This is a genomic window from Pantoea cypripedii, from assembly GCF_011395035.1.
GTDB classification, from domain to species: Bacteria; Pseudomonadota; Gammaproteobacteria; order Enterobacterales; family Enterobacteriaceae; genus Pantoea; species Pantoea cypripedii_A.
In genome coordinates, this window is the sequence record NZ_CP024770.1 from 1,355,059 (window position 1) to 1,412,729 (window position 57,671).

Annotated in this window: 51 protein-coding genes and 1 pseudogene (2 of these 52 only partly in view); 21 read left to right on the forward strand and 31 right to left on the reverse strand. The window is 53.4% G+C overall.

The features are described 5' to 3' along the window. Positions 1 to 1,889 carry the 3' portion of an alpha-amylase gene (locus CUN67_RS29620; RefSeq protein ID WP_208719234.1) on the forward strand. The gene continues 142 nt to the left of window position 1, outside the view, so only the last 1,889 of its 2,031 coding nucleotides appear in the window; its start codon lies off the left edge, out of view; its stop codon occupies positions 1,887 to 1,889. A 97-nt stretch (positions 1,890 to 1,986) separates the two neighbouring features. Here CUN67_RS29620 and CUN67_RS29625 read toward each other — a convergent pair whose 3' ends face one another. Continuing rightward, positions 1,987 to 2,304, reverse strand: a complete 318-nt coding sequence (locus CUN67_RS29625; RefSeq protein WP_208719236.1) for an ArsR/SmtB family transcription factor — start codon at positions 2,302 to 2,304, stop codon at positions 1,987 to 1,989. 342 nt (positions 2,305 to 2,646) lie between these two features. On the opposite strand from CUN67_RS29625, the gene CUN67_RS29630 reads away from it, so the two are divergent. From CUN67_RS29630 to CUN67_RS29650, 5 genes are read left to right on the forward strand one after another with little or no spacing between them, the layout of a single operon-like run. Then, positions 2,647 to 3,633 carry an ABC transporter permease gene (locus tag CUN67_RS29630; protein WP_208719238.1) on the forward strand — a complete coding sequence of 329 codons (987 nt, stop codon included), beginning with the start codon at positions 2,647 to 2,649 and terminating at the stop codon, positions 3,631 to 3,633. Then, the gene (locus CUN67_RS29635; protein ID WP_208719240.1) at positions 3,630 to 4,502 is read left to right on the forward strand and encodes an ABC transporter permease; all 873 of its coding nucleotides are present in this window, start codon (positions 3,630 to 3,632) and stop codon (positions 4,500 to 4,502) included. The genes CUN67_RS29630 and CUN67_RS29635 overlap by 4 nt, the downstream gene beginning before the upstream one ends. Before the next feature lie 3 nt (positions 4,503 to 4,505). Next, complete coding sequence (locus CUN67_RS29640; RefSeq protein WP_208719242.1) at positions 4,506 to 6,098, forward strand: rhodanese-like domain-containing protein; 1,593 nt, start codon at positions 4,506 to 4,508, stop codon at positions 6,096 to 6,098. Beyond that, a complete protein-coding gene (locus CUN67_RS29645; protein WP_208719244.1) occupies positions 6,095 to 7,222 on the forward strand; it encodes a mandelate racemase/muconate lactonizing enzyme family protein in 1,128 nt (375 codons plus the stop codon). Before CUN67_RS29640 ends, CUN67_RS29645 begins: the two co-directional genes overlap by 4 nt. A gap of 14 nt (positions 7,223 to 7,236) precedes the next feature. Next, entirely contained in the window at positions 7,237 to 8,862 is a 1,626-nt protein-coding gene (locus CUN67_RS29650; protein ID WP_208719246.1) for an ABC transporter ATP-binding protein, read from the forward strand. Between the two features lie 32 nt (positions 8,863 to 8,894). On the opposite strand, the gene CUN67_RS29655 is transcribed toward CUN67_RS29650, so the two are convergent. Genes CUN67_RS29655 through CUN67_RS29685 form a run of 7 tightly spaced genes read right to left on the reverse strand, consistent with a single transcriptional unit; the run spans position 8,895 to position 17,258 of the window. After that, entirely contained in the window at positions 8,895 to 9,692 is a 798-nt protein-coding gene (locus CUN67_RS29655) for an SDR family oxidoreductase (RefSeq protein WP_208719248.1), read from the reverse strand. Positions 9,693 to 9,704: 12 nt separating this feature from the next. After that, complete coding sequence (locus CUN67_RS29660; RefSeq protein WP_208719250.1) at positions 9,705 to 10,907, reverse strand: SfnB family sulfur acquisition oxidoreductase; 1,203 nt, start codon at positions 10,905 to 10,907, stop codon at positions 9,705 to 9,707. After that, the gene (locus tag CUN67_RS29665) at positions 10,904 to 12,238 is read right to left on the reverse strand and encodes an LLM class flavin-dependent oxidoreductase (RefSeq protein ID WP_208719252.1); all 1,335 of its coding nucleotides are present in this window, start codon (positions 12,236 to 12,238) and stop codon (positions 10,904 to 10,906) included. Before CUN67_RS29665 ends, CUN67_RS29660 begins: the two co-directional genes overlap by 4 nt. Continuing rightward, the gene (locus CUN67_RS29670) at positions 12,235 to 13,572 is read right to left on the reverse strand and encodes an LLM class flavin-dependent oxidoreductase (RefSeq protein WP_208719254.1); all 1,338 of its coding nucleotides are present in this window, start codon (positions 13,570 to 13,572) and stop codon (positions 12,235 to 12,237) included. Before CUN67_RS29670 ends, CUN67_RS29665 begins: the two co-directional genes overlap by 4 nt. Before the next feature lie 13 nt (positions 13,573 to 13,585). Continuing rightward, positions 13,586 to 14,833: an acyl-CoA dehydrogenase family protein gene (locus CUN67_RS29675; protein WP_208719256.1), complete on the reverse strand. Its 1,248-nt coding sequence runs from the start codon at positions 14,831 to 14,833 to the stop codon at positions 13,586 to 13,588. Positions 14,834 to 14,848: 15 nt separating this feature from the next. Continuing rightward, positions 14,849 to 15,643 (reverse strand): class II aldolase/adducin family protein, encoded by a 795-nt coding sequence (locus CUN67_RS29680; protein WP_208719258.1) that lies wholly within the window; start codon positions 15,641 to 15,643, stop codon positions 14,849 to 14,851. A 16-nt stretch (positions 15,644 to 15,659) separates the two neighbouring features. Further along, positions 15,660 to 17,258, reverse strand: a complete 1,599-nt coding sequence (locus CUN67_RS29685; protein ID WP_208719260.1) for an ABC transporter substrate-binding protein — start codon at positions 17,256 to 17,258, stop codon at positions 15,660 to 15,662. A gap of 393 nt (positions 17,259 to 17,651) precedes the next feature. Here CUN67_RS29685 and CUN67_RS29690 point away from each other — a divergent pair, with 393 nt between their 5' ends. The 6 genes and pseudogenes from CUN67_RS29690 to CUN67_RS29715 all read left to right on the forward strand — a co-directional run. Next, the gene (locus tag CUN67_RS29690; RefSeq protein ID WP_208719262.1) at positions 17,652 to 18,596 is read left to right on the forward strand and encodes a ketopantoate reductase family protein; all 945 of its coding nucleotides are present in this window, start codon (positions 17,652 to 17,654) and stop codon (positions 18,594 to 18,596) included. A 194-nt stretch (positions 18,597 to 18,790) separates the two neighbouring features. Then, positions 18,791 to 19,618 (forward strand): ABC transporter substrate-binding protein, encoded by an 828-nt coding sequence (locus CUN67_RS29695; protein WP_208719264.1) that lies wholly within the window; start codon positions 18,791 to 18,793, stop codon positions 19,616 to 19,618. A gap of 6 nt (positions 19,619 to 19,624) precedes the next feature. Next, the gene (locus tag CUN67_RS29700) at positions 19,625 to 20,440 is read left to right on the forward strand and encodes an amino acid ABC transporter ATP-binding protein (RefSeq protein WP_208719266.1); all 816 of its coding nucleotides are present in this window, start codon (positions 19,625 to 19,627) and stop codon (positions 20,438 to 20,440) included. Then, on the forward strand, positions 20,437 to 21,180 hold the full coding sequence (locus CUN67_RS29705; RefSeq protein ID WP_208719268.1) for an amino acid ABC transporter permease: 744 nt from the start codon (positions 20,437 to 20,439) through the stop codon (positions 21,178 to 21,180). The genes CUN67_RS29700 and CUN67_RS29705 overlap by 4 nt, the downstream gene beginning before the upstream one ends. Beyond that, positions 21,177 to 21,848 carry an amino acid ABC transporter permease gene (locus CUN67_RS29710; RefSeq protein ID WP_208719270.1) on the forward strand — a complete coding sequence of 224 codons (672 nt, stop codon included), beginning with the start codon at positions 21,177 to 21,179 and terminating at the stop codon, positions 21,846 to 21,848. The genes CUN67_RS29705 and CUN67_RS29710 overlap by 4 nt, the downstream gene beginning before the upstream one ends. A 23-nt stretch (positions 21,849 to 21,871) precedes the next feature. Further along, positions 21,872 to 22,021, forward strand: a pseudogene (locus tag CUN67_RS29715) (IS3 family transposase); the annotation flags it as partial. A 150-nt stretch (positions 22,022 to 22,171) separates the two neighbouring features. Here CUN67_RS29715 and CUN67_RS29720 read toward each other — a convergent pair. The 5 genes from CUN67_RS29720 to CUN67_RS29740 all read right to left on the reverse strand — a co-directional run bounded on the left by CUN67_RS29720 (position 22,172) and on the right by CUN67_RS29740 (position 26,610). Continuing rightward, on the reverse strand, positions 22,172 to 22,477 hold the full coding sequence (locus tag CUN67_RS29720) for a type II toxin-antitoxin system RelE/ParE family toxin (protein ID WP_208719272.1): 306 nt from the start codon (positions 22,475 to 22,477) through the stop codon (positions 22,172 to 22,174). After that, entirely contained in the window at positions 22,474 to 22,761 is a 288-nt protein-coding gene (locus tag CUN67_RS29725) for a damage-inducible protein J (RefSeq protein WP_208719274.1), read from the reverse strand. Before CUN67_RS29725 ends, CUN67_RS29720 begins: the two co-directional genes overlap by 4 nt. A 228-nt stretch (positions 22,762 to 22,989) precedes the next feature. After that, on the reverse strand, positions 22,990 to 24,201 hold the full coding sequence (locus CUN67_RS29730) for an aminotransferase class I/II-fold pyridoxal phosphate-dependent enzyme (RefSeq protein WP_208719276.1): 1,212 nt from the start codon (positions 24,199 to 24,201) through the stop codon (positions 22,990 to 22,992). A gap of 15 nt (positions 24,202 to 24,216) precedes the next feature. After that, the gene (locus CUN67_RS29735; RefSeq protein WP_208719278.1) at positions 24,217 to 25,521 is read right to left on the reverse strand and encodes an LLM class flavin-dependent oxidoreductase; all 1,305 of its coding nucleotides are present in this window, start codon (positions 25,519 to 25,521) and stop codon (positions 24,217 to 24,219) included. Between the two features lie 9 nt (positions 25,522 to 25,530). After that, entirely contained in the window at positions 25,531 to 26,610 is a 1,080-nt protein-coding gene (locus tag CUN67_RS29740; protein ID WP_208719280.1) for an iron-containing alcohol dehydrogenase family protein, read from the reverse strand. Between the two features lie 345 nt (positions 26,611 to 26,955). On the opposite strand from CUN67_RS29740, the gene purB reads away from it, so the two are divergent. The 4 genes from purB to CUN67_RS29760 are packed head-to-tail and all read left to right on the forward strand — an operon-like array spanning position 26,956 to position 31,388. After that, the gene (gene purB, locus CUN67_RS29745) at positions 26,956 to 28,338 is read left to right on the forward strand and encodes an adenylosuccinate lyase (RefSeq protein ID WP_208719282.1); all 1,383 of its coding nucleotides are present in this window, start codon (positions 26,956 to 26,958) and stop codon (positions 28,336 to 28,338) included. Further along, on the forward strand, positions 28,335 to 28,862 hold the full coding sequence (locus CUN67_RS29750) for a GNAT family N-acetyltransferase (RefSeq protein ID WP_208719284.1): 528 nt from the start codon (positions 28,335 to 28,337) through the stop codon (positions 28,860 to 28,862). Before purB ends, CUN67_RS29750 begins: the two co-directional genes overlap by 4 nt. 10 nt (positions 28,863 to 28,872) lie before the next feature. Then, positions 28,873 to 30,036 (forward strand): amidohydrolase, encoded by a 1,164-nt coding sequence (locus CUN67_RS29755; RefSeq protein ID WP_208719286.1) that lies wholly within the window; start codon positions 28,873 to 28,875, stop codon positions 30,034 to 30,036. Between the two features lie 14 nt (positions 30,037 to 30,050). Continuing rightward, positions 30,051 to 31,388 carry an MmgE/PrpD family protein gene (locus CUN67_RS29760; RefSeq protein WP_208719288.1) on the forward strand — a complete coding sequence of 446 codons (1,338 nt, stop codon included), beginning with the start codon at positions 30,051 to 30,053 and terminating at the stop codon, positions 31,386 to 31,388. Here CUN67_RS29760 and CUN67_RS29765 read toward each other — a convergent pair. The 6 genes from CUN67_RS29765 to CUN67_RS29790 all read right to left on the reverse strand — a co-directional run bounded on the left by CUN67_RS29765 (position 31,375) and on the right by CUN67_RS29790 (position 38,155). Beyond that, positions 31,375 to 32,136, reverse strand: a complete 762-nt coding sequence (locus CUN67_RS29765; protein WP_208719290.1) for an amino acid ABC transporter ATP-binding protein — start codon at positions 32,134 to 32,136, stop codon at positions 31,375 to 31,377. The two genes, CUN67_RS29760 and CUN67_RS29765, sit on opposite strands and share 14 nt — an antisense overlap. After that, positions 32,129 to 33,070, reverse strand: coding sequence for an amino acid ABC transporter permease (locus tag CUN67_RS29770; protein WP_254711465.1), 942 nt, complete (start codon positions 33,068 to 33,070; stop codon positions 32,129 to 32,131). The genes CUN67_RS29765 and CUN67_RS29770 overlap by 8 nt, the downstream gene beginning before the upstream one ends. Continuing rightward, entirely contained in the window at positions 33,067 to 33,963 is an 897-nt protein-coding gene (locus CUN67_RS29775; protein WP_208719291.1) for an ABC transporter substrate-binding protein, read from the reverse strand. Before CUN67_RS29775 ends, CUN67_RS29770 begins: the two co-directional genes overlap by 4 nt. A gap of 647 nt (positions 33,964 to 34,610) precedes the next feature. Then, the gene (locus CUN67_RS29780) at positions 34,611 to 36,293 is read right to left on the reverse strand and encodes an ABC transporter ATP-binding protein (protein WP_208719623.1); all 1,683 of its coding nucleotides are present in this window, start codon (positions 36,291 to 36,293) and stop codon (positions 34,611 to 34,613) included. Continuing rightward, complete coding sequence (locus CUN67_RS29785) at positions 36,293 to 37,165, reverse strand: ABC transporter permease (protein WP_208719293.1); 873 nt, start codon at positions 37,163 to 37,165, stop codon at positions 36,293 to 36,295. The genes CUN67_RS29780 and CUN67_RS29785 overlap by 1 nt, the downstream gene beginning before the upstream one ends. After that, on the reverse strand, positions 37,166 to 38,155 hold the full coding sequence (locus tag CUN67_RS29790; protein WP_208719295.1) for an ABC transporter permease: 990 nt from the start codon (positions 38,153 to 38,155) through the stop codon (positions 37,166 to 37,168). Positions 38,156 to 38,383: 228 nt separating this feature from the next. Between CUN67_RS29790 and CUN67_RS29795 the strand changes: the two genes are divergently transcribed. The 3 genes from CUN67_RS29795 to CUN67_RS29805 are packed head-to-tail and all read left to right on the forward strand — an operon-like array spanning position 38,384 to position 43,758. After that, positions 38,384 to 40,495 (forward strand): hydantoinase/oxoprolinase family protein, encoded by a 2,112-nt coding sequence (locus CUN67_RS29795; protein WP_208719297.1) that lies wholly within the window; start codon positions 38,384 to 38,386, stop codon positions 40,493 to 40,495. After that, on the forward strand, positions 40,492 to 42,165 hold the full coding sequence (locus tag CUN67_RS29800; protein ID WP_208719299.1) for a hydantoinase B/oxoprolinase family protein: 1,674 nt from the start codon (positions 40,492 to 40,494) through the stop codon (positions 42,163 to 42,165). The genes CUN67_RS29795 and CUN67_RS29800 overlap by 4 nt, the downstream gene beginning before the upstream one ends. Before the next feature lie 3 nt (positions 42,166 to 42,168). Next, positions 42,169 to 43,758 carry an ABC transporter substrate-binding protein gene (locus tag CUN67_RS29805; RefSeq protein WP_208719301.1) on the forward strand — a complete coding sequence of 530 codons (1,590 nt, stop codon included), beginning with the start codon at positions 42,169 to 42,171 and terminating at the stop codon, positions 43,756 to 43,758. Between the two features lie 131 nt (positions 43,759 to 43,889). On the opposite strand, the gene CUN67_RS29810 is transcribed toward CUN67_RS29805, so the two are convergent. Genes CUN67_RS29810 through CUN67_RS29825 form a run of 4 tightly spaced genes read right to left on the reverse strand, consistent with a single transcriptional unit; the run spans position 43,890 to position 47,742 of the window. Then, positions 43,890 to 44,987 (reverse strand): iron-containing alcohol dehydrogenase family protein, encoded by a 1,098-nt coding sequence (locus tag CUN67_RS29810; protein WP_208719303.1) that lies wholly within the window; start codon positions 44,985 to 44,987, stop codon positions 43,890 to 43,892. A gap of 38 nt (positions 44,988 to 45,025) precedes the next feature. Continuing rightward, positions 45,026 to 45,892: an ABC transporter permease gene (locus tag CUN67_RS29815; RefSeq protein ID WP_208719306.1), complete on the reverse strand. Its 867-nt coding sequence runs from the start codon at positions 45,890 to 45,892 to the stop codon at positions 45,026 to 45,028. Beyond that, positions 45,864 to 46,709, reverse strand: coding sequence for an ABC transporter ATP-binding protein (locus CUN67_RS29820; protein ID WP_208719308.1), 846 nt, complete (start codon positions 46,707 to 46,709; stop codon positions 45,864 to 45,866). The genes CUN67_RS29815 and CUN67_RS29820 overlap by 29 nt, the downstream gene beginning before the upstream one ends. 1 nt (position 46,710) lies before the next feature. Further along, positions 46,711 to 47,742: an ABC transporter substrate-binding protein gene (locus CUN67_RS29825; RefSeq protein WP_208719310.1), complete on the reverse strand. Its 1,032-nt coding sequence runs from the start codon at positions 47,740 to 47,742 to the stop codon at positions 46,711 to 46,713. 341 nt (positions 47,743 to 48,083) lie between these two features. On the opposite strand from CUN67_RS29825, the gene CUN67_RS29830 reads away from it, so the two are divergent. Next, positions 48,084 to 49,115, forward strand: coding sequence for a malate/lactate/ureidoglycolate dehydrogenase (locus CUN67_RS29830; RefSeq protein ID WP_208719312.1), 1,032 nt, complete (start codon positions 48,084 to 48,086; stop codon positions 49,113 to 49,115). On the opposite strand, the gene CUN67_RS29835 is transcribed toward CUN67_RS29830, so the two are convergent. From CUN67_RS29835 to CUN67_RS29870, 8 genes are all read right to left on the reverse strand, one after another. Further along, positions 49,078 to 50,019, reverse strand: coding sequence for a homocysteine S-methyltransferase family protein (locus CUN67_RS29835; protein WP_208719314.1), 942 nt, complete (start codon positions 50,017 to 50,019; stop codon positions 49,078 to 49,080). The two genes, CUN67_RS29830 and CUN67_RS29835, sit on opposite strands and share 38 nt — an antisense overlap. Before the next feature lie 9 nt (positions 50,020 to 50,028). Then, positions 50,029 to 50,862, reverse strand: a complete 834-nt coding sequence (locus CUN67_RS29840) for an amino acid ABC transporter permease (protein WP_254711466.1) — start codon at positions 50,860 to 50,862, stop codon at positions 50,029 to 50,031. Then, complete coding sequence (locus tag CUN67_RS29845) at positions 50,859 to 51,680, reverse strand: transporter substrate-binding domain-containing protein (protein ID WP_208719316.1); 822 nt, start codon at positions 51,678 to 51,680, stop codon at positions 50,859 to 50,861. The genes CUN67_RS29840 and CUN67_RS29845 overlap by 4 nt, the downstream gene beginning before the upstream one ends. 362 nt (positions 51,681 to 52,042) lie before the next feature. Beyond that, on the reverse strand, positions 52,043 to 52,822 hold the full coding sequence (locus CUN67_RS29850) for an ABC transporter ATP-binding protein (protein ID WP_208719318.1): 780 nt from the start codon (positions 52,820 to 52,822) through the stop codon (positions 52,043 to 52,045). Next, entirely contained in the window at positions 52,822 to 53,592 is a 771-nt protein-coding gene (locus CUN67_RS29855) for an ABC transporter permease (RefSeq protein WP_208719320.1), read from the reverse strand. The genes CUN67_RS29850 and CUN67_RS29855 overlap by 1 nt, the downstream gene beginning before the upstream one ends. Then, positions 53,589 to 54,545, reverse strand: coding sequence for a taurine ABC transporter substrate-binding protein (locus CUN67_RS29860; RefSeq protein ID WP_208719627.1), 957 nt, complete (start codon positions 54,543 to 54,545; stop codon positions 53,589 to 53,591). The genes CUN67_RS29855 and CUN67_RS29860 overlap by 4 nt, the downstream gene beginning before the upstream one ends. Before the next feature lie 100 nt (positions 54,546 to 54,645). After that, on the reverse strand, positions 54,646 to 55,362 hold the full coding sequence (locus CUN67_RS29865; protein WP_208719321.1) for an aspartate/glutamate racemase family protein: 717 nt from the start codon (positions 55,360 to 55,362) through the stop codon (positions 54,646 to 54,648). Then, complete coding sequence (locus tag CUN67_RS29870; RefSeq protein ID WP_208719323.1) at positions 55,359 to 56,360, reverse strand: D-cysteine desulfhydrase; 1,002 nt, start codon at positions 56,358 to 56,360, stop codon at positions 55,359 to 55,361. Before CUN67_RS29870 ends, CUN67_RS29865 begins: the two co-directional genes overlap by 4 nt. A gap of 250 nt (positions 56,361 to 56,610) precedes the next feature. Here CUN67_RS29870 and CUN67_RS29875 point away from each other — a divergent pair, with 250 nt between their 5' ends. Beyond that, positions 56,611 to 57,671, forward strand: the 5' portion of a protein-coding gene (locus tag CUN67_RS29875) for an LLM class flavin-dependent oxidoreductase (RefSeq protein WP_208719325.1). Its footprint extends 271 nt past the window's final position; the window shows 1,061 of its 1,332 coding nt (coding positions 1-1,061); the start codon lies at positions 56,611 to 56,613; its stop codon lies off the right edge, out of view.

The window sequence follows — 57,671 nt, forward strand, 5'->3', positions numbered from 1 at the left end:
TGCAACTTAANGTTGACCAGCAATGCTGGCAACCNTCAGGGCCGATCAGGCTCAACCAGATGCTTTCGATGGAACCCTGCCACAGCCCGCCACCGCAGTGGCGCATTTACCGGGATGGCCTGTATAACCTGGCGATCGATACCCGTTCCGGCACTCCGACGATGATGATTTCNCTGGAAGAAAAAGCGGGCAGCTCTGCTGCGGTATCTGTTCGCCAGTGTCCTNAGTGGGATGGTAAACCTCTGACCATTGATGTCAGTAAAACTTTCGCCGAAGGTAGCAAGGTCCGTGACTTTTACAGCGGCAACATCGCTACTGTCAGTGGCGGTAAAGTGACGCTGCAGCCGGCTCCCGGCAGCAACGGTTTATTGCTGCTCGAACGGGCCAGCACAGACGCTGACGCTCCCTTCAACTGGCACAACGCCACCGTCTATTTTGTCCTGACNGATCGCTTCGTGAACGGTAACCCGGCCAATGATNATAGCTATGGCCGCCACAAGGACGGTATGCAGGAAATAGCCACCTTCCACGGGGGTGACTTGCAGGGGTTAACCAGCAAACTGGATTATCTGCANCAGCTTGGTGTTAATGCCTTATGGATAAGTTCGCCGCTGGAACAAATTCACGGCTGGATCGGTGGTGGTACCAAAGGAGACTTCCCGCACTACGCCTATCACGGCTACTACACACAGGACTGGACGAAGCTGGATGCTAACATGGGTACCGAAGACGATCTGCGTCATCTGGTAGACGAGGCGCATAAACGCGGGATCCGCATTTTGTTCGATGTGGTGATGAATCACACCGGATATGCCACCCTTGCTGATATGCAGGAATTTCAGTTTGGCACCCTGTATCTGAAAGGCGATGAACTGAAAAAGACACTCGGTGAGCACTGGACTGACTGGAAACCCGGTAAGGGCCAGACCTGGCACAGTTTCAACGACTATATCAACTTCAGCGATAAAGCAGGCTGGGAAAAATGGTGGGGTAAAAAGTGGATCCGAACCGATATCGGCGACTATGACAGTCCCGGTTATGACGACCTGACGATGTCGCTGGCTTTCCTGCCAGACCTGAAAACCGAATCGAAGGAAGCCTCGGGCCTGCCTGACTTCTATCACCTAAAACCGGACACGGCAGCAAAAGAGATCCCAGGCTTTGCGCCACGCGACTACCTTACCCACTGGCTGAGTCAATGGGTACGTGATTACGGTATCGACGGCTTCCGTGTGGATACCGCCAAACATGTTGAACAGGACGCCTGGCAGCAGTTGAAAACGCAAGCCAGCGCAGCGCTGGCAGAGTGGAAAAAGGCCCATCCTGACAAAACACGCGATAATGCGCCATTCTGGATGACTGGCGAATCCTGGGGCCATGGCGTGATGGAGAGTGAGTATTACCGCCACGGTTTTGATGCGATGATTAACTTCGATTATCAGGATGAGGTGGCGAAAGCTGCCAGCTGTATGGCCAATATCGACCTCACCTGGCAACAGATGGCTGATAAGCTGCAAAGCTTTAATGTGATGAGCTATCTCTCATCCCACGATACCCGCCTGTTCCGCGAAGGTGGCAGCACAGCGGCAGAACTGTTGCTACTTACACCGGGTACCGTACAAATTTTCTATGGCGATGAATCGTTGCGGCCGTTCGGTCCCACCGGATCCGATCCGATACAGGGGACACGTTCGGATATGAACTGGCAGGATATCGGCGGGAAAGCTGCGAGTAACGTTGCTCACTGGCAGAAACTCGGCCAGTTTCGTGCACGCCATCCTGCTATCGGGATGGGAAGACAGACAACCTTATCGCTTCCCCATGGTTACGGTTTCGTACGTGAAAAGGGCGACGATAAAGTGATAGTGGTTTGGGCAGGGCAGCAATAAATAACAGGGTAAAGGTGCGCTCTCCGGTTACCGGGAGCGCAACAGAACAATCTGGTCACGCTAATTATCACCTTTCTCGCCTCGTCAGGTTTTCTCTTCATAACCCAATACCGTTGATATAGCTTTTGCCAAACTCAATATTCATCCTCAACATTCCAATCAGATTTTCCGACAACCCACTACTTAGACGATAGGTTACGGTTCTTGCTCGACGGCAGGAAACCAATAATCGCGCCTTGCGTAATGATGCCAGATGCTGAGACAAATAAGGCTGCGCTATTTGGGTACGGGTCACCAGTTCTGCGACAGTAGCAGGTTGCTGGCACAGTACCAAAGCGATGTGTAACCGGTCAGGATGCCCCAGCGTACGCAGGCATTGCGCCAGTAATTTGTTGTTATCGGCTGAGATAGTCATAGATATCTTCCGTTTTTTATCACCCGGCTCATCACCATGTCGGACAGAGTGGTGGCTGTCAATTTCGCGTCTTTTTACCAAATGGAAGATATTGGGTAATTTCGCCCTGAAGTAAGTAGCAGCAGGATTTTATTGCTGCTCGTAACGAAATTCTTTCCGTATTGTTTAACTTCAACCTTATGAAAAAATGGCTATTGTTTAATATGGAATTGCATTGTTAATTATGATTATTCAGTATTTCTTGTTAGTTTTCTCCAATGCCACTTCATGACTTTGCTAATGATAATTAGTTTATTTGCATTCCGAATCAGTTCGATACTCTCCTGTGGCGAGGAGATAAATATGAACAGTACCTTACGTTATATTAGTTGGCGGCTCGTGCAGGTAATTCCTACCGTAATCATTATTATTCTGTTGGCATTCGGCTTAATGAAGCTGGCACCCGGCGATCTGGCTGATGTGATTGCTGCGCAATCAGGCGGGGCGTCCGCCGAATATATGCATGAAATGCGGCAGTTATATGGGCTGGATGTACCGCTGTGGCAGCAGTTTACCCATTATCTTCAGGCGATTTTCCATCTCAATCTCGGCTACTCGTTTCTTTATAACGCCAGCGTCAGCGATTTAATCCTGAGTCGCCTGCCTGCCACCTTATTGCTGGCTCTGACGGCAATTTTCTTTGCGCTGGTGATCGGTGTATTGCTGGGGATCGTTGCTGCCCGTTACCGTGGTACCTGGATTGATGGTGTGATCTCGGTATTCTCAACGCTGGGTTTTGCCACACCATTGTTCTGGATTGGTCTGCTGCTGATCGTTGCTTTCTCGCTGAAACTGCCCTGGCTACCCTCAGGTGGTTTCTCCACCGTCGGTGCGGTCTGGACCAGCCGCTGGCAGCAGATAGCTGATGTTTTGCATCACCTGATCCTTCCTGCATTCTCCCTGAGTCTGTTCTTTTTATCTGTCTATGTACGCCTGACACGCTCCTCCATGCTGGATGTTTATCATCAGGACTACATCCGCACCGCGCGCGCCAAAGGTTTGCAGGAGTGGCGGGTGATTTTCCGGCACATGCTACGTAACGCTGCATTACCCATCGTCACGCTGACCGGGCTTGAAATCGGTGGCCTGCTAAGCGGCTCAGTGGTGATTGAAACCGTGTTTGGCTGGCCCGGTATTGGTCGGCTGGCCTATGACGCGGTGCTGCAACGCGATATCAATTTGCTGTTGGGTATTTTTCTGTTTAGCGCACTGCTGGTCGTGGTGATGAATCTGGCGATCGATCTGATTTACGTGGTACTGGATCCGCGCATTGGGAGACAGCGGGCATGACCGATTCTACTCTGCAATCCCTCCCGCAACGTGCAGGTAAACTGCACAGGTTGAAGGCATCAACTTCGCTGACACTGGGGCTGATGATTCTGCTTTTAATTGTGATCTGCGCCATTCTTGCTTCCTGGTTATTTCCCGGCGATCCACGCGAAATGGTCAGCGCACCTAACCTTTGGCCAGGCAGCAATCCGGCATACCCGCTCGGCACCGATATGATGGGGCGCGATGTGATGGCGCAGTTGTTTTATGGTGCACGTGCTTCGCTGGCGATCGGTCTGATTGCTACCGTGCTGGCGCTGGTTTGTGGCGTCACGATTGGCGTCGTCTCCGGCTACTTCGCGTCAGGCTGGCTGGATGATGTACTGATGCGCGTGACTGAAGTGTTTCTCACCATGCCGCGCCTGCTGTTTGCCATTGCCATCATTCTGGCGCTTGGCCCGACATTATTCAGCCTGTCGCTCGCGCTCGGTGCCACCTCCTGGCCGCAGATTGCCCGCCTGGTGCGCGCAGAGGCGATGAAAATTCGGGAGCAGGATTTTGTCCGCGCGGCATCCACCCTGGGCCTTAGCCATACGCGCATTATTTTCCGTCATGTTCTCCCCAATAGTGTGACCCCGGTCATGGTGGCCGCTTCGGTATTGATTGCACAAATCATCCTGTCGGAGGCCTCATTGTCTTTCCTGGGCCTTGGCGATCCCAGCCTGGTTTCCTGGGGCGGCATGGTGGGAAGTGGACGAGAAGTGTTGCGCACCGCCTGGTATATGGCCGCGCTGCCGGGGCTGGCGATTTTCATAACCGTGATGAGTTTCATGCTAATTGGCAATGGACTCAACGACTTGTTTAACCCGCGCTTAGCAACGAGGAAATAACCGATGTCCCAAGCTGGATTTGCCACCATCAGCCCTCAGGCTATTCGTCAGCAACTCGCCAGTGGTGCAGAGGTGGCGTTCATTGATATTCGTGAAGCCGGTGAATACGGCAATGGCCATGCCCTGCTGGCGGTTAATCTGCCATGGAGTGAACTGGAGATCAGAGTGGGGCAGTTAATCCCACGACGTCATACCCTGATCATTGTGCAGGATGCTACGGATGATGGGCGTGCCACGACCGCAGCGCAACGTTTAAAGCAGCTGGGTTATCAGGAGATCCGCGTTGCAGAGGGAGGGATTCAGGGGTGGGAAAGCGCTGGATTCTTGTTGTTCCAGGGCGTCAATGTGCCCAGTAAAGCATTTTCAGAATGGATTGAACGGGAAGCACATACACCAACCCTGAGCGCTGAAACCTTATCCGGGTGGCAGCAGCAGAGCTATCCTCATGTGCTGCTGGACGGGCGCACCCCGAAGGAGTTTCATCAGTTCCATATCCCCGGTGCCATCAACTGCCCTAATGGGGAACTTATCCCCTGGGTGCAGGATTATGCGGCAGCCGCGTCACTTCCTGTCGTCATCACCTGCGCCGGGCGAACACGCGGTATCATTGGTGCCCAGTCGCTGATTGATGCCGGGATCAAAAATCCGGTGCTGGCACTGGCAGGCGGTACTCAGGCCTGGCGTATTGCGCGTTTGCCACTCACGTTTAAAGACGCACAGTTCTGGACGCCAAAAAATCCTCCAGTGGAAACTGCAGTTTTGCAGCATCCCGCTATCGGTCAAATTAACAGCCAGACATTGCCACAGGATCCCTCACGCACCACCTATGTTTTTGATGTACGTAGCCGTGAAGAGTATTTGCAGGGGACGGTACCCGGTGCGGTATGGGTTCCCGCCGGGCAGTTGATCCAGACGCTGGATGAATATGTCGGGACGCGTGGTGCCAGGTTGGTGCTGTTTGATCCGCAACAAAGCCGGGCACAGATGGCTGCCTGGTGGCTGTATCAGTTAGGTTGGGACGTCAGCATATGGATCGATGCCGGGTTGCTGAAACCGCCGGTGACCGTTCCCCCGGATTTACCAGGCCTGTTCCCACAAGTCAGTGCGCTCACTGCCACGGCTGCCCGTCGCCAGTACCAACCTGGGGATACTCTTTTGATTGCCGATCGCAGCAAAAATCTGGCTGAACCTGTGATCGCGGGTAGCCGCTGGGTAAACCGGGCGGTGTTGGCGCAGCAGGTGGCAACGCTGCCAAAAGAACATACAGTTTGGGTTTTCGCAAAACAATCCTCACTCGCCTGGGCTGTGGCCTGGGATCTGAACACCCGTTACGGATTTCATGCGCGGGTGGTAGAGGGCGATGAGAATGACTGGCGGGCTGCGGGCTGGGCCTTTGACGATCAGAAGCTGGCTTTAACAGAGGCTGAGCGCATTGATTATCTCTTCTGGTTACACGATCGACACAGCGGCAATCTGGATGCCTCGGCGCAATACCTTGCCTGGGAAGCCAGTCTCCCGGATGCTGTCGATCATGACGGTCAGCACGGCTTTCGCCGTTTGTTGCCAGTGACACAGACTGAAGGCGTATTGCCATGAATCGCGATGCGCTGATTCGTAGTGTCACTCTCTGGCCGTTGCGTATTCCGTTGAAATCCACGTATGACATTGCTGCCGGTGAAACACGGCAAAGTGTTGATGTAGTGATCGTCAGCCTGCAAACCGAGGCAGGGGTCGTCGGCTTAGGCGAAACTCAGGCCTGGCATCGTCAGGGGAGTAACGAAACCCTCGCAGGATTAGTCGATGCCATGCAATCGCTACTGATCCCATTGATGATCGGCCAGTCAGTCTTCGATATTGCTTCACTGGCTGAGCGTTTTGACCGGCGATTGTCGGGACGGTACGCCGCCAAAGCCGCGCTGCTCGATGCGCTTTATGATGCGCAGGGAAGGTTGCTCAACCTGCCTGTATGGGCACTGCTTGGCGGCCGGGCGCGCGCCTCAGTTGCCACCGGGGCGGTACTGACCCTGCGTGAAAAGCTGGCTGAGACGCTGGAGGAAGCGGAGCTGCGCTATCAGCAGGGCTACCGCCATTTCAGCCTGAAAGTCGGGCGATCTATCAGTCGTGATATTCAGGCGGTGGCTGCTCTGCGTAAAACCCTGGGTGATGAGGTGCAGATCCTCATCGATGCCAATGCCGGATTGACCTTCAGTGATGCCCTGCGGTTGTTACAGGCTATTGAACCTTATCAGATAGAAGCGGCAGAGCAGCTGCTGGCAAGCCATGACTGGAGCGGTCTGGCGGATTTGGCTCGAAGAACGTCGATTCCGCTGCTGCTGGATGAAAGCATCACCACCCCGGCAGACCTGTTGCACGCCATTCCACAACGCCTGGCCCAGGGGGTACATACCAAAACCGCCAAAAATGGGGGTATCTGGCACAGCCGTCAGCTGTGGCAGATTGCCAGTGCCGCCGGATGGCAGGTACGCGCTGGTAATCATCCTGCGACCAGCATTGCAACGCTCGCGGTTGCGCATCTGGCTACCGCATGGGCTGCCCCCCTGATCACTTCGCCCTTTACCAGCAGCGTCACCCACGAATTAATGGGGGATGTAGTCAGTCAACCCCTGGCGATAACCCATGGTGAACTGAAGATCGGCGAGGGAACGGGTTGGGGGGTGGACCTGGATAAACAAGCCATTGCGCGCTGGCGCATTGATTAAGCAGGAGAACAACCATGAGTCTGTTAGAAGTACGGGATCTTCGCATCAGTATCCGTGACAAACTGTTGGTTAACGGTATTTCATTCACGCTGCGACCTAACGAGAAAGTCGCGCTGGTGGGAGAATCAGGTTCAGGCAAAAGCCTGAGCGCCATGAGCCTGCTGCGTCTGATTCCAGGGGCACAAATTAGCGGCGAAGCGCAGTTTGCCGGGCGCAATCTCTTCGCGTTGCCAGAAAAAGAGGTGCGTACCCTGAGCGGGCGCGATATCGCGATGATCTTTCAGGAGCCGATGACGGCGCTCAATCCGCTGAAAACCGTCGGTGAACAGATTGCTGAAGTCTATCGCCTGCATCACCAACTGAGCCGCCGCGATGCCTGGCAACAGGCGATAGCGCGCCTTGCTGATACCGGGATTCCCCAACCGGCGCAGCGCGCCCATGCCTGGCCGCATCAGCTGTCCGGTGGTCAGCGCCAGCGCGTGATGATTGCCATGGCGCTGGCCGGAGAACCGCGTTTGCTGTTGGCGGATGAACCCACCACGGCCCTGGACGCGACCTTACGGCTGCAAATCCTCGATTTGCTCGCTGATTTACAGCAACGTAATGGCATGGCGGTTCTGCTCATCAGCCATGACCTGCATCTTGTACGACGCTTCGCCGATCGGGTACTGGTGATGGAGAAAGGTGAGATTGTTGAAGATGCACCAACCGAACGACTCTTCAATTCGCCCGCTCATCCATATACCCGCAAGCTGCTGAGCAGCCGCCCGGAGCGTCTGTCCGGCCATGTCGCTAAAAATGCTCCTGCGGTACGTCTGCATGCCCGCGAGGTGGAAATTCGTTACCCACGCACGTTAAAAGGTGTGCGCAACTGGTTTTCCCCCGGCTGGCACACCGCCGTCAAACAAGCCAGCCTGGATTTATTGCAGGGGCAGACGGTCGGCATTATCGGCGAATCCGGTTCCGGTAAGACGTCGCTGGCCAATGCCGTTCTGGGGTTAGTGAAACATCAGGGCGCGCTGCTGGTGGATGGCACATCCTGGCAGGCTGCACGCAAGGCCGGTAAAACAGCCCATCAGACACAGCGGCGCAAAGTACAGGCGGTGTTTCAGGACCCGTACTCGTCGTTGTCGCCCCGGCTGACCATCGAGCAGATTATCGGGGAAGGATTGAAGCTGCATTATCCCCGGCTGTCCGCGGAACAACGCCGTCAACGGATCCTCGCGCTGCTGGCGGAAGTGGGACTGACGGAACCGCAATTCCCTCATTTGTTACAACGTCACCCCCATGAGTTTTCCGGTGGGCAACGTCAGCGTATTGCCATTGCCCGCGCCCTGATTATCGAGCCAGATGTCCTGGTGCTGGATGAGCCAACCAGTGCACTCGACGTCACCGTGCAAAAACAGGTGGTTCAGCTGTTACAGCAGCTACAGCGTGATCGCGGGCTGAGTTATCTGATTATCACGCATGATGTGGCGGTGGTAGCGGCGATGGCACATCATATTCTGGTGATGCGGGACGGTGAGGTGGTTGAGCAGGGTGAAGCCACGTTATTGCTGGCGGAACCGGATCATCCTTATACGCGCAATCTGATCGAGGCGGCGTATTTTCAGCCCCGTCGAGAGCAGCCAGCAGCCTGATAAACAAGGCGCGATAAAATCGCGCCACCATCTTATAAAATTGCTTTCTGTCCACCGTCTACGTTCAGCAGCGCACCAACGATATAACTGGCCCTCGGGCTGGCAAGAAACAGCACTGCATCGGCAATCTCTTCTGGCTGACCAAACCGCCCCAGTGGCAGTTCCGCTTCCATACGCGCTAGTGCTTCATCCGGCGTCAGTTGCAGCCGTTTAGCTTCATGCTCAATGGAACGATGGATCCGGTCAGTAAGCGTAAAACCTGGGTTCACGGCATTGATGCGGATGCCATACCGGGCGTAGTGCTGGGCCAGCGCCAGCGTAGAAAGCAGCAAAGCGGCATTGGCGGCACCCCCCGCGGCATGAGAAGGGTTGGGCACCCGACCTCCCGTCCCGACGATATTGACGATGGCTCCCCGTTCACCCTCAATATCACGCCGACGCCAGCGTGCCAGCACCGCATCCTGGGTGTGGATATAGGTGAAATACTTGGCCTCCATGGCCGCATGCCAGGCGGCGCTATCCAGTTCCTCCGGGGCACGGCGTTGAGCATCCCCGGCGCTGTTGACCAGGACATCAATTTCGCCCCATCTGGCGGCCGCCGCTTCAATGACATCGTTAGCTTGTGCGGCGTCGCGCAGGTCGGCGCTCAGCGTATGCAGCCGTTCATCCCCGGCATTGAGGATTTGACGTGCTGCGGCGAGATTTTGCGCATTACGGGATACCAGGATAACTTTGGCTCCCTCATCAAGAAATCGCTGTGCAACGGCCAGCCCGATTCCCTTGCTCCCGCCGGTAACCACCACCACCTTGTTGCTGAGTTGCAAATCCATATCTGTCCGACCTTATATTTTGGTATTGATGGGCGGCAAAGCGCCGTTGAGATAAAAATCACCCACGGCGCGCGCCTTATAGGACACGGGGTCATGAGTGGTATGGGTGCGTGCATTGCGCCAGTGGCGGTCAAGGTTGTGGGCGGCGGTTGTCGCGGAGGCTCCGCCCAGCCGGAACAGCATCTCGCTGACCTGCAACGACGCGTTGGTCGTGGCGTATTTGGCTTCAGCAATGGCAATCGACGCTTCTGCCAGCCAGCGATCCGTAGCCCCGGTGGCGGAGAAACTACCAGGTACTGCGCGATCAAGCAGGTGTGCGCCACGTTCCAGCAGTGCCTGAGCGCCGTGGGTAATAATCGCCATTTCACCCACCGTGTGCAGGACGTAAGGATCTTCGGTTGCGGAGGACACACCGCTCTCGCGCAACACGCGTGCATGCTCACGACCATAGCGGCAACCTTCTGCCAGCGCTGCTTCGGCGATCCCGGCATCAATGGCGCTGTGGATCAACTGAGCGAACCCGCCTTCATGGGTACGACGCTGACCAAAAGCCGGGATGGGCAGAATCTCCTCATCTGCAATCGCTACATCCTCATATTCGGTTGTACCACTGGCCGTGGTGCGTTGTCCCATTCCATCCCAGTCATCACGTACGTGCACGCCGGGGCGATCGTTGGGAACAAATACCGCCGCACGTCCGCCATCAGGATGCAGCGCCGTCACTAAAATGATCGACGAATAAAGACTTCCGGTGCTGTACGCTTTTTTTCCCTGAAGACGCCAGCCCTGTGGGGTACGGTGCAGGGCGGTTTGCACATCACCGATATGATTACCGCCTTTCTCGGCGGCGGCATTGCTCATCAGGCTGCCTGACAGTACCTGGGAAAAATAGCGCTGCTGTTGTGCGTGGGAACCATACAGGCGCAGTTTCTCCAGGTTGGTAAATTGCGGCGCTATCGCCTGGGCGATATTAGGATCGCCCGCTGACAACAAGCGCAGCACCTGGCAGAAGGTGATGAAATCCAGTTCGGCACCACCGAAAGCTTTTGGTACGCGGATCGCCAACAGGCCACTACGCTTTAACTGCTCGATTTCATCAAACGGCAGCAGGCGTTGGCGATCACGGTGATTACTGCTGGCAGCGAATTGCTCGCGGAAATTCCCGGCAATCCGGATAGCCTCATCTGCGGTTAAAATGGGTATCTGCGTAGTCACGTAATATTCTCCTTCGTATAACGACTCACCGGACGCGCCAGTCCCATACGCTCGCGTAAGGTGTTTCCCTGATAAGCTGTGCGGTACACGCCACGCCGTTGCAGTTCGGGTACTACCAGCGAAACAAAATCATCTAAACCACCAGGCAGCCATCCCGGCATAATGTTAAAGCCATCGGCACCGCCTTCTTCAAACCAGCTGACCATAAAGTCCGCGATATCCGCTGGGGTGCCGATCAGCAGCGGGTGACCACGTGCGACACCGACCTGCTGATACAGCTGTCGGATGCTGAGCTGGTCGCGACGAGCAATTTTAATCAGCAACTCGGCCCTGCTGGTAAACTCTTTACCGGGTGGGAGTTCAGGTAGCGGGCCGTCAATATCGTGACCTGCCAGCGACACACCGCCGAGATGATGTTCCAGCTGTGCCAGCCCAACTTCAGGATGGAGTAATGATTGCAGTTGTTCGAATTTCTCTTCCGCTTCACTGCGACTCGGTGCAACCACCGGGAACAAACCAGGCAGAATGCGCAGGGCATCCTGGGGCCGTCCGGCTTCTTCAGCCAATCCCTTGATAAGAGAGTAAAATGCCTGGGCATCACTTAACGTCGTTTGCGCGGTGTAAATGACTTCGCCGTAGCGCGCGCCAAGGGCAATGCCTTGCGTAGACGATCCCGCCTGTACCAGCAGAGGGTGGCCCTGCGGCGGTCGTGAAACGGTGAGGGGGCCTCGCACGCGGAAAAATTCTCCCTGATGTTCAACGGTATGCAGCCGATCGGGCAGGAAATAGCGGCCTTCCTGCTGATCGGCAACGATGGCGTCATCGTCCCAGCTATCCCAGAGTGCCCGCACCAGTTCGACAAACTCGGTAGCACGCTGATAACGCAGCTCAGGCGTGGGAATGGTGGGGATGGAGAAGTTATCCGCTTCCGCCTGGCTCGATGAGGTCACGATATTCCATCCTGCACGACCATTGCTGAGATGATCCAGCGAGGCGAATTTTCGTGCCAGATGCCAGGGTTCATTGAAGGTGGTGGATGCTGTGGCGATCAAGCCAATATGGTGGGTCAATGGGCTGAGTGCCGACAGTAACGTCAGTGGTTCAAAATGCGCCTTCGGGGTCCGACCGAGTTTTTCCGCAGCGCGGTCGCGCACGGCCAGCCCATCGGCCAGAAAAAACAGGTCAAATAGCCCGCGTTCGGCGATTTCAATCAGCCTGCGGTAATGGTCGAAGCGCATTGGGGCATGCGGATCAACATCCGGATGTCGCCACCCGGCCAGATGACGGCCTGTGGTTTCCACAAATACGCCGAGGTGCAACTGGCGACTCATCCTTGCACCTCACGTTCGGGATTCGCCAGGCCAAGATGGTCACGCAGCGTGGTGCCTTGATAGTCAGTGCGAAACAACCCGCGCCGTTGCAACACTGGCACGACCTGGTCAATAAACTCTTCCAGCCCCCCCGGCAGCCACGGGGCCATAATATTGAAGCCATCTGCCGCCCCGGCAGTGAACCACTCTTCCAGCACATCGGCAATCTCTTCGGCGCTGCCAAACACGGCCCAGTGACCGCGTGTCCCGGTGACGTGCCAGTAAAGCTGGCGAATGGTCAGATTCTCTTCACGGGCAAATTTCAGCAGCAGAGCCTGGCGGCTCTGATTGCCCTGGGTTAACGGCAGTTCAGGGACCGGGTCATCCGGGGAATAACCCGAGAGATCAAAACCGCCCAGATGGCGCGCCAGCACTGGCCAACCGATTTCCGGGCTGACCAGTGCCTGCAAACGTTCGAACTTTTCCCGGGCATGGGCTGCGTTATCCCCAACCACGGGAAAAATACCGGGCATAATTTTCAGGCTATCGGGCTGGCGTCCCCATTGTTCCAGCTGATCTTTGACAGTGCGATAGAAATGCTGTGCATCTGCCAGATTGCGCTGGGCAGTGAAAATCACCTCAGCATGACGGGCGGCAAGGGATTGCCCATCTGCCGACGAGCCAGCCTGCACCAGCACGGGCCAGCCCTGCGGAGCACGGGCGATAGTCAGTGGACCTCGAACCTGGAAGAATTCGCCCTGATGATCGAGAATATGCAAACGCTGTGGGTCAAAGAATTTTCCCTGCTGACGATCGTCCAGTAAGGCATCGGCGTCCCAGGTGTCCCACAGGCCTTTCACGACCTCGACAAACTCCTGGGCGCGACGATAACGCAGGCCATGATCCATCACTTCTGCCCGGTTGAAATTACGCGCTTCACCCCCCGTCCAGCTGGTGACGATATTCCAGCCTGCGCGACCTTTACTGATGTGATCCAGTGAGGAAAACTTACGTGCCACGTTATACGGTTCGTTGTAGCTGGTGGACGCGGTGGCGATCAAGCCAATGCGTTGTGTCGCGGTAGCCAGTGCGGACAGTAACGTCAGGGGTTCAAAGTTAACGGTGCGCGAGGTTCTGCCCAGCGTCTCATCTTCTTCATACTGAAACGTCATCTGGTCACCGAGAAACACCATGTCAAACTTCGCGGCTTCTGCGCGGCGTGCCAGATGATGGAAATGATCAAAGTTCATTCCGGCACCCACCGGTGCCTCAGGGTGACGCCACGCGGCAATATGATGACCTGCATCCTGCAAAAAAGCGCCCAGATGCATCTGGGCAGGGCGTGAGCTGCTCATATTATGTTTCCGGTTAGTCATACATGGTGATGGGAGGAGGAGTCTGGTCGAGATAAAAGCGGCCTACCACCCGATAACGATGGTTGATTGGGTCGTGTGTCGTATGGGTGCGTGCATTACGCCAGTGACGATCAAAGTTGTTATTGCGAAGTGTGGCGGAGGAACCACCGACATCGTAAATCAGCTCTCCCGCGCGCAGCGCAGCGCTGTTACAGATGATTTTGGCTTCTGCTGTGGCAATTGAGGCCTCAATCAATGCCGCTTCCAGTGCCGGACCTTCCACCTGGGCATACCAGGCACGGGTGGCCTCATCGACTTTCCCCGCTGCACGCAACAGAATGGCTTCCGCTGCGTGCGCATGAGCGGCGATGTTGCCGATGATATGTTGCACATACCAGTCATCGGTGGAGCGCTCCACACCCGAGTCTGGACGTGGGCGGGCACCTCGATGCGCCCAGGCAATCGCATCCTGCAATACCGCAAAGGTGATGCCGACCTCAATGGTGGAATGCAGCATTTGGGTGGCGGCTGGCTGGTAATTACGCCGCTTGTTTAACGCGCTGCTGTAGAACATCACTTCATCCGGGCTGACCAGCACATCGTTAAACTCGGTGGTTCCACTGGCGGTGAGGCGTTGCCCCATACCGTCCCAGTCGTCATGCTGAACAATCCCCTCACGCTGACGCGGGATGAGCGCTGAGACGGTATTACCATCGTCATCTTTGGCCGTGACGCGCAGGCGATCAGCCATCAGGCCGCCGGTACTGTAAAATTTTTTGCCACGCAGCCGCAGCCCCTGGTCTGTGGCTATCAGCCGGGTGGTCATGTCGGTGACAAACTTGCCGCCTAACTCACCCGTGGCACCGCTGATGATGTCGCCGTGACGCAAGCCATGAAAATAGCGATTTTGTTGTTGCTCATCTCCATTCAGGCGCAGGCGTTCTACCGAGGTGAAGTGGGGGATCAGTGCCTGGGCGATATTAGGATCACCTTCTGCCAGGGCGATCATCACTCTGGCAAGATCGCGCCACGCCAGCTCCGGCCCTTGCCATTTCTGTGGCACACGTGCAGCGGTAATGCCCGCTTTACGCACCCATTCCATCTCCTCATGCGGCAAAATACGCTGTAAATCACGTTCCGATGCTCCGGCAGCCAGCGCGGGAGTCAGAGACTTTGCGGCAGCCACCACCGTGCTGGCTGAAGTGTCGCGTGTCACCACGGCAAAATCAAAATGGCCGTTGTGTTCGTTAATGGTCGTCATCTTATCTCCGGTGGGTTAGTCGCGATACGTGACGCCGTCACGATCAAGCAGACGTTTAAGGGCGTTGAAATGCAGGGCATGGCCCGGCAAATAGCGGCTGGTAGCGGCATCATGCAACGGCGTGCGCGTAATCTGATGGCGCACCTTTTCGCGCAGTGCGGGTGTCAGCTCGCGCAATGGCTCTCCGGTCCAGCGGGCGTAAAGCTGAACCTGGCAGGCATATTCGAGGGCATACAGCCGGTCCCACGCCTCAGCAGCATCTTCACCGGTCACAACCACGCCGTGATTAGCCATAAACAAAATCGATTTCAGTTGCAGTAAATCCGCCAGCCGTTCACCTTCCAACGGATCGCGCGCCAGCGCCTGGTAGTCATTGTCATAGGCGATATCGTCACTGAGCAGAGCCTCAGCCTGACCGGTAATTAATAGCCGCTGATCCGCCAGGCGTGCGATAGCACTGGCGTAGGGCATGTGGGTGTGAAATACCGCAGCATGCTTTGGCGAAAAAGCATGAATCGGCGCATGGATACAGTAAGCCGAACGTTGGATCTGCCCACCTCCGGCCAGCAACTGGCCGTCATACCCCACTTTGAGAAACACGCTGGCGGTGGCCTCAGTCCAGTGCAGGCCAAACGGCAGCAGCAAAAAAGCCTGTTCATCAGGGACGGCGAGCGTCAGATGGTTATAGATCCCCTGGCTAAATCCATTGCGATGCGAAAAATGGTGTGCGGCGGCAAGGTCAATACGCGCCTGCCATTCAGCATCGCTTACACTGTTGCGGGATACGGGTTCAAGCGCTAAGTCAGACATAGGGTTCTCCTGTGGATTAAGGCGCAAGCCAGGCGTTGCGGAAGCCGGAATGTGCCCCCGCTGGCGAGAAATCAATCCCATGCAGCTTGCGGTTATAGGCGGTGAAGAAGGGGGCTTGCATGATGGGAATCAACGGCAGGTCGGTCATCGCCAGACGCTGGAACTCATGGAATTCTTCAATGCGTTTTTGTGGGTCCACTTCGCGCTGATAGCGGTGAATGATGTCATCCATCTGCGGGTTGCTATAGGCAAAGGCATTGGCGTAAGGCACACCCGCCTGTTGAGCGCTGGAGTCATAAACGCGTGTCAGACCCATTTGCGGATCGAGCATGATGCCCCACCCCTGGAAAACCACATCAAAATCATAATCGGTGTAAATCCGACGGGTGAAAGTCGCGTTATCCAGTGGGATATACTTAAGGGTGATGCCAAGTTTACTTAACGACTGCCGCAGGAATTCGCCAACCAGAAGCGCCTGGCTGGACGCTGGATCACTGTACAGGCGCAGGGTAAAGCGCGATCCGTCGGCACCTTTTTTGAAACCGGCTTCGTCCAGCAACTGGTTGCCTTTGGCAATGTCGTAGTCGTAATGAGGGATGTCGTTAGTAAAATAACGAGTCAGTGAAGAGGGAATAACGCTGTATTCCGGTTTGCTCTGCCCGTACCAGACGGTATCAATCAGGCGCTGACGATCGATAGCATGGGCAAACGCCTGGCGAACTTTCTGCTGTGCCAGATATTTATTGCGCAGGTTGAAGGCAAGAAAATAGGTTTGAGCCGCGTAAGAATAACCACGTGAGTCAAAAGCCAGCTGAGGATTTTGCTTCAGGCGACTGATATCCGCAAACGGGATACCGGCAAAAGGAACGTACTGCACTTCGCCAGATTCCAGAGCCGCGCTGCGTGCCGAAGCATCGGGGATAAAACGATAGATAATACGATCGAGATAGGGTTTCCCTTTGTCCCAGTAATCCGGGTTACGCACCAGTTCCACATATTGGCCGCGCACCCACTTACTGAATTTAAACGGGCCAGTGCCGATGGGGGCTGCGCTGGCGGGGTTGGTACGGATATCCTTACCCGCAAAAATATGTGCCGGTAAGACCTGTGATTCCGCACCGTCAAATGCATTCAGAATGACCTGTGAAGGTGCGCTGAGACGGAATATTGCTGTCCAGTCATCCGGGGTTTCAACATCAGTGAGGGTGGCAAAGGTGGAACGACCACGCGAATGCACTTTCTTCCACACCTCCAGCGCAGAATAACGCACATCTTTCGAGGTAAATGGTTGACCGTCATGCCATTTTACATCGTGACGTAATTTAAATGTGATCGATTTGCCATCCGGTGACACTGTCCATGATTCAGCCAGGTTAGGGTGGGGTTGATAATTATCATCATAGGTCAGCAGACCATCAAAAATATTGGCGGAGATGGTACGGTTGGCATATTGGTTATTAAAGGTGGCGGTTAAAGTACTGGGTTCAGGATCGATGGCGACAATCAATGTGCCACCCCTGACCGGTGTGGGAGCACTGTCCGCAGCCGATGTTGTGCCCGTGGTGGCCCCCAGCAGAAGCAGCGAGGCAATGACTAATTTATACAACCGCGACATAGGCGGAATGCTCCTTATACGATGAAGTGATAATCAGGTGAGTTTTTTATTTATTGACTTTTCGATTAACCAATCTAACGAAGATGAAATAAGTGAGATAAATAACAATATCGGCATTGTAAATCCGCATTCGCTATTTAGAGTAATGACAATCAGGCCGGCTTCTTATTTTTCTGAGGGAATTGTTAGTGATTTTTATAAGTGGGTGTTGAATATACTTTAATAGCGAAGGAGACGCGTTTTATATTCTGTGGTTAGGATTTATCCCACCAGCTTTGTTAATGATAAGTTTCATATTGCGTATTAAGAGTTAAGTTATCTGGTTAAATCATTTTTCCCTTCTCCCAATGATATCTACCCTCGCGTTCAACGATCATCAATTGGGCGGGAAATATGGCACGCATCGCGATTTACGGGGCCGGGGCTGTGGGCAGTGTGATGGCAGCAAAGCTGGCACGGGCAGGGCATCAGGTGAGCGTCATTGCCAGAGGTGCTCACCTGGAAGCGATGCGACGTAATGGACTGGAATATATCGCGGACAATACAAGCGATAACGTCAGGGTGACGGCCAGCGAATATGCGAAGGACTTCGGTGTGCAGGATGTCGTTATCTGTACGTTAAAATCTCATGCTATTGCCGGGGCAGCTCAGGCGATGAGTTTGTTGCTGGGGCCAGATACGCCGGTGATATTCGCGCAAAATGGATTGCCGTGGTGGTATTTCAAGGGGCAGAACGCCCCGGGTCTGGATACGCATGGCGTGATCGCCCGCCATATTGGTGTCAGGCGCACTTTGGGTTGCATCATTCATTGCCCGAGTCAGGTGATTGCTCCTGGTGTGGTGAAACAGGAAGGGAATTCAGCGCGTTATTATCTCGGTGAACCTGAAGGCGGGTTCAGTGAACGCCTGCTGAGGCTGGAACAAAGCCTGGCACCGGCATTGCCGGTTATTGCTGTTGCGGATATCCGTTACGAGGTGTGGCGTAAACTGCGCATAAATGTCGCCAGTTCATTGCTCACTACGCTGACTATGTCGCTTCCTGCCGATGTGATGAAAAGCGCGACGCTGCGTCAGCTGTTCCGGCAACTCCTGATGGAAACAGGGATGATAGCTGCGGCCCATAACGTAACGTTGCCAGAGGACGTGAGTGACATTATCCAGAGCTTTTCTCACAGCAGGCACGCGCCATCGATGCTACAGGATCTGCTGACAGGGAGGACGCCAGAGGTGGAAGGGCAACTTATAGCTGTCCAGCAGCTGGCGCGAGTGACAGAGGTGGCAACACCGATGCTGGATATATTACTGGCATTGCTTCTGCAGCGACTGGAATCTTTCTGAGCGGCTGCCAGAGGCGGTGTGGTCAAATGTTTCATTAATTTTTGGCACCGCGATATCAGTGACGCATTGGTATTTGCTGAATCTGAAGGATTATTCATTTCAGATATTTCATAAGTTTTTTTTATTCTTTGTTTCCCCTGCAAGGATGTGGGAGCGTAACAGGCACACACACGCACTGATTTTAAAGGATTTTCATGAGAAACCAAAAAGCAACACATAAGAAAAAAATATTAACAACTGTGTTCCTGACCACGCTGTTAGTTTCCGCTGCCGCCAGTGCCGATCAGTTAGCGGATATCAAAGCTGCCGGAGAAATCAAGGTCGCAACCTTCGATGCAAACCCACCGTTCGGTTCCATTGACGCCAAAAGTCATGAACTGGTGGGCTACGATGTGGACTTCGCTAAAGCTCTCGCCAACTCGCTGGGCGTGAAACTGAAACTGGTCGCCACCAATCCGGCAAACCGCATCCCGCTGTTGCAATCTGGCAAGGCTGATTTGATTGTCGCCGATATCACCATTACCCCGGAACGCGCCCAGGTTATCGATTTCTCCATCCCCTATTTTGTGACCGGCCAGCAGTTCCTTGTTCCGGCAAAATCACCTGACCAACTGGATAAATACAGCCACGCGAGAATTGGTGCGGTGAAGGGCACGACTGGTGAACAGGCGTTGCATCAACGTTATCCGCAGGCCAGAGTCCTTGCCTATGACGATATTCCGCTGGCGCTGACGGCGTTACGCAACGGTAATGTTCAGGCGATTACTCAGGACAGCACCATTCTCGCCGGGCTGCTGGCGGCGGCACCGGACAAGGCCAATTTCAAAGTACTGCCGACTCTGCTGAGTAAAGAAGAAATCGGCGTGGGTGTGAAGAAAGACCAGCCCGCATTGTTGAAAGCCGTCAATGATGAGTTGCTGGCGCTGGAGAAAAATGGTCAGGCAGCGCAGATCTATAACACCTGGTTTGGTCCGGGTACGCCAGCACCTTCACCCCGTAACTTCAGGATTGAAGCGAAGTAAACGTCTATGTTCCTTATGAAAGCTGTATCCGCGGCCCTGGCTGCGGATTTTTCACATCTGCAGAAAGCCAGTGTCACCTTTCGCCGTGCCGGTAAACGTTACGGCGACCGCCAGGTACTGAGTGGTGTGGATTTGCATATTGAGTCGGGCGAAGTGGTGGCGATCATCGGGCCTTCCGGCTCGGGTAAATCGACGCTGATTCGTCTGATTAACCAACTGGAAAATCTTAGCGAGGGTGAAATTTTTGTCGATAACCGTCCCACGGCAGGCTTGTCGGGCGCAGGTTTACGCCAGTTACGCAGTCGAATCGGCTTCGTCTTCCAGCAATTTAATTTGTACGCGCATCTGACTGCATTACACAACATCAGCGTGCCACTCCACGTGGTGCATGGCTGGAAAAAAGCGGCGGCACAACAGCGGGCCCACGAGTTGCTGGCCCATGTCGGACTGGCCGATAAAGCATCGCATCTTCCGTCCCAGTTATCGGGTGGTCAGCAACAGCGTGTGGCGATTGCCCGTGCACTGGCATCGTCACCGCAAATCATTCTGTTTGATGAGCCAACATCCGCGTTGGACCCGGAGATGATTGGCGAAGTGTTGCAGGTCATGAAATCACTGGCACAGAGTGGCATTACCATGATTGTGGTGACGCACGAGATGCAATTTGCACGCGAGATTGCTGATCGGGTGGTGTTTATTGATGGCGGGGAGATCCTCGAAGTGGCATCCCCGGCGCATTTTTTCCGCCAGCCGACCCATCCGCGGGCCCAGCGCTTTTTGAAAAAAGTGTTAGATCCCCTGCATCAGGATTTTTTCTCATGAAGCTGCATTTCGACTGGCAAGGGGTACTCAGCGGGCAGCCATTACAGTGGATCCTGAATGGTTATGTGACCACCTTGTGGGTCAGTGTCATCGGCGCATTACTGGCAACGGCACTGGCCGTGCTGTTGCTGTTTCTGCGTCTCAGCGGTCATGCGCTGGCGGTACGTGGCGTGGCGTTGTGGGTTTCCCTGTTCCGCAATACCCCGATTCTGGTCCAGTTCCTGTTCTGGTATTTTTCCGCCTGGAATCTGTTGCCGCGCTTGTGGCGCGACTGGATCAATGCCGACCATCCCGGCGCCTTGTTAGCGGGTGACGTCAGTTGGCTGACGCCTGAGTTTCTGTGCTCAGCGTGGGGGTTAGGTGCCTTCATCTCCGCCTTTCTGGTCGAGGAGATCAGTGCCGGTTTAAGTGCCGTACCGGACGGACAGCGCGAAGCGGCGGTCAGTCAGGGATTTTCAGCAGCAATGGCGCTGCGCTGCATATTGTTGCCGCAGGGGTTGGTGAATGCCTGGCAGCCGATAACCGGTCAATACCTGAATTTGATGAAACTCTCGTCGCTCGCCAGCGGGATCGGTTTTGCTGAACTGACCTATCAGGTACGTCAGGTTGACAGTTATAACGCACATGCGCTTGAAGCCTTCGCGGTGGGAACGGTGTTGTATCTGGTCACCGGTGTGCTGCTGGGGTTTGCCCTCGGATGGCTGGGACCTGGACGTCGTCTTATGGGAGATGAACGATGAATGGCGGCTTACAGGTTATCCTCGATAACCTGGGGTATTTACTGTGGGGGAACCTCGCCAACGGTGAACCCGGCGGGGTACTACTGACCTTGCTGATGGCTATCGGTGCCGCGCTGCTGGCATTCCCGGGCGGTATGGCGCTGGCGTGCCTCGCATGGCGATTCCGTGGGGCGATACGCTCAATGTTGTTTCTGTGGGCTGAGCTTATTCGCGGCATCCCGCTGATCTTTGTGATCTTCTGGCTTTGGTATTTGCTGCCCGCGCTGACCGGTAGCGATATGCCGGGCGCACTGACCGTGACCCTGGCGCTGGCCTGGTTCACGGCTGCCTCGGTGATGCATAGCACGTTAGCTGGATTGCAGGCGTTACCTTCGGGTCAACACCAGGCGGCGCAGAGCCAGGGATTCTCAGACAGGCAACTGTTGTGGCATATCCTGTTACCGCAGACGCTGCGCAATATCAAACCCTCTCTGGCAGGCATCGGCATTAACCTGATTAAAGATACTTCGCTGGCCTTTATCCTCAACGTGCCTGAACTGACGACACTGGCAGGTCAGGTCAACAATCGGGTGCAGGTTTATCCTGCAGCGTTGTTTGTGTTTACCGGGCTGGTTTACTACCTGTTATGTACCGGGCTGGCGCATCTGGTACAACGGCGCAGAGTCTGATGAAGAGAGTGCTCTGTGTCTGTTATGGCAGAAACTGGGCGAGCACAACGCTGGAAGATTTTATGTGCTTCCTGGACAGGTACATACGCTGGTATAACGAGAGTCGAATCAAAATATCATTAGGTGCAATGAGTCCGGTGAAGTACCGGCAGCATCAGGGGATCACAACATAACAGTCCAGGAAAATATCCGCATCTCCGAGGCGGACTTCTCAATTTAGCCATTACATAAAAGTACGGGTAATGTATCTTATGTTAAATTAAATATCCTGATGCGCACCCGGAACGCACTTCTCCTGTAGCAACTTTCTTCCAGTTCATCACTCAACTACGGCTGTATTGCCCGGCTATTTTTCGGGATGTATGAAGGACCCGTAGAATGCTCACTTTGTTCCCGTCAGCCACATATACAACGATGAAGGGAAAATGTGGTATTACAAGCTTTCTATGTTTTAGAGTTCGCCCGACCTGCACTCCCGCCATAGGGTTTTCCTTAAGTATATCCACCATCGTTGCGAGCCTGTCATCAGCAGCAATGGCGACCAAAGCGCCAGCTTCTTTGTTTAGGTAGAGAAAAATGTCTTCTCTGTCAGTCAGCGCCCGTCTTTCCCAGACTATATTCGTGGTCACAATTTCCCCTGAGCAGCCCGCTGTCGTAGATCATCCATGCGTTTTGTCACTTCATCATTGTTAAGGTATTCGCCTTCACCGGAGTCATGGCGATTGAACGCGTGAGCTATCTGTTGCTCCAGCCAGTGCTCATGATCGCTGTTTTGAAAACGGAGTTCTTCTGCTGCCAGTTCTTCTGCCCGCTGACGCATGAGTTCAGTAAGGCTCATTTGTTGGCGCTCCGCAGCAAGCATGGCCAAACGTTTCGTTTCTTCATCTATCCGAAAATGAATAGTGCTGCTCATGATGTTGTCTCTTGTGGTGTCATTTGTGTTGTCATTATGAGGGTAAATCGTCTTAGTGTCATCCCTACACACGAAACTAATTACTCAGGAAAACTACTGATTGCACTTGTTATGTTAAATACGCTATCCGCACAGACCCCGGACCGCACCCACCCGTAGCGGCGCGATTTATCGCGCGGGAGACGTGACATTCCCACTGATGCTTTAGCGCATCAGCGGGATTAGAAATCATTGTGCTGGGCTCAGTCTTGCACACGCAGCAGCAATGCGCCGCCCAGCCTCTTTCACTGTGTCATTATCGGTGGCAATGGATAAGCGGAAATACGGCGAGAGCCCATAGGCACTGCCCCCCACGGCAGACACACCGTTTTCCAGCAGATAATCCAGCACATCGGCTTCGCTTTTCAGTTGACTGCCCCCCGGCCGGTAACGGCCAATCAACCCGCTACAGCGACAGAAAACGAAAAATCCGCCCTGTGGCAACGTCAGTTCCAGGCCATCAATGCCGGATAAGATCCCGATGATATCGTCACGCCGCTGCTGATACGCCGCTACCTGTGGCGCGAGGAAATCCAGGCCGCCGTTGTACGCCGCCAGCGCTGCCGCCTGGCTCACCGAACTGGCACCGGAACTGATTTGCGATTGCACCACGGTCATGGCAGTGATCAGCGCTTTGGGCCCGGCACCGAAACCAATGCGCCAGCCGGTCATGGCGTAGGTTTTAGACACGCCGCCGACCAGCAAACTGCGCGCCTGAAAATCGTCCGCCACGTTCAGCAAATTACGGCGTTCACGGCCATCAAACAGAATGTGTTCGTACAAGTCATCGAGCATGACCAGCACGTGCGGATGCTCGCGCAGCACATCGGCCAGCGCCTGTAATTCTTGCGCTGAATACACCGCACCGCTCGGATTTCCCGGATGATTGAGCACCAGCCAGCGCGTGCGCGCCGTGATGCTCGCCGCCAGTTGCTCGGGCAAAAGCTTATAACCCTGCTCCAGATGACATTCCACCAACACCGGCGTGCCGCCATTAAAGCGCACGCTGTCCGGGAACGTCGGCCAGTACGGCACCGGCACAATCACTTCATCACCGTCGTTTAATGTCGCTGCAAACGCGTTGAAAATGATCTGCTTCGCGCCGTTGGCAATAATCAGGTTATCGATGCCAAACTCCAGCTGGTTTTCCTGCCGCAATTTGCGCTGCACCGCCTCGCGCAGCGCCCGTATTCCGGGCGTTGGCGTGTATTTGGTTTCACCGCGCGCAATAGCCTCGTACGTTGCCTGTTTGATGTGCTCCGGCGTATCAAAGTCCGGTTCACCGGTGGTGAGATCCAGAATATCTACGCCGGCCTTTTTCAGATCATTAGTACGCTGCTTTGCCGCCGCATTGGCAGAAAGCGAAACGCGTTGCACGCGCTGTGACAGCGAAATCGTCATACCGTTATCCTTATATCAGAGCGCGGGCAAACCCAGGTTTTCGCGCAATGTGCTGAATTCATACTCTTCGCGAAACAACCCGCGACGGCGTAATTCCGGGATCACCAGCTCGACGAACAGCGAAAGCTGTTCTGGCATGATGGCAGGCATAATATTGAAACCGTCCGCGCCGCCCTGCTCCAGCCAGTGCTGGAAATCATCGGCGATGTCTTCCGCTGTTCCCACCAGTACGCGGTGTCCGCGCGATCCGGCGGCAATCGCAGCCAGTTCACGCAGGGTCAGATTTTCACGGTAGGCCAGATCAGTGAGCAGTTTCACTCGGCTCTGATTGCCTTCACCGGCAGGCACATCCGGCACCGGACCGTCGAGCGGGAACTGGCTAAGATCCATGTTAAAGCGGGTCGAAAGCTGACGGATACCGTTATCGATATCCACCAGCGAATTGAGTTCACGCCACGTTTCACGCGCTTCTTCCCGCGTGCGGCCAACAATCGGCATCACGCCGGGCAGGATCAGCACATGATCCGGATGTCGCCCCGCGTCTTTTACCTGCTGTTTCTGCGAACGGTAAAATGTCTGCGCGTCTTCCAGCGTCGCGGCGGCGGTAAACACGACTTCGGCGGTAGCGGCAGCCAGCTTCTGGCCGTCCGCGGAAGAACCGGCCTCGATAATCACCGGACGTCCCTGCGGTGAACGCGTAATATTCAGCGGCCCCTGCACCTGGAAGTATTTCCCGCGATGATCGATAGGCTGAATTTTTTCATTCACGAAATACTGGCCACTGGCTTTGTCCGGCTCCACCGCTCCTTCCTGCCAGCCTTCCCACAGCTTGAACGCCACATCGAGAAACTCGTGTGCCACCGCATAACGTTCGGCGTGCATCGGCATATCTTCACGGCTGAAATTGCGCGCCACGTCGGTGGAAAACGACGTCACTACGTTCCACGCCGCACGACCATGGCTGATGTGATCCAGTGACGAAAAGCTGCGTGCCAGATTAAACGGGTCGGTAAAGGTGGTGGATGCGGTTGCCGCCAGCCCGATATGACGGGTCTGCACTGCCAGCGCCGCCAGCAATGTCAGCGGTTCGAGGCGCGCCATGGTGGAAGGCAGACGGTAAACGCTGGTCGCCAGCGCGTCTCCGATGAAGAACATGTCGAACTTGCCTTCTTCGGCTTTTTTAGCGATCCACGTCAGCCATTCGACGTCCGTTGGCGAACCGAGTTTTTCGGTTAAACGCCAGCCGCTGACGTGATGCCCGAGCGGTTGCACAAACAGGCCGAGGCGCAGCTTCCTGGTGTTTTCTGAAGAAGAAGTCATGAGATGTTCCTAAGAATAGTGTTGATTTTCTGTCGCCCGCAGGGCTTTTTCGATATGTTCGGCGGTCATGGAAAACGGCAGCCGAGCCGCGTTTTCGGCAGAGAACTTCACTTCACAGGCAATCGCCGAAAGGATTTCATCACGGTTGCCCTTGAGTTCCGGTAATACCAGCGGCGCGTCGTACTGCCGCAGCAGCGCCAGCAGTTGCGGATCCGGTTCGCCGCTGTCGCTTTCCATCAGTGACTGCACCAGCAGGCCGAAACCGACTTTTTCGCCGTGCAGCCAGTCGTGCAGCTCAGGCTGATGGGTAAAACGGTTATGAATGGCATGCGCCACGCCTGGGGCCGGGGTTTCATCGCGCATGCTGTTTGCCATGCCCGCTGCTGCGATATTGGCGTCGATCACTTTGATCAGTGCCGGAGTGACTTCGTGGCGGGCGTTATCGAGCACGGCCTGCGCACCGTATTTATCAAAGGTTTCGACTGCCAGTTTTGCGGCCTGAATCTTCAGGTTCAGCGCCAGGCTGTCATCGTTTTTTTGTTTATACGGACGGAATTCGTACCACTTCGCCAGCGCGTCCACGATACCCGCTTTCAGGTAACGCACATCGTTTTGCGCAATCACTTCGCTGTCGACCAGCACCATCAGCGGCATACGCGATAACGGCTGGCTGCGGACATGCCCGCCGTGCGCGTTATAAATAATGCTGACCGGCGACCAGGCGGCGCAGGTTGCGGCCACCGTCGGCAGCGTCACCAGCACAATATCGCCGATCAGATTCGCGATGGCTTTGGCGCAGTCCAGCACGCGCCCACCGCCGATACCCAGCACCAGCGTTGCATTTTGCGCGCGCACGGCGGTGAGATGCGTTTCAATCGCGGCATCGGTGCATTCAGTGGTCAGGAAATTCACCTGCCAGCGGATCCCCGCGTCACGCAGGCTGTTTTCCAGCTGAGGATTCACCGCCTGCCACGCTTTCGGGCTGGTGATAATGGCAATTTCGGTGGCGTGAACGGCAAGAAGTTCGCCGACGCGGGCGCGCAGTCCCGGCTGATGGTGATAGGTTTGCGGTGATTTTATAGCGAACACGATGATGCCCTATTCTCTGGTCAGTAATTGAATAAACTGCCTGCCCGTAATAAACAGGAATTCGGATATTGGATATATTAAGTCGTTATATAAACATCGTACGTGAATTGGAAAAATAAACAACGTTCTGATTGCGCATCCTTATTCACTAATTCGCAATAGGATAGATGAATTTTATCTATAGCATCAAAACCCCTTGCATCCTGTGTTGGATCAAAGAAATCATAGCGCTATAAAGGGTTAATTTAATGAACAAAAACCGGAATATCTGACGACAGCAATATCCTGATATTTACTATTGATTTTCCGACTCATTAATTAATCCTCCAAAAAACAGAGATTATTATGGCCTCACATCCGATAGATTTTCTTTTACTTGGTAATAATTTTGGCACACCGGAAATGCGGGAAATCTGGTCAGAAAGAAATCGGCTGACGCAGCAAATAAATGTCGAAGTGGCGCTGGCATTAGCCGAAGGCGAACTCGGCGTGATCCCGCAACAAGCGGCACTGTCTATTGCGGAACTGGCCGACGCCAGTTTGCTGAACATTGACGATATCGCCGCGTCCGGCGCGCAGATGAAACATTCCCTGATGCCGGTGCTGACAGCGTTGCAAAAACAGTGCGGCGAGGCCGGAGAATACATTCATTACGGCGCTACCACGCAGGATATCGTAGATACCGCAACGGTTTTGCAGCTCGCCCAGACCATGAAAGTGATCATACGTGACAGCACCGCACTGGCGAATGTGCTGAAAAATCTGGCGGGCGAACATCAGCACACTCTGATGGCCGGCCGCACCCACGGCATGCAGGCGCTGCCGACCACGTTCGGCTTTAAAGTCGCCGTCTGGCTGGATGAATTCATCCGCCACCTTGACCGCCTTCAGGCCATTACGCCACGTCTGCTGACTGGCAATCTTAGCGGCGCGATCAGCACCTATGCCGCGCTCGGTGAAGCGGGCCCGGAAATCGAACGCCGCACGCTGACTCGCCTTAACCTGAATACGCCCAATATCGGCTGGCAGGCGGCGCGCGACCGTTTCTCGGAATACGCCAGTACGGCGGTACTCATCAGCGGCACGCTGGGCAAAATCGGCAACGAACTTTACAACCTGATGCGCACCGAAATTAATGAAGTCGAAGAACCGTTCAGCACGGGGAAAATCGGCTCGACCACCATGCCGCATAAACGTAATCCAGCCGCCATCGAAGGTTTAGCCAGCCTGACCGCCCCGCTTTTACACAGCGCATCGCTGATTTATCAGTCCATGCACGTCGAGCATGAGCGCGATGCCATGAGCTGGCGAGCAGAGTGGATCGCCCTGCCGGAAATCTCGATTTATCTTTCCGCCCAGTTGCAAAACGCCCATGCCATTTTGTCCGGCCTGACGGTCAATAAAGCCCGCATGCTGGCGAATTTGCAGATGCAGGACGGCCTGCTGCTGTCGGAAAAAGTGATGTTTGAAGTGGGTAAAAAACTCGGCAAACAGACGGCGCATCACCTGGTTTACGAGTGCGCTATGCAGGCATTCGAGAACCGTCAATCTTTTAAATCCGTACTTTTAGCACACCCGGTTCTGGCCGCCAGCATCCCGGAAGAAGATCTGGATCACTGGCTGGATCCGGCAAATTACATCGGCTGTGCGCCGCAAAAAGTGGATGACGTTATCCGCTTCGCTGAACAGTCCGGTCATTTATCATCCCCGGAGAAACCTGCGCTATGACCCCACATTTCCGGCGACTGAATTCAGACGACAAGCACGAATATCTGTCGTTGATGCTGGCCGCATACGCCCCGATTAAAGCCCTCGGCATTCACTTTGACGCTGCCACTGCCGATCTGGCGCGGGTGACAAAACATCTTGATGAACATGCGGTATTTGCCCTGTTTGACGGCCAGCGCATGGTGGCGTCGGTCACTTTACGTTTTCCGTGGGGCACGCTGCCGGGGCCGATGGGTCTGCCGCATATCGGCTGGTTCGGGACGCACCCGGAATACAAAGGCCAGCATCTTGGTAAACGGCTGCTGGAATGGCTGGAAGACCACATTCTTATCGGCGAACTCAAAGCGCCGGCGTATTCGCTCGGCACCGCCACCAGCCATCCGTGGCTGCGCGAAATGTACATCAAACTGGGCTTTCAGCCTGCCTTCGAAAGGGACCTCGGCAAAGGCCATATCACGCTGTATCTGAAAAAGATCCTCAACGAAGAACGCCATGCCGAATGGCTGGCGCGTCAGCCCGCTTAAGGAGTTTTACATGTTGAATACCGGTCAGGAACATCAGGCGCTGGCGAAATTCATTGAGGATTTTCGCCATAACATGCACCGCTTCCCTGAGCTTTCCAACCAGGAATTTGAGACCACGGCGCGCATTAAAGCCGTGCTGGAAAGTCATCAGATTCGCATCCTGAATTTACCGCTGAAAACCGGTCTGGTGGCCGAGATTGGCGGCCAAAAAGCCGGTAAGCTCGTGGTATTACGTTCCGATATCGACGCCCTGCCCATAGAGGAAAAATCGGGCGTGGCATACACCTCGGAAAACCCCGGCGTGATGCACGCATGCGGCCATGATTTCCATACGTCGGCGGCGCTCGGCGCGGCGATTCTGCTCAAAGAGCGCGAGGAAACGCTTTCCGGCACCGTGCGCATTTTATTTCAGGCGGCGGAAGAAACCGGCCACGGCGCACCGGCGCTGATTGAAACCGGCGCACTCGATAACGCCGCCGTGATTTTTGGCATTCACAACGACCCGACGTTGCCAGTCGGCATTATCGGCAGCAAAGATGGCGCACTCACTGCTGGCGTCGACCGTTTTGCCATCACCATTGCAGGCACAGGCAGCCACGCCGCCCGCCCGCATGAAGGCAACGACCCTATCATTATTGCCGGGCAAATCATCGGCGCATTGCAGACGCTGATTGCGCGCAACGTGCCGTCTGATCACAACGCGGTGGTCTCCATCACGCAGGTGCACAGCGGCAGTACGTGGAACGTGATCCCCGATTCTGCCTGGCTCGAAGGCACGGTGCGCTCGTTTAATCAGGACACCCGCGAGCTTATCGAACGCCGTTTCCGTCAGGTACTCAAAGGCATCGCCGACGCCTTTGATACGCAAATCGCACTCGACTGGCAGCCTGGCCCGCCGTCGGTGGTGAATACTGCCGAATGGGTGGATTTCTCACTGGCGCAGGCCGCAGGCTCCGGCTTTGAAGCACGTCGCGTGGAGGCCAGTCCGATCGGTGAAGACTTTGCGTTCTATCAGCAAAAGCTGCCCGGCGCATTCCTGATGATTGGTTCCGGCGGCCCGTTCGCGTTGCATCATCCGGAATTTCGCGTCGATGACCGCGCGCTGTTCCCGACCGCGCATTATCTCGCGCAGCTGGCCGTCAACGCCCTTGAACACCTCAGCCCGCAGGCCTGAAACAGGAAAAAAACATGTCACTGACTTCTTCGCTGGCAAAGCTTATCGTCAGCGCGCGTCCCTCCGCCGAAGCGCGTGAAAAGGCCCGCGAAGGGCTGCTGGATTTTCTGGCTGTTGCGCTGCCCGTGGTGCGCGGCGAAGCCGGAGATTCCGGGCTGGAAAGTTTGCAGCAGGTTTACCGTGCGAACGATGCACAGACGCGCGCCGTGCTGCTCGGTTACGCCGGTCATGCGTTGGATTTCGATGATTTCCACCCGGATTTTCGCGGTCATCCCGGCGTGGTGATTTTGCCTGCGCTGCTGGCGCTGGCCGCTGAGCGCCCCGATATCAGCGGCGAACAGTTTCTCAATGCGTGGGTTACGGGCGTGGAAACCGCCGGTCGCCTCGGGCTGGCCGCCGGTGCGCAGCATTACAAACTCGGTTTCCACAATACCGCCACGCTCGGCACGATTGCCGCGGCCGCAGCCTGTGCATGGCTGGTCAGCGCCAGCGAACAGGAAACGGCCATTATTCTGGGGACTGCGGCAACGCAGGCAGCCGGTTTACGCGCGCAGTTTGGCAGCGCGGTTAAACCGCTGCACGCCGGACTGGCAGCGCAGATTGCCGTTACATCCACCCTGCTGACGTTGGCCGGTTTTCACGGTCAGGCAGAAAACGTGCTGAACAGCTTTCTCGCCGCGTACTGCGCGGGTCAGCAACAGCCGGAAAAACTCACCGAAAGCTGGGGCACGCCGTGGCGCATTGTTTCGCCGGGACTGGAATGTAAACCCTATCCGACCTGTGGCGGCACGCACAGCGCCGCAGATGCCGCGCGGGCGATCCGTCACGACTGGCTGCAACAGGGCCATTCAATAAACGACCTGAAAAATGCGATAGAACGGATTGAAGTGTCTTTCCCGCCGGGCGGCGATATTGCAGCGTCAGTGCGCGTGCCGTTGAACGGTATAGAGGCGCGGTTCAGCCTGGAATATGTGATTGCCGCCAGCCTGTCGCGCGATGCCCTGCTGATACAGGATTTCTCAGAAAACCCGCCAGATGCTGAGATCGCCGCGCTGGCCGCCAAAGTCACGCGCAATCCGGACCACAGCGCCCCGCCGGATGAGCTAAACCCTGCCGCGCGTTTTCATCAGGTCACGCTGTTTTTACGTAACGGCGAAACGCGGCAAAAACGCTTTACCCGTCGGCAAAGTCTGGCGATTGCATTTGATTTACCGGGGAAATTGCGTGCTTGTTTGCCAAATATGACGGACGCGCAGCGGGCAAATATTGTGGCACTGAGCAGGCTGGAAAGCCGCGACAGTTTGCCGCAGCTGTGTGATTTACTCTTTGGCGCAGATGCTACAAAACGGTAGACAGGAAATTGCGGACACGGACGTTCTCCGCTTCATCCAGCACAGTTTTCACCGGCCCCGACGCCACGATTTTTCCGCCTTCCATAAAGATAACGTTATCGGCCACCTCACGCGCGAAGCCAATTTCGTGCGTCACAATCACCATGGTGATCCCCGAATGCGCGAGTTTCTTGATGACCTGCAACACTTCGCCCACCAGTTCGGGGTCCAGCGCCGACGTCGGTTCATCAAACAGCATCACTTCAGGATCCATCGCCAAGGCACGGGCAATCGCCACGCGCTGCTGCTGTCCGCCGGAAAGCTGCTGTGGCCAGTCATCTTCGCGGCTGGCTAACCCCACCTGCTGCAACAGCGCGCGGGCTTTGGTCAGCACCTGCTGGCGGCTTTGTTTCTTCACGCGCAGCGGTGCATCGGTAATGTTTTGCAGCACCGTGCGGTGCGGAAAAAGATTAAATTGCTGAAACACCATGCCGGTGCGGCTGCGTTGTGCGGCGATTTTCCCGCTGCTCAGTTCATACAGCGCGTTGCCTTTTTGCCGATAGCCGACCAGCTCGCCACCGATACGAATGGTGCCGCCATCGAGTTTTTCCAGATGATTAATGCAGCGCAGTAACGTGGATTTCCCGGAACCAGACGGACCGAGGATCACCGTCACCGAACCGGCCGGAATATCCAGGCTGATTTCGTCGAGAATGATGTTTCCTGAAAAACGTTTGGTGACTTTGCGGAATTCAATCGCCTCACCCATGGCTGGTTTCTCCTGCATTCAAACCGGTACGACTGACCGTACGTGGCTTCTCGTCATGGGGTTTGGATTTGCGCTTCACCTTGCGGACACTGCTGCGGCTGAAATGACGCTCGATGTAATACTGAATCACCGCAAGCAGCGACGTCAGCGCCAGATACCACAGCGTCGCGACCAACAATAACGGGATCACTTCATAGGTGCGCTGATAAATAATCTGTGCGGAAAACAGCACGTCCTGCAGTGAAATCACCGACACCACCGCGGTGGTTTTCAACTGACCGATCACTTCATTTCCGGCAGGCGGCAAAATCGCCCGCATCGCCTGTGGCAACACGGTGTGGCGGAATATGGATGCAGGCCGGTAACCGAGCGCACGCGCGGCTTCAATCTGGCCAGTACCCACGCTCTGAATTCCGGCGCGGATAATCTCTGCAGCATAGGCCGACTGATGCATCACCAGCGCAATGACGGCGGCACTGAACGGGCTGATCAACGAGTTGGCCGACGCACTCCAGATTTCCCCTACCCACGGCAGTGAAAACGAAATGGTCGGATACAGCGCGGCAATGTTGTACCAGAGAAACAGCTGAACCAGCATCGGTACGCCGCGGAAAAACCAGGTATAACCCCAGCTCACGGCGACCAGCACTGGATTAGACGACAACCGCATCAGCGCCAGCACAGTGCCACCGGCAAAGCCAAAAACCACCGAAATGGCGGTCAGTTGCAACGTCATCAAAACACCCTGCAAAATCGACGGGCCGGTGAAGTTTTCTGCAATGACCGACCATTCGAAACGCGGGTTATTGAGCATGGAATGGGCGGCGGCGCCAAGCACCAGAACAACGATCAGGGCGCTTATCCAGCGCCCGATGTATTTCTTACCAACGATCCGCAGTTCTTCCGGCTGCTGACCGTCTATTTCAGTACTCATCCGAAAATCTCTTCATTACGTTTGGATTCTTTCACTGCGCCAAAGCCAATCGACCATTTATCGAGGATCTTCTGGTAAGTCCCGTCTTTAATCAGCGAGTTAAGCGATGCCTGAACGGCCTCTTCAAGCGCGGATTGTTTCGGGAATGCCACAGACACCGGCGCGTCATCCACATGAATGGTGCCGGACAGCGCCAGCGGTTTCACCTGGCTGACCTGATACGTCAGACCTTCATACGGGCCAAAGAACATCGGCACGCGGCCACTGACCACGGCCTGAACGCCCGAAGGACGGTCCGGGAATACGGCGATTTTGATCGGCTGTTTGCCTGCATCCGTACATGTCTTGCTGGCGGCTTCCAGACGCCCGATTTGTGTCGTCCCCGCACCGGCGCCGATTTCCTGCCCGCAAACGGCATCAAATGACGTAAACGGCGCGATATTCGCGTCTTTACGGGAAATCACGCCAAGGCGTGACGCATCGTAATAACTGACAAAATCGACCTGCTCAAGACGTTTTTTGGTGGCGTTAATATTGGAAAGCGCCACGTCATAGCGGCCTGATTTTAGCCCCGGAATAATGTTGTCGAAACCGCCGGTATCCTGCCAACGCACTTCCACGCCCAGACGCGCAGCAACGGCGTTCATTACGTCAATTTCACGCCCTGCGAGGGTTTTGTTGTCTTCCTGGAAAAACGTGGTCGGGGGCGTATTTGGGTTGGTACCCGCAACAATATATCCGCGTTTGGCAATATCCGCGGGCAGTTTACTTTTCAGCGATTCGTCAGCTGACACATGGAAAGTGGTAGAAGAGGGAACAATTTGTTCAGCTGCCCAGGCTGTAGATAAATTCCCGGCAATCAACAGCGGGAGCAATAATCTGGATAATGTCATGACGGTACCTTTTTTCCTGGTGTAATACCTGTGAAAAACCACATGTGTAATGCGGTAAAAGCGACAAGGTCATTACTTTTCATATCTGAATTAACGCCCGACCTGCCGATAGAAGTGATTTTGCGGGTATATACCTTTTGGTGACAAATGAGAAAAATAGATAAGGATTTCACTAATATTGCAAAGGCCTTAGACTGAAACTGAAAAAGGCTTTATTGAATAAACCCGGAAAAAGAACGCCAGGTAGCATGAAAATACGACAACTACCTTGAAAGTTACCGGTCGGAATATGCACCCTGCATGGCCTGCCACCAGATTTGTAATACACATCATCTCAAGATGATGGCAACTGTCATTCTGTTCCGTGTTCCCAGATGGTCTCTGTTCCATTTCACCAGCTCGAATGGGGCACGTATATGCCCCGATTTATTCCTCGGTTATTTTTCATTATGCCGTTGAATCTTGCGCTGACTTTCGTAAGCGTTTACTGGACATGAATGCTACCCTGCCCATTTACGCGGTGTGGCTGCGGACAGCAATTATGCCGCAGCGACTGCGATGTGCTATTGATGCCTTGAAAGCAGCTTTTGAACGACAGTCGCTCTAGCGCGATGGCTGCAAAAGGCCGGGCAAAAGATAAGGCATACTCATGCCCTGATTCGCTCGGTTTGAGATTCCCTAATCCCCGTTACGGCGGATAACAACTGTTGCGTATAAGGGTGTTGCGGACTGCGCCATACCTGTTCAACATCACCAGACTCCACTATCTGGCCCTGATTCATCACCATAATCCGGTCAGACATATAGCGTACTACTGCCAGGTTATGGGAGATAAACAGATAACTCAAACCCAACTCCTGCTTTAATTCCAGCAACAAGTTAAGAATTTGCGCCTGAACGGAAACATCAAGTGCTGAAACGGCTTCATCGCAAATAACCAGTCGCGGTTTGACAATCAATGCCCTTGCAATGCCAATGCGCTGACGCTGCCCACCGGAGAATTCATGAGCATAGCGATGCAGTGACTGGCGCGGCAACCCCACACGATCGAGAATGGTATGAATGCGCTCCAGTCGCTGAGTGGCGGGAATCGGTTCGTGCAGGCGGAGTACCGAATCAAGGATCGTAAAAATGGAGTGTCGGGGATTGAGTGAGGCATAAGGATCCTGAAATATCATCTGCACGCTCTGCCGCAGATTTTTCAATGCTGACTCGGGCTGATGTGTAATGTCTTCGCCATCCAGCAATATTCTCCCGCTGTCCGGACGCAGCAGCCGCAGAATCGAACGAGACAGAGTGGACTTCCCGCAGCCGGATTCGCCAACCACCCCTAACGTTTCGCCCACCTGAAGGTCAAAACCAACGGCCTCTAATGCGGGAATGCGCTTTCTGCCCTGAGCGTAGCTAACGCCAAGATTATCCACCGACAACAGTGGTAGCGTTGCTGGTTTCTCGTGTATCACAGGGAAATCCAATTTCTCCGGCTGATGGAGTCTGAACTGGTGTGCATCATGATGACGGATTTCAGTGAGCATCCGTTGGCGATAATGCAGGTCTTCCTCTCCCAGCAGTGAAGCCGCCATTAAACCTCGGGTATAATCGTGCTTTGGCTGATCAAAAAGCAACCTGGCACTCCCCTGTTCCACAATATCGCCGTGATGCATAACCGCCACTTTGTCGGCCCATTGTGCAACCAGACCTAAGTCATGGCTGATCATCAAAATACTCAGAGAGAGTTCTCTACGCAGCCGATCCAGCAGCTGCATGATATTAGCTTGAACCGTGACGTCCAGCGCGGTGGTTGGCTCGTCAGCGATGAGGAGTTTAGGCTCACATGCTACCGCCATTGCGATCATAACGCGCTGGCGCTGGCCACCGGATAACTGATGCGGAAAATCATCCACGCGACGTATGGGCTCAGGAATTTTGACTAAATTCAGTAACTCAATGGCATGGGCACGGGCCTGCTTACGAGATAATTGCTGATGTACGCGCAAGGTCTCGGCGATTTGCACACCCACGCTGTAGACGGGATTGAGTGACGTCATCGGTTCCTGAAAAATCATCGAGAGATGGTTGCCGCGTACTGAACGTATCTCACGTGATGGCAGACTGAGAAGGTCACGCCCATTAAACTGAATACGACCACTGACGTTTGCCTGTTTTGCCAGCAATCCCATGATGGCGAGAGCAGTTACAGATTTTCCGCTGCCCGACTCCCCGACGAGTGCCAGCATTTCCCCCCGCGGCAGACTGAAACTCACATCATTTACCACAGCGTGTTCATTGAAATGAATCGCCAGATTTTCCACCGACAGTAATGGTTGCATCATTGTTCACTTAATCTTGGGTTAAAGGCATCGTTTAACGCATCACCCAGCAAGTTGAGTCCCAGCAGGGTTACAACCAAGGCTATGCCCGGAATGGCGGTGAGATACCAGGCGGTACGTAGCATTTCTCGCCCGCTGCCGATCAGAAAGCCCCAACTAACTGCATTGGGATCGCCCAGACCGAGAAACGATAAGGCAGCTTCCATCAGGATTGCAGACGCGACCATCACCGATGAGGTGACAATGATGGTGGGCAGCGCATTCGGTAACATTTCGCGCGTGATGATATGCAGGGATGAAAATCCCTGGCAGCGCGCGGCCAGTACAAAATCTGATTCGCGCAAGGTGCGAAATTCGGCGCGTACTAAACGCGCAATCGTCGGCCAGGTTGTGATGCCAATACTAAGCGTAATCAACCACACTGATGGGGTTGTTATGGACAGAATAATAATCACCAACAGAAACGCTGGCATGGTTTGAAACAATGTGGTTACACGCATCAGTAAATTGTCGGTAAGGCCGCCGAAGTAACCACTCAGGCTGCCAATGATTGTCCCTGCAAGCAGGCCGATTAATGTTGCCCCCAGGCCAATCAGGAGTGAAACACGGGCACCATGAAAGATGCCTGCTGCAAGGTCACGCCCCATAGCATCCGTGCCCAGCGGCCAGGTCAGATCATCACCCGGTTTTAACAGTGGAGACGCCACCATATCGAGTGGGTCGCCTGGATAAATCCATGGGGCAACCACCGCCATGGCAATGACCAGCAGCAAAATCAACAGACCGGCAATGCCCGCTGGATTGTGCATAAATTGACGCAGCGCACGATGTTGACCGCTCTGTGTGATGGAAAGGGGAGAGAAAATTGTCATTTAGCGTCTCACAATTCGGGGATCGAGCCAGGCATGGAGAAGATCCACGATAAAGTTGGCGGCAATGACCATCAGGGAGGAGAACAACAGGATCCCTAACAATATATTGACGTCACGCGCCATCACAGCGTCAAGCGCTAACCTGCCCAGTCCCGGCCAGGAAAATACGGTCTCTACCACCGCCGCGCCGCTGAGCAGCGTGGCAATGTGCATACCGCTGACGGTGACAAGTGGTATCAACGCGCAACGCAATACATGGACTAGTGTCACGCGTAACGGGGATAGTCCCTTTGCATGGGCCGTTCGCACAAAATCCTGATGTGCGATCTCTAACATTGCGGCGCGAGTCAGGCGGGCATAAATGGCCAGGAAAAAACTCGCCAGAGAAAACACAGGTAAAAGGGCATGAGAAAAGAGATCACTGAAATAAGCCCATCCATGGAGATCGGCACCGATTGTCATATTTCCACTGCTGGGAAGCCAGCCTAAATATACTGAGAAAAGCACCAGTAACATTAATCCAATCCAAAATCCGGGTAATGAATAAAGCAGCAGACTCACTAAAGACAAAACACGATCGGGCCAGCGACCGACAAATAAAGCCATGATGACGCCGAAAAAAACACCGATAATGAGTGCCATCAATTGCGCCGCCAGCATTAAAATGAGCGTGGCAGGGAGTCGAGATAATATCAGTGTGGTGACAGGAGTGTTAAATCGTGGCGAAAATCCGAGGTTACCCTGCAAAATATGGCTGGACCAGTTAATAAACTGCTGCCAGGCAGGAAGGTTAAGACCATATTGCTCTCGCATCAGTGCCATGCTGGCAGCACTGGCTCCGCCAGACTCGCCAGCCAGTACGTCAACCGCATCACCCGGTATTGCTTTCAGGATGATAAACATGATCAGTAAAATACCCACAAACGTTGGCAGTACCTGTAGCGCAGTTTTGAAAATAAATGAGAGCAGCCAATGTCGTTCTCGCTGCATAGCCAGCGTCCTTTTCTTCTCCTTCGATTAAGAACAGCGAAACTAACAGCCAACGTTTTATCGGGTTAACAATATTTACGGGAATATATTACCGGAAAAAACATATACAGAGATTGACTGGCTATTTTTATTTTTCGCATAAACTAACCTGAATTACTCAGTAGCCATCATTGGTGTGATGCCGGTTAATGACGCCCTAAATATTTGATTATTTGTAAAGGCGTAAGTATGTCAAAAACAGGCGGTAATAATAGCAAAAACCGGGTTGCTGTAGATGTCGGGGGCACTTTCACTGATATCGTGCTGCTGCAAGGGAATACCCAGTATTCTGCAAAAATCCTTACCAGCGCAGATGCGCCTGAGCGCGCAGTTATTGCAGGAATCAGCGACGTACTTAACCAGGCTGCGATCGATTTTAAGGATATTGACCTGCTAATTCTGGGCACTACGCTGGCAACTAATGCACTGATCGAACGCAAAGGTGCCCGTACTGCACTCATCACCACTGGAGGTTTTCGCGATTTAGTGGAGATTGGTCAGGAGGATCGCTTTGCACAGTATGACGTTTTTTTGCAAAAGCCACGCCCGCTGGTGGAGCGTCAGTGGCGTTTCACCGTTGAAGAGCGTATTGATGCTCAAGGTAAAGTGCGCATCCCTCTCAATGAGGCGCAGGTTATTGAACTTGCCAGTGAACTACGGGCGCTGAAAATCGAAAGCGTGGCGATTGGCTATCTGCAAAGTTTTATCAATTCGCAACATGAACAGCGCACTGCGGAAATCTTGCGTGACCTGCTGCCAGAAGTGACATTGTCACTATCGAGTGAGGTTTGTCCTGAGATTCGCGAGTATGAACGTCTGTCAACGGTGTCTGCTAATGCCTATGTACAGCCACTGGTAGCGGGTTATCTTCATCGTCTACAGCAGTTGTTGCAACAGCGTGGTTTGAGAGGACAACCTTATCTGATGACCTCTGGTGGCGGTATTACCACGCTGGAAAATGGTATTACCGAACCCGTCAGACTGGTGGAATCTGGCCCTGCTGGTGGTGCCATTCTTGCCAGCAATATCGCCAGCCAACTCAATCTAAACAAAGTGCTCTCTTTTGATATGGGGGGCACCACGGCGAAAATCTGCTTTATCAATAATTTCCAGCCTCAGATTTCGCGCAGCTTTGAGTTCGGGCGCGTACATCGACATCAGAAAGGCTCGGGTTTGCCGATTCGTATTCCGGTTATCGATCTGGTTGAGATTGGCGCAGGTGGCGGTTCAATTGCACGCATCGATAATTTACAACGCCTGCAAGTTGGGCCGGATAGCGCGGGATCCTCGCCTGGCCCGGTCAGTTACAACCTTGGCGGTGAGTTGGTGACCATTACCGATGCTAACGCGCATCTGGGATTACTGGAACCGTCGAGTTTTGCCGGTGGTAAAGTGGCGTTAGATGTTAATAAAGCAGCGTATGCGCTAGCAAAACAGGTGGGTGAACCGCTCGGATTAACCACGGATGACGCTGCGCTGGCAGTGACCGAAATTATCGCTGAAAACATGGCTAATGCCGCACGCGTGCACGCCAGTGAGCTTGGTAAGCAAGTTGACAACTATACCCTTGTCGCATTTGGTGGTGCAGCACCGCTTCATGCTGCGCGGCTTGCCAGTAAGCTGGGCATTAACCGAGTGGTGATCCCCCACGCAGCTGGCGTCGGCTCCGCACTGGGCTTCCTGTGGGCACCGGTGGCCTATCAGGCGGTGCGCAGCTTTTATCAGCGGCTCGATAATCCGGATTTTGCCGCCGTAAATAGATTACTGGAGACACTGAGCGCACAGGCACAACAGATAGTGCAGGAAGCAGAAGCACATGCCGATATCACGCTCCAGCACAGTGTGTATCTGCGTTATGCCGGTCAGGGGCATGAAGTGCCAATCCACCTGCCGGGCAACCGCTTCGATGCGCAGGGACTTGCGGATTTGCACGATCGTTTCACACAAAGCTATCGCCAGCTCTATGGCCGCAGCCTGGATCATGTACCGGTAGAAGCCATTAGCTGGACGGTCACAGCATCAACGGCAGCACCCACTATTACCTTCCCTGCCCCGTTAACGGAATCGGTTAGCCAGCCAGCTGTGGCGGAGCGAGACATTTTTTCTCTCCAGCAGCAACGCCACATCCGGGTTCCGGTATTCACCCGCTCTCACATGAGCCAGCAATCCCCCCATCAGGGGCCGCTGTTAATCGTCGATTCTGAAACCACCACGTTGGTTGATGAGCTGTTCTCTGTCCGCAGCACACCCGAGGGACATCTGCTGCTGGAACGGCAAATGCATACAGGAGCTACGCAATGAACCAGGACATTATTCAATACCAGGTCATCTGGAACCGTTTGATCTCAGTAGTGGAAGAACAGGCGCAGGCACTGATTCGTACTGCTTTTGGTACCGCCACCCGTGAAGCAGGTGATCTCTCGGCAGGCGTATTTTTACCTGATGGCCGCATGGTGGCTCAGGCTGTCACTGGGACGCCGGGACACGTCAATTCCATGGCGGAGTCGGTTAAGCACTTCCTGCGAGTTTTTCCAATTGAAGGGCTGCAACCCGGCGATGTGCTGGTCACTAACGATCCGTGGAAAGGCACCGGCCACCTGTATGACATCACCATGGTTACACCCGTATTTCATCACGGGCGACCAGTGGCACTGTTTGCTTCTACGCTACATGTGATCGATATCGGTGGACTCGGTCCCGGCCCAGATGGACAGCAAATCTGGCATGAGGGTTTGTTTCTGCCGATTATCAAATTCATCCATGCCGGGAAGCTGGATGAAACCGTACTGAATATTGTGAAAGCCAACGTGCGCGAGCCGGCTCAGGTGGAAGGTGATTTCCTCGCCCTGGTCGCCTGTAACGATGTGGGTGCTCGTCGTCTGCTAACCCTTCTGGATGAATTTGAACTCAACGATCTGCTTGAGGTTGGCGAGTACATTCTGACCCGTTCGGAACAGGCGATGCTGGACGCGGTGCGTGCCTGGCCAGCCGGTAGTTGGGAGAGTGAACTTTGGGTGGATGGTTACGGTGAGCCGCTTCGTCTGCAAGCAAAGCTGACGCTCAGTTACGACGGTATTCATGTTGATTTTACCGGAAGCGCGGGTTTTGTCTCCAAAGGCATTAATGTCGTGAAAGCCTACACCGATGCTTATACCTCCTTTGGTATTCGCTGCCTGATTGGTGCCGATATCCCTAATAATGCTGGGTCGCTTGGCGTGATTAAAATCGATGCACCAGAAGGTTCGATTCTGAATGCACCATACCCGGCGGCAGTGACCTCCAGACACATCATTGGTCAGATGTTACCTGATGTAGTGTTTAACTGTCTGCGTCAGGCGCGTCCTGGCGAAGTACCAGCGGAAGGCGCCTCCTGTTTATGGAATATTCAGCTCTCCGGCGGCCATATACTGCAGCAGTACAATGCCAAAGATAGCCTGAAGCAACCCCGGTTTTCTATTACCAGTTTCTCCACGGGTGGCACTGGCGCGCGCCCGCGACTTGATGGTCTTTCTACCACCTCTTTCCCGAGCGGGGTGCGCAATGTCTCGCTGGAAATCCTTGAGTCGATTAGCCCGGTGGTGTTCTGGCGTAAAGAATATCGCCAGGATTCCGGTGGCGCAGGCGCACAGCGCGGCGGGCTGGGGCAAATTATCGAACTTTCACACGGTCAGGATCTGCCGATGGAATTAGGTGCAGCCTGGGATCGCATTCACTTTCCAGCGCAGGGGGCCGAAGGTGGGCTGGCTGGCGCACCTGGACGGGTCACGCTCTCCAGCGGGGAGACGTTGTCTGGAAAAGGCCGACAGGTCATCCCGCCTGGCAGCCATCTTATCGTTGAAACTCCAGGCGGTGGTGGACTAGGCAACCCGCGTGATCGCGAATCTGCCAGCGTGCAACGCGACGTCACCAATCGACTGATTAGCGCAGAAGCCGCTGCTGAACACTATGGATTCACTAATAAAACGGAGTAAACCATGCTGAAACTTTTTCGCCGCTCGCTTTTAGCGGTTGCTTTGGGGACGTCGCTGCTGGGAAGCGCGGCACAGGCTGCTGAGCCACAAGCGGGTGGCACACTGAATCTGGTATTAAACTACGAACCACCTGCGCTGATCGCACTGACCACGGTTGCCACGCCAGCATTGAGTGTCAGTGCTAAAGTGACTGAGGGGCTGCTCAGCTATGATTTTGATCTTAACCCTAAGCCACAGTTAGCGACCAGTTGGGAGGTCAGCCCAGATGGCACACGCTACACCTTCCATTTGCGTCCTGGAGTGAAATGGCACGATGGACAGGATTTCACTTCAGCCGATGTCGCTTACTCTATTGAGTTACTCAAAAGAGTACACCCGCGCGCTTCCAGTACTTTTGCCAATGTCACCAAAGTTGAGACGCCAGATGCTCTGACCGCCGTGTTAGTTCTCTCCAAGCCCGCGCCTTATCTGATAAAAGCGTTTGCTGCGGCTGAATCACCGATTGTACCGAAACACATTTACGAAGGTACTGACCCGCTGACAAATCCCCACAATAATGCACCGATTGGCACCGGTCCGTATCTCTTTGATAAATGGGTACGTGGTAGTTACATTTTATATAAGCGCAACCCAAACTATTGGGACAAGAATCGCCCTTATCTTGACCAACTGGTCGTGAAGTTTATCCCGGATGCGGCTGCGCGTTCAGTGGCGTTTGAAACCGGTGATGCCGATCTTGGCTATCGTACGCCGGTGGCGCTCAACGATGTAGCCCGTTTGAAAAAACTGCCTCAACTCGGTTTCGACACCAAAGGCAACAGTTACTCATATAACGTCAGCTCGCTGCAATTTAATCTGGATGATGCGCACTTCAAAGATCTTCGCGTTCGCCAGGCTGTGGCGCATGCAATTAATCGTCAGGTCATTTTACAGGTGGCCTATTTTGGTCTTGGACAAGTGACGGCATCACCCATTGCTCCGGGTATCAAAGAGTACAACGACCCATCCCCTTCACCGTATGATTTTGATATTAAGAAGGCCAATGAACTGTTAGATCAGGCCGGTTTTCCGAAAGGCAGCGATGGCACACGCTTCAGTGTCACGCTGGATTATAACCCGATTGCAGAAGATCTACGTAAAACAGCGGAATATACCCGTTCAGCGCTGGCAAAAATCGGTATTAAAGTAACGCTGCGCGCCCAGGATCTTTCCAGTTTTGTACGACGCATTTACACTGACCGTGACTTCTCATTCACCATTAATGGCCATAGCAATTTGTATGATCCGACTGTTGGCGTTCAGCGCATCTACTGGTCGAAGAATTTCCGTAAAGGCGTCCCCTTCTCTAATGCTTCGGATTACCACAATCCTGAAGTAGATCGGCTGCTCGAAACGGCGCAAACAGAAAACGATCCGCAGAAGCGAGTTGAGGAATTTAAGGCGTTTCAGCAGATTGTTGAGCACGACCTACCCGATATTAACCTGATATCACCGCAGTTCATCACCATTTATAATCGCAAGGTGCATGATCACTCGGTTACTGCTGATGGCATTGAAGGTAATCTCTCGCAAGTCTGGATTGGAAAGCAGTAAATCTTTGCAGGAAGCCGCAACAGCGGCTTCCTCGCACAACGATAAGTCGCTTTTAATGTTTATGTAAAGAGTGCCGACGGCGATTACCCGGAACCGTAAATTTCCTCATTTCTCCAGGCAAGTCAAGCCCCTCACCCGATACTCAATTCACCAGGCAGGCCGGTGTGTGTTGCTTTCAGCGCTGTAGCCAAACTTGCGCTGTCAACGGCAAACGGCAGATTTTGACGGGCCTCAGGTTTGATTTTCACCCCTGCCGCAATCTGTTCCAGCAAGGTGATATTATCGCCAATCCCTAACGCGGCAGGCGTCAATGGCATATCCATTTTTCGAAGCCAGCCGAGCAGAGAGTCACGATCGGCGGGATTGCTGTGCTGCAAAATGGCCTGTACTGCCAGACCGTACCCCACTTTTTCACCATGTAACCAGCGATGAAAAACTTCATGATGCGTCATACTGTTATGAATCGCGTGCGCCACTCCCACCTGGTGACTTTCATCACGAACGCTGTTTGCCAACCCTGCCAGCGCGATGACGGCATCGATAGTCTGGGTTAACGCCTGAGTAACCCGCTGATGAAAATTATCCTCCACGGCCTGAATGCCAAATTGCTCGAAAGCGTTGACTGCCAGCAGCGAAGCATTGAGTTGTAACGTCAGAGCCAGGTCATTGCCGTTTTTTTGCTGATACGGATTGAATTCAAACCATTTGGCCAGCGCATCGACGATCCCTGCTTTTAAAAAACGCACCGGTGAGGCAGCAATGACTTGTGTATCAACCAGAATCCAGGCTGGAAACCGCCGTAGCGGAAGGCTTCCGTCATGTCCCCCCTGCGCGTTGTACAACACGCTGAAAGGTGACCATGCTGCGCATGTCGCTGCAACGGTGGGAACCTGAATGACCGGCAATTGCCCAGCCAGTTCCCCCACACCTTTTGCGGTATCCATGACCGCACCACCGCCCAGGCCAAGGATGCCCTCCGCATTCATTTCTTTGGCCAGCTGTGCCAGCGTTTGCAGGGTGGGCAACGTACATTTCCCCTGCAAAAAGACGACTTCAAAGCTAATACCCTCACGGGCCAGACTCTGCTGAAGCGCATCTCCTGCCGCCCGTAAAGCGTTACTGCCGGTGATGATCAGCACACGGTTGGCCAGCCGCAACACGTATTCCCCGACCCTGCTAATCACACCGGCTTCCTGCAAATAATTATCAGGGGTCTTGATGGACACCATGTCGTTTTTCTCCTCGACAACAAAAAGTATTTGCGGTTTTAGCTCTGCATACCCCAGCGTTTAATTGTCAGCCTTTCCAGGGTTGAAAAGACCAGCCCTTCGACCAGAAGACCAATCATGGTGACCGTCACCAGACCCGCGAATACCCGGTCGGTGTACATTTCATTGCGATTCTGGAAAATGTACCAACCCAGTCCGCCGCTCCCGCTCGACGCGCCAAACACCAGCTCGGCCGCGATTAACGTTCTCCAGGCGAAGGCCCAGCCAATTTTCAAACCTGATAGCAGCGCAGGCAGGGCTGCGGGGATCAAAATCCACACCACATAACGCCATCCCTTTAGTCCGTAGTTACGGCCCGCCATTTTCAGGGTTTCGGAGACACCCATAAAACCTGACCACGTATTCAGCGCCATCGGCCAAATGACCGAATGTACAATCACAAAGACCAGGCTGGCGTTGCCCAACCCAAACCAGAGCAACGATAACGGCAGCAAGGCTATCGCGGGTAGCGGGTTAAACATGGCTGTCAGTGTACTCAGTAAATCGCGGCCAATGCGTGTTGATATCGCGAGTGCACTGACGAGCAGCGCCAGCAAGGTACCCAGGACATAACCTTTCAGCAGCAGGCTTAATGACAGCCACGCGCGACGCGGTAATTCACCGCTCGCCATATCTTCACGCAGGGCGGTAAACGTCTGCCAGAAACTGGGAAACATCAGGTCATTGTTTTGCCAGCGCGCTGCCACCTCCCAGATGACAATAAGCACCAGCAATATTAGCGACTTTCGGAGCCAGGTAAGATTCCCTAACCGCACATGTAATGGCAACGGTGTGGCCAGTGCAAAATCTTCCAGCGGCGTCAACTCGCGTTGATACTCAGGCCGGATGGGTGGTTGCCTGCTCATAACTGTCCTCTTTCAGTTGTCCCGGTGAACCCACGACCGACACGGCAGGTTGCGGAAATAATAAATCGTGAATGCGGGTAACATCCGCCTGAAACTCAACGCTACCTGAATTTTCCAGTGAATATTGATGACAGTTCAGTTCAGCTTTTACCCTGCCTGGATGCGGTGATAGCAGCAGAACGCGGCTGCCAACAATCAGTGCTTCTTCGATGGAATGGGTAACAAAAAGCAAGGTAAACCGCACGTCTTCCCACAGACTCAGCAACTCTTCCTGCATCTTGCGGCGCGTCAGCGCATCCAGCGCGGCAAAGGGTTCATCCATCAGTAAAATCTGCGGCTGAAGGGCCAGCGCGCGCGCGATAGCGACCCGCTGCTTCATTCCGCCGGATAATGTATTGGGATAGGCGTTGCGGAACGCCCCTAACCCGACTTTTTCCAAAAAATACCCGGCGCGCTCTTTCGCTTCCGCCTTACCCGCTCTCCGGCTGGCTATCAGCGGAAAGGCAATGTTTTCTTCCACCGTTTTCCACGGTGGTAACTGATCAAACTCCTGGAACACCATCATGCGGTCTGGACCCGGCTGGCTGACCGTTTCACCGCCAAGACGGATGGAACCGGACACCGGGGGCAGAAATCCGGCAATGGCTTTTAGCAGGCTCGATTTACCACAACCTGACGGCCCCAGTAACATAAAACGATCGGCAGGCCAGACGTCAAAACTGACGTCATGGGAAGCCTGAATCAGACGCTCACGTGTGCGATATTGCAGATGAACGCTATCGACACGCAGCAGAGGTGGCGGTAATGACTCCGACATATCAGCTCCCCGGCAAGGTATAAGCTTCACTGAAGAAATAATCCTTCCAGGAGGCTGCTTTATTTTTCAAAACACCCAGCTGATAAAGCTTGTCGGCGTATACAAAGGTACGTTCTGGGGTAATGGTGAAGTTATTCTCCGGGTCCTCAATCATTTTCTGGATAAAGGCTACCGGTAATTTTGACTTTTCAACCCGAATATAAGTTTGTGCCGCTGCGGCTTTATCGGCTTTGATTATCTGTTCCGCTTCGGCTAAAGCATCGAAAAATGCACGGTAGGTTTTTGGGTTTTCATCATGAAATTTCGATGTGGTATACAGCAGATTAAAGGTTCCCGGGCCGCCTAATACGTCATAGGAACTCAATATTTTGTGAATATCAGGATGTTCCAGCGCCTGATACTGGAAAGGTGGACTGGAAAAATGCGCCGTGATTTCTGAACCACCGGCGATCAGCGCAGCGCTGGCATCTGGATGAGGGAGACTCACAGTAATATTATCAAATCGCTTATAATCTGCGTTGCCGTACAGGCGCGCTGTTTCTATCTGCAATGTCCTTGACTGGAAGCCGACTCCGGCAGCCGGTACTGCGATACGGTCTTTGCTACTCAGGTCTTTTATGCTTTTAACCGCGGGATTGTTGCTCAGCAGGAAATTAGGCATAGATCCGAGTGCCGCAATCGCTTTAACATTTTGCTTCCCTTTGGTGCGGTCCCAGAGTGTCAGCGCCGGTGGTACCCCAGCGGCAACCACGTCCAGTGAGCCGGAAAGAAGTCCTTCATTTAACCCGGTGGCACCAGAAAGTGTGCGCCAGTTAACTTTAATATCCAGCCCTTCTTCCTTACCGTGTTTCTCGATAAGGTTCTGATCTCTGACAACATCAAGGATAAGATAGCCGATACCGTATTGCTGCGCGATGTTGATCTGGCCTTCTGCACTGGCCGTAGCCGACCCGAACAGGCTGCTGAGTAGCAACAAGGAAATGCCTGAACGACGCCAGGAAGAAGAAAAGCGATTGCTTTGTAATAAATTCATTTGAGTTCCCTTGAACATAAAATGACATAACTGACTCACCGACTATCTGGTATGGTTATGTAATAAAGTGAATTTCTTTTTCTGTTGAAAAAAATTATTCTGATCCCTTAATCTCGAATCAATAAATCATTTTTTGGAATATATTATTCCCGCATTGTCCGCTGCCCCACCCTACCAGCCGAGATGGTATAAATGACACCCAACACAGATATAAATAATTAACATATATTTATCACTTTGCAGATATCAGATATATAAAGTCAATATATGTTGTTATGTTAATGAAAGCCCGACGCTATAGTCTCGGCACTACATACTTATTTAAATAAAAGAGAAATGTTATGCCGCTTTTTAGTCATACCTTTTTACGCCAGTATTTGCGCCAGCATTTGCAGGTCGTCGGAGTGAACAGCGCGATCGCCGGTGAGGTAGCGGACAATCTCGTCGAATCGTCGCTCAAAGGTCACGACTCACACGGCGTTTCTCTGATTCCACGCTATATAAAGGCCATCCGCGCCGGTGAATTGGATCCGCAGGCAGTGCTCAGTCTGACCCGCGATGCGGGCCCCATTTTGTCTTATCAGGGGAACAACGGGTTTGGTCAGATCACCGGCCGCCTGGTCATGGAACAAGCCATCCTGCGGGTGAAACAGTTTGGCGTATGTGTCGTCGGGCTTTCCCACACTCACCATCTTGGCCGCATCGGTGCCTGGGCGGAACAGGCCACGGCGGCGGGCCTGGTGTCCCTGCATTTTGCCAACGTCGGCACACGATCTTCAGTACTCCCCTTTAACGGCAAACGCGCGCGTTTTGGGACCAATCCTTTCTGTGTCGGTATCCCGATAGCAGGCAAACCACCTTTAATACTGGATTTCGCCACCAGTATGGTGGCCGGTAACAAGGCGCGGATTGCCTGGAATGAAGGGCGGGAACTTCCACCCGATTGTGCCGTCGATAATGAGGGGAATCCTACCCGTGACCCACGCTGGTTAATGCAGGAGCCCTTCGGTGCACTGCTGGCATTTGGTGCACATAAAGGTTCGGGTCTGTCTCTGGTTTGCAGCCTGCTCGGTGCAGCCCTGACCGGTGGCGAAACTGAGAGTTCACCGCACCCGGGTGGCCCTGGCATCATCAATAATATGCTTTCCATCGTCTTCGACCCTTCCCTTTTGGGCGCAGGTGAACATTATACGCAGGCTATCAACGACATGCTGGCGTGGACACGCGCCTCCCGCAACGATGATGAATTGTTACTGCCTGGCGACGCAGAGCAAAAGCACCGTAAATTCCGTCTGGAGCACGGCATCGAAATTGATGACGTCAGCTGGCAGCAATTCAAATCTCTCGAAGATGAATCGATTGTACGGGACTGATTTCACCCAAGTGCTGGCGAATGAACGAAATATGCTCAGGGCCAATACCACAGCATCCGCCAATAATTGACGCGCCGTCATCAAGCCACTTTTGCGCCCAGGCAAGGTAATGAGGCGGATCCATATCAGGACGCAGTTGGGAGATCCCGGCATAAGGTGTGTCCGATGGCGGCTCAGGCAGAAAAGCATTGGCATAGACGCCGACACGCACAGTGATATGTCCCGATTGCTGAATCGCACTGACTGTTTTCTGAATAGCATCGCTCATGACTTCCGGTTGGCTGCAGTTAAACAGAATGGCTGCGACGCCCGTCGGCAAAATGTGTTGCACCATTTCAGCGATATCTTCTCCCGACCGCAACTGCGACGGCGAGGTGCGCCCGACCTCATCTTTCAGGGTATAAGAAATGTAAACCGGGGCATCGCTATATCGCCGTATTTCCTTCAGTGCATCCAGCGACTCCCGTATCGAACTTTGTGTCTCTATTAACCAGATATCGATGAAAGGCTTCAGGCCACTAATCAGCGGCCGTAGAATGGCCGCTGCCTGGTCTGCCTGATACAAATCCGGGCGATAACTCTCAAACAGCGGTGGAATGGAACCGGCGACACGGATGTTTTTGTATTGATCAGCGACCTCGCGAGCTAACGCCCCTGCCCGATTAGCCAACGCTTCAGCCTCATTATCAAAGCGCTCCTGTCCAAGCATGCCAGGTACCAACCCGTAGCTATTTGTGGTGAGAATGCTGGCACCACTCTCAGCATATAATTGGTGTGCCTCAGTGACATATTCAGGTGCCTCAATCAATGACAGGGCCGACCATTCAGGCAATCGGAAAGGGGCACCAATGGCTTCTAATAATCGTCCCATTCCGCCATCAAGTATTTCTATTTTAATTGTCATGCCTGCCCCTTATAAATAACCTTTGCTGTAACGGTGTTCCAGCCTTACCTGTATCATTTCAAAAACAATTGACATCAACCAGTATATGGCGGCAGCGGTCAGCAACATCTCCATATAATGATAGGTGCTTCGACCGTAAGACTGCGCAAGAAAATTAAGCTCCCAGAGTCCCAGCAGGGAGACAAGGGACGAATCTTTTAACATAGAAATAAATAACGAACCCAGCGGAGGAATAATGATCCGCAATGCCTGGGGGATAACAATATACAGCGTAATTTTTTTTCGCCCCAGACCAATCGCCAGACCGGCTTCAATTTGTCCAGCCGGAACAGCAAGCACCCCACTTCTTACCGTTTCCGCCATGTAAGCACCGTAATTCAGCGACAATGCAAGTATACCGGAGGTAAATGCGTCAAGTATGATGCCAGCTTGTGGCAGAGCCAGATATATAATTAATACCTGCACGAGCAATGGGGTGCCACGAAATAGTGAAGCGTAAAACGTAGCGCAGCCGAAAAAAAAAGGATTTTTTGAAAGCCTGCCGGAGGCAACTAATATTGCCAGGCTCAGGGAGCAGAACATGGAAATGAGGGTAATCACCAGGGTCATCGCTGCACCCTGGATAAAGCCATCACTCGTCAGTCGAAGCCCGAGCATGAACGGCAATTTCTGTGCAATGAGCTGATAATCCAGTCCCATATGCATCAGTAATGACAGAAGAAAACCCCCAAGCAGCAGCCATGTTACTGTGACGCGCCATTTAAATCCTACCCGTCCATGGGTAAGTTTGATCGGAGAGTGTTCTGTCGTCATTTTACCCGTGCCAGATGAAACCTGACTCATGGCGTTTCTTCCCGGGTGATATCTTCACCAAACCATTTTTCGGAGATAGTTTTTAAAGTGCCGTCCGTACGCAATGCGTTAACGGTATTGCGGATTAGCGTATCAAACTCAGGGTCACCTTTATCCGTTGCTACCCAATTCGGTTCAGAATACACCTCACTCACAATACGCAATTTGTCGGTTTTCGCGATACGCGCTTTTGCCGTTGCCAGATCGGAAACAATCGCATCGAGTCGCACACCGGGTCCCAGCATCAGATTCTGAAATGCAACTGTTTCGTCCGAGGGGATGATTACCACATCGTTAAAGGGATAATGAATCGGCGGTTTACCGGGGATAACCAGTTTTTTCTGCAAGTACTGTTCGTAACTTGAGCCGGTACCTACACCGACTTTTTTGCCGTTAAGATCGGCGGCACTCTTTATTTGTGTTTCTTTGTTATTGACGATTAACACGGCCGGGGAATTGTAATAGCTTACCGGGAAATCGACCAATTTGGCTCTATCAGTATTCGGCGTCATTGAGCAGATACAGACATCCCAGCGGCCAGCCCAATTACCGCCGACAATCGTTTCCCACCCCGGTGCGGTAACCTGAAGTTTTACACCTATCTTTTTGGCCACCGCATCAGCAACATCAACATCAAATCCCGCCAGTTTATTGTTATCATCAATGAAGCCAAAAGGTGGATAATCATTTACTACCACGTTATGCAGCACACCTGTTTTCATAACCCTATCTAACGTTTGACCTGCAGCAGCATATCCACTGGTTACTATTGCTGCGAAACAAAATAAATATGCAATATGACGATTCATTTTTCCCCTCATGATTACGCTGTAATTTTTGTATATTTTAGGGCTGAACTAGAGATGGTGATTATTACCGTGCACATACACCAACAGATATCGTCATTCATGCATGATAGGAAGTCAAGATAATGCAAAGCTGCGATTTACATAAGCTTTGATGATATTAATATATATCAATTTATATTGATTTTTTGATTGAAATGGCAAGTGGGTGATGAATGCTGGAATGTATAAGCCTCCGTCAGGTGAGCTGTGGAATTAATTATCTTTTCATGGTTTTATTTCTGCACAGACAGGGTTTTAACCCGATGTGAAATTTTTTCGATGAACGAAGGCAAGGCGGGAACCATCCCGCCTGGAGTGATAAATCAGTTCAGATGTTGCTTCGCCTCCTGACGGACACGGTGCAAGACACGGTGTTTTATCTCACCATAGCAGGGATGTTCTGCCAGCGTTTCAATATCCCGATTCCTCCCGAATGGCAACGTGATCTCCTCAACAATCCTGCCGGGTTTGGCTGACATCACCAACACGCGGTCTGCAAGGAACAACGCCTCATCCACGTCATGTGTGACAAACAACAGGGTTGTCCCTGTTTCCAGCCAGGCATTTCGCAGCAGCTCTTGCATCATCATGCGCGTTTGCGCATCCAGTGCGCCAAAAGGTTCGTCCAGAAGCAACACGTCCGGGCCGGGCAGCCAGGCGCGAGCCAGTGCCACACGTTGCTTCATCCCACCGGAGAGTTGCCAGGGGGCATGATGTTCAAAACCTTTGAGTCCGACACGTGCAAGCCAGTCCAGCGCCAGGTTATTCACCTCCTCTTTGCGATAGCTGCTCAGGCGTGGGCCAAACGTGACATTATCCAGCACGGACAACCATGGAAACAGATTTGGCTGCTGGAAAATCATACCGCGCGACGGGCCTGGTTTTTGCACCAACTCACCATCACAGAGCACGCGTCCGCTATCAGGCTGATTAAAACCGGCCACTAAATTGAGGATGGTGGATTTGCCACAGCCCGATGGCCCTAATAACACCACAAACTCGCCTTTGTTCAGTGTCAGTGAAATATCTTGTAGTACGGTAAAAGGTGCGGGTTTACCTGCAAACTGCAGCGACACATTTTCCAATGCAATCTGTACGGACATTATTCTTTCCCAGCCCACGGCACAATGACACGTTGTAAACCCAGAATCATTAAATCGAGCAGATAGCCAATACCGCCGAGCAGCAGAATACCCAGCATGACAATATCGGTTCGTAAATAGGCGCTGGCATTAATCACCATCCAGCCAAGACCTGAACTGGCCGCCACCATTTCCGCTGCAATGAGTGATGTCCAGCCGATGCCAATTGACAACCTTACGGTGGTAAAGAGTTCGGGCAGCGCATCAGGCAGCACCACGCGCAAAAATATCTGGCGGCGGGAAGCGCCCAGTGTCTGTGCTACGCGAATGCGCGAGCGGCCAATGCGTTCAACCGCGGCGCTTGCCCCTACCACCACACTCAGAAAGGTGGAGATGAAAATAAGGAAAAACTTTGACGCTTCGCCAATACCGAGCCATACCACGGCCAGCGGTATGAGGGCTATTTTAGGTAACGGACGTAAAAACTGGATGAAAGGATCCAGCACAGCAGACAGTCCTTCCGACATTCCCATCAGTAAACCCAGTGGCACACCGAGCAGAATCGCAACGGAGAAAGCACTCAATGCACGCGCAAGGCTCACCGCAATGTTTTGCCAAAGCGGAACTTCACGATAGCCATCTTCAAATAGCTCCTGCGTAGCCAGGCCAATATCCGTCAGTGATGGCAGCAACAGTGGATCCACCCAATGTCGGGTGGCTGCCAGCTGCCAGAGGATAAAAAAGATCACCACAGAGACTACGCTGATGGTGACCCGTTGTTGCATCTTCATTTTACTGTCGCTGCTGCAGCACGAATGAAACGTGAATCAATGGCGCTATCCCAGTTCGCAGGGATGTCGCGTTTACGGATTTCTCCGGTGCCGGCCAGGAAGTTTGATGTTTTGGTCAGGGCTTTACCAATACCGCTGTTACTGGTCTGGGTGCCATCACCAAGCCAGGCCGATGTGCCCTGCTCTGCCAGTGTTGGGTACTCCAGCCCACCTAAGGTGTTGGCCGCAGTCGCTACGGGTGCGCCGACTTCTTTGGCTACAGTGGCGGCTGCTTTTTCCGGATCCTGTTTAAACTCGTTGACCTTTTCCTGATGAACACGCAGGAATGCAGTGACGGTTTCTGGGTATTTTTCAGCAAAAGCTTTACTTACCACATAGTTGTTGTAGATGAGGTAGCCATCTTTCTGCAGATCTTTGGTCGCAAATACCTGATGGCCGCCAGAAGATTCCAGTTCCTGTGCGAAAGGTGCCCAGACATATCCCGCATCAATATCACCGCGTTTCCATGCGGCTACCATTTCCGCCGGGCGGAGTGGTAACAATGTAATTTTGCTACGGTCAAGTTTATTAACCGCGATGGCAGCTTCCAGGGCATATTGTGAAGTGGAATTAGGCGGATAGCCGACGCGTTTACCCTCGAGGTCTTTAATATTATTAATACCTTCTTTTCCAATTAAACGCTCATAAGTGGCAATGACACCGGATACACCAACAATTTCTACGGGTAATTTTCGCACAATACCTGCAGTCGCCGGACTGGAACCGAAGTTAGCAATATCAATGGCATTACTCGCGAAGTAAGTTAATGCATCGGCGCCTGAAGCAAACTGCACCCATTTTACTTTACTGTGCAGCGCTTTATCTAATGAACCATCAGCTTTTGCCAGCAAAATTACTTGTGAACCACCACTGTAGGCAATACGTACTTCATCCGGTGTGGCAGCGAAGGTCATATTTGTCCATAAGCTACCCGCTGCAAGTAATAAGCAGATGTTTTTTTTCACGATAATTATCCTATATAGTTGTCGCTGTGAGTATTATTCAGAAATGCAATCAAACAGAATGATGATCCTGCCACAGCAGGGAACATCGTTCCGCCAATGTTGTTGCTGGATCCAGGGTAGGTATGAGAGATGACGTATCCACAGCCTGCAATGCCAGCGGGACTTCGGTGCAGGCGAGAATAAGTGTTTGCGCCCCCCGAGCCTGTAAGGCCAGGGCCTGGCGTAGCAGCAATGCTCCGCCGATTTCCAGCTCGTTTCTTTTTACGGCGTAGCAGCCTGGCACAAACCACTCTGCCATTTCGATCTGGGTGGGTAATACGGGTATAATGCCAAGTCCAGTAAGTCCTTGCTGAAACCAACCCGCGTTTATCGTACCTTGCGTGGCAAGCAGGCCCACACGCTGAGGCCGTTCAGTTTGGGTTTGCAGTGCTGCCAGAGTTGCTTCAACGATATGCAACACAGGTACCGCGCTGGCGTCTGCCAGAGCGTCATACCAGTGATGAGCAGTATTGCAGGGAATAGCGATATGACTTGCACCTGCTTCGTTCAGTTTGCGGATAGCATATAAAAGCTGAGGGAGCGGCGAGGGGCCAGTCCCAGCCAGAGCCTTTTGCCGGTCAGCAATTTGTGGTACGTTCCAGGCTACCACAGGAATTTGTTGCTGATCGCTGGTGGCTGGCGTAGCCAGCAAAAGTTTGCGCATAAAATCAACCGTAGCCAGCGGTCCCATGCCTCCAAGCACACCGAGCAAAAACGGCTGACTCACGATGGCAACACCTGACGATAGCCAAACAGACCCGCAGAACCACCGGTATGCACAAAGACGATGTTTTCATCCTGACGGAAATGGCCACGGCGAATCAAATCAATCAGGCCAGCAAAACCTTTGCCCGAATAAACAGGGTCCAATAGGATACCCTCATGGCGAGCCATCAGATTCAAGGCTTCCAGTGTTCCTTCTGAAGGTATACCGTAACCTGCTCCAACATAGTCACTGTTAGCAACGACAGTATGCCGGGATAATTCGCCCGGTACACCTAACAATTCAAGAGTACGGGATGTCAAATTCCAGACGTTCTCTTCCTGTTTTTCTTTAGGTGCGCGCACGCTAATACCTAATACGGGGATATGACTATTGGTTGCTTGAAATCCAGCCACTAACCCAGACTGCGTACCGGTACTGCCTGTCGCGTGCACAACAAGATCGATACGCAAACGTTGCTGTGAAGATTGATACAACAACTCTTCGGCACAAGCGACATAGCCCAATGCACCAATAGCATTGGAGCCACCGCCGGGGATGACATAAGGATTATGACCTTTTTCACGTAGTTCACTGGCGTAATCTTCCATCGCCTTTTGCATATCGGTACCGTTGGGTAAATGAGCCACGATTTTGCCGCCCAGCAAATGGTCAAGTAACACATTGCCGTTGTGCTGATAATCCTCTCCGTAATCGCTAACACGTTTTTCTAACAGTGCGTGTGTTGGCAAGCCCAGTTTTGCCGCTCCGGCGATGGTCTGACGCACATGATTAGATTGGGTCGCACCCTGCGTAATAATAATGTCGGATTTTTTCTGAATCGCATCGGCTAAGAGAAATTCAAGCTTGCGTGTTTTATTTCCGCCACTGGCCAATCCAGTAGCATCATCACGTTTAATCCAGATTTTAGGACCGCCCAACAGTGCGCTTATGTTTTCCAGGGGTTCAAGTGGTGTTGGAAAATGCCCTAAGGCAATACGGGGGAAACGTGCCAAATGCATAATGGCTCCTTGCAAATATTCTTTTCAAATGCAGATTTAACAGATAATTATAAGGCATTACTATACACCTCTGAATTTTATGGCTAAGCATCAATTGCAGATAACGATATATGAAATCTGGTGTTGCAATACCACGAGGCCAGGCTGGAAATTGCATTTTTTGCCTAAGCTTTGCGTAAATCTGTCTAATTATTAATTCACAGATAGTCTATTTTGTTTTCTTTTGTCGTTTTAAAAAGAGCACAAATATATGCATCTTGCAGCGTTTCTTAATGCCGGTCCGATGGGGACTTCTGGATGGCGTCATCCAGATGCTGCCCCCGGATTTTTGACAGCAGGTTACTATCGGCATGTTGCTAAATTGCTGGAAGCCGCGCGTTTTGATTTGGCTTTTATCCCTGATGCCCTGTCCGTACCCCGCTCTCTGGGGGGCTCTTTTGAACCCGCAGTACAGTGGGGGTCCGGGACCCCTCGCCTTGACCCCCTTGTTATCCTTGGGGTAATGGCAGGCGTAACTGAGCATATCGGACTGGCGGCCACACTCTCAACGGGTTACCACGAACCGTTTCATCTGGCGCGGGCTCTCTCCACTTTTGATCATATATCGGAAGGCCGTGCAGGCTGGAATATTGTTACCTCTTTTCAGGATGCGGAGGCACAGAACTTTGGTTATCCCTCTTTACCGCCAAGGGAAGATCGCTATGCACGTGCTGAAGAAGTATTAAGCGCCGCTACGCAACTCTGGGACAGCTGGGACGATGGTGTACTACTGCAAAATAAAAGTAGCGGTCAGTTTGGTATCCCATCCAAAGTTCGGTCTGTTGATTACCGTGGCGAATATGTCAGTACACAAGGGCCACTAAACGTACCTCGTTCGCCACAGGGTTATCCTCTATTGATTCAGGCGGGGGCGTCACCGAGTGGCCGGAATTTCGCTGCGCGCTGGGCAGACGTGATTTTTTGCAGTCATGAATCATTAACCTCCGCTATTGCCTTTTATCAGGAGATGAAGCAGCGCGTAGCCGACCAGGGGCGTGATCCTAACCAGGTGATCATCCTTCCGGCCGCCACCGTAGTCGTAGGTGAAAGTGACGCGGATGCACAGCAAAAGCATCGGGCATTTGCTGAACTTGTGCATCCGCTGGCCGGGCTTTCACGTCTGGCCTATCACGTGAATGTCGATCTCACTCAGTACGATCTAGATGGTCCGCTGCCGGACCTGGGTGAAGTTGGCGTGCAGGGTCATTACGATGAGGTCAGAGAATTTGCGCAACGCGAGCAACTTAGCATCCGTGAGATTGGTCGTTGGTA

Bases quoted from the DNA above. Each gene is read 5' to 3' on its own strand.
- CUN67_RS29780 (WP_208719623.1), bottom strand. From the start codon at position 36,293: ATGCAACCATTACTGTCGGTGGAAAATCTGGCGATTCATTTCAATGAA.
- CUN67_RS29645 (WP_208719244.1), top strand. From the start codon at position 6,095: ATGAATCGCGATGCGCTGATTCGTAGTGTCACTCTCTGGCCGTTGCGT.
- CUN67_RS29705 (WP_208719268.1), top strand. From the start codon at position 20,437: ATGAAGCTGCATTTCGACTGGCAAGGGGTACTCAGCGGGCAGCCATTA.
- CUN67_RS29835 (WP_208719314.1), bottom strand. From the start codon at position 50,019: ATGACAATTAAAATAGAAATACTTGATGGCGGAATGGGACGATTATTA.
- CUN67_RS29700 (WP_208719266.1), top strand. From the start codon at position 19,625: ATGTTCCTTATGAAAGCTGTATCCGCGGCCCTGGCTGCGGATTTTTCA.
- CUN67_RS29815 (WP_208719306.1), bottom strand. From the start codon at position 45,892: ATGAGCAGGCAACCACCCATCCGGCCTGAGTATCAACGCGAGTTGACG.
- CUN67_RS29760 (WP_208719288.1), top strand. From the start codon at position 30,051: ATGTCACTGACTTCTTCGCTGGCAAAGCTTATCGTCAGCGCGCGTCCC.
- CUN67_RS29765 (WP_208719290.1), bottom strand. From the start codon at position 32,136: ATGGGTGAGGCGATTGAATTCCGCAAAGTCACCAAACGTTTTTCAGGA.
- CUN67_RS29650 (WP_208719246.1), top strand. From the start codon at position 7,237: ATGAGTCTGTTAGAAGTACGGGATCTTCGCATCAGTATCCGTGACAAA.
- CUN67_RS29680 (WP_208719258.1), bottom strand. From the start codon at position 15,643: ATGTCTGACTTAGCGCTTGAACCCGTATCCCGCAACAGTGTAAGCGAT.
- CUN67_RS29840 (WP_254711466.1), bottom strand. From the start codon at position 50,862: ATGAGTCAGGTTTCATCTGGCACGGGTAAAATGACGACAGAACACTCT.
- CUN67_RS29860 (WP_208719627.1), bottom strand. From the start codon at position 54,545: ATGACCTTCGCTGCCACACCGGATGAAGTACGTATTGCCTACAGTGGT.
- CUN67_RS29790 (WP_208719295.1), bottom strand. From the start codon at position 38,155: ATGCAGCGAGAACGACATTGGCTGCTCTCATTTATTTTCAAAACTGCG.
- purB (WP_208719282.1), top strand. From the start codon at position 26,956: ATGGCCTCACATCCGATAGATTTTCTTTTACTTGGTAATAATTTTGGC.
- CUN67_RS29625 (WP_208719236.1), bottom strand. From the start codon at position 2,304: ATGACTATCTCAGCCGATAACAACAAATTACTGGCGCAATGCCTGCGT.
- CUN67_RS29730 (WP_208719276.1), bottom strand. From the start codon at position 24,201: ATGACGATTTCGCTGTCACAGCGCGTGCAACGCGTTTCGCTTTCTGCC.
- CUN67_RS29665 (WP_208719252.1), bottom strand. From the start codon at position 12,238: ATGAGTCGCCAGTTGCACCTCGGCGTATTTGTGGAAACCACAGGCCGT.
- CUN67_RS29800 (WP_208719299.1), top strand. From the start codon at position 40,492: ATGAACCAGGACATTATTCAATACCAGGTCATCTGGAACCGTTTGATC.
- CUN67_RS29695 (WP_208719264.1), top strand. From the start codon at position 18,791: ATGAGAAACCAAAAAGCAACACATAAGAAAAAAATATTAACAACTGTG.
- CUN67_RS29710 (WP_208719270.1), top strand. From the start codon at position 21,177: ATGAATGGCGGCTTACAGGTTATCCTCGATAACCTGGGGTATTTACTG.
- CUN67_RS29850 (WP_208719318.1), bottom strand. From the start codon at position 52,822: ATGTCCGTACAGATTGCATTGGAAAATGTGTCGCTGCAGTTTGCAGGT.
- CUN67_RS29785 (WP_208719293.1), bottom strand. From the start codon at position 37,165: ATGACAATTTTCTCTCCCCTTTCCATCACACAGAGCGGTCAACATCGT.
- CUN67_RS29830 (WP_208719312.1), top strand. From the start codon at position 48,084: ATGCCGCTTTTTAGTCATACCTTTTTACGCCAGTATTTGCGCCAGCAT.
- CUN67_RS29825 (WP_208719310.1), bottom strand. From the start codon at position 47,742: ATGAATTTATTACAAAGCAATCGCTTTTCTTCTTCCTGGCGTCGTTCA.
- CUN67_RS29755 (WP_208719286.1), top strand. From the start codon at position 28,873: ATGTTGAATACCGGTCAGGAACATCAGGCGCTGGCGAAATTCATTGAG.
- CUN67_RS29725 (WP_208719274.1), bottom strand. From the start codon at position 22,761: ATGAGCAGCACTATTCATTTTCGGATAGATGAAGAAACGAAACGTTTG.
- CUN67_RS29820 (WP_208719308.1), bottom strand. From the start codon at position 46,709: ATGTCGGAGTCATTACCGCCACCTCTGCTGCGTGTCGATAGCGTTCAT.
- CUN67_RS29770 (WP_254711465.1), bottom strand. From the start codon at position 33,070: ATGAGTACTGAAATAGACGGTCAGCAGCCGGAAGAACTGCGGATCGTT.
- CUN67_RS29810 (WP_208719303.1), bottom strand. From the start codon at position 44,987: ATGGTGTCCATCAAGACCCCTGATAATTATTTGCAGGAAGCCGGTGTG.
- CUN67_RS29655 (WP_208719248.1), bottom strand. From the start codon at position 9,692: ATGGATTTGCAACTCAGCAACAAGGTGGTGGTGGTTACCGGCGGGAGC.
- CUN67_RS29735 (WP_208719278.1), bottom strand. From the start codon at position 25,521: ATGACTTCTTCTTCAGAAAACACCAGGAAGCTGCGCCTCGGCCTGTTT.
- CUN67_RS29675 (WP_208719256.1), bottom strand. From the start codon at position 14,833: ATGACGACCATTAACGAACACAACGGCCATTTTGATTTTGCCGTGGTG.
- CUN67_RS29775 (WP_208719291.1), bottom strand. From the start codon at position 33,963: ATGACATTATCCAGATTATTGCTCCCGCTGTTGATTGCCGGGAATTTA.
- CUN67_RS29690 (WP_208719262.1), top strand. From the start codon at position 17,652: ATGGCACGCATCGCGATTTACGGGGCCGGGGCTGTGGGCAGTGTGATG.
- CUN67_RS29795 (WP_208719297.1), top strand. From the start codon at position 38,384: ATGTCAAAAACAGGCGGTAATAATAGCAAAAACCGGGTTGCTGTAGAT.
- CUN67_RS29635 (WP_208719240.1), top strand. From the start codon at position 3,630: ATGACCGATTCTACTCTGCAATCCCTCCCGCAACGTGCAGGTAAACTG.
- CUN67_RS29855 (WP_208719320.1), bottom strand. From the start codon at position 53,592: ATGAAGATGCAACAACGGGTCACCATCAGCGTAGTCTCTGTGGTGATC.
- CUN67_RS29750 (WP_208719284.1), top strand. From the start codon at position 28,335: ATGACCCCACATTTCCGGCGACTGAATTCAGACGACAAGCACGAATAT.
- CUN67_RS29685 (WP_208719260.1), bottom strand. From the start codon at position 17,258: ATGTCGCGGTTGTATAAATTAGTCATTGCCTCGCTGCTTCTGCTGGGG.
- CUN67_RS29640 (WP_208719242.1), top strand. From the start codon at position 4,506: ATGTCCCAAGCTGGATTTGCCACCATCAGCCCTCAGGCTATTCGTCAG.
- CUN67_RS29630 (WP_208719238.1), top strand. From the start codon at position 2,647: ATGAACAGTACCTTACGTTATATTAGTTGGCGGCTCGTGCAGGTAATT.
- CUN67_RS29805 (WP_208719301.1), top strand. From the start codon at position 42,169: ATGCTGAAACTTTTTCGCCGCTCGCTTTTAGCGGTTGCTTTGGGGACG.
- CUN67_RS29845 (WP_208719316.1), bottom strand. From the start codon at position 51,680: ATGAATCGTCATATTGCATATTTATTTTGTTTCGCAGCAATAGTAACC.
- CUN67_RS29670 (WP_208719254.1), bottom strand. From the start codon at position 13,572: ATGAGCAGCTCACGCCCTGCCCAGATGCATCTGGGCGCTTTTTTGCAG.
- CUN67_RS29870 (WP_208719323.1), bottom strand. From the start codon at position 56,360: ATGCATTTGGCACGTTTCCCCCGTATTGCCTTAGGGCATTTTCCAACA.